Source organism: Gordoniibacillus kamchatkensis (assembly GCF_000829455.1).
Taxonomy (GTDB): domain Bacteria; phylum Bacillota; class Bacilli; order Paenibacillales; family NBRC-103111; genus Gordoniibacillus; species Gordoniibacillus kamchatkensis.
In genome coordinates this window covers 1-57,671 of sequence record NZ_JXAK01000017.1, presented here as the reverse complement: position 1 = coordinate 57,671, position 57,671 = coordinate 1, and the positions used below count along the sequence as shown (strand labels likewise).

Below are 57,671 nucleotides of genomic sequence, written 5' to 3'. Positions count from 1 at the left end.
TAAAATGCCAAAAAGTCTCAAATCAGAAGAATAAATTAAACCAACTGTTGCCAGAAAAGCCCCCATTACAAAGGGGAGATACTCGTATCGTTTCGTATTTCCCCCATCTTTATAAGCATCCCACATACCAAACATATACAAACAAGGATAAAACATAAGCCAATGATAATTCGTTGTCTCAATCGCTCGGGCGATATCTCCTTTGAAACTGTAAATGATGATTACATTTAAATGAGCCTGGGTGTTAATAATAAATTCCAAAAGAATTAAGGTAATACCTTTAATATATTTTTTGTTCAAAAATTGCCCGAATCCGGGAAGAGCTATGCTCCACAATAACTTTTCAACTTTTTTGTGCGTATCCATAAGCAGCTCGTGCTGTTAATGCATAGAGTTTTCTAATTCAAGATGCTTTTTGGGCGATTCATGAAACGGAAATCGGAATTCTTCATCTCTATCTATCGCTTTTTGTTGAATAACATCATTTTTATTTGTATGTTTATTATTTCCTATAATATTCTCTACTACCCATACCATACCTCTTATAGCAAATAACGTGAAATTGATGGAAACGAAAGTATGCCAAATTGACCATCTTTTCCAAGAAAATAGGTTTGTTGTTTTTTCCATTATCGCTTGAGCAATTGACATCGGAACGCTGAAAACTAAACTTTTTAGAAGAGTGGTTTTTAAATTATCATTGATGGACCATCGAACCCATATGACACTTAAAAGTGGATACATGAATAAATCGTATAAAATATTGGTGTCGAACACTTTTGGAAACGGTCTGACCGGATATTCGATTCTTTTTGATTTTATACAATGAGAATCAAGACAGGTGGATAAAACGCCTTTTGCAAAGAAGATGGTTAAATGCAATAATAAATTTTTACGTTGAAATACGAATGGTACGGAGGCTACACAAGCAATCGTCAACAATCTCGTTAAAATTCGTTCCATGTAAACTCTCCTTTGAAATCATTTTGTTAATTTGCGTTTAGAATTTGAAAAGAACGCGGCTCATATGTAGTGTAAAATTTGCTATAAACACTTTAAATGCTAAAGAGACCGCCCCCTCCACAATTCCGCCCAAATTCTGTCATCACTTGCTCACAAATGTTGTGAAAAAAATCACAACCATGGCGTACAATAGAATCAGAAACAAAGCATAACAACGAGGCAGGTGATCGATGTGCATCCGGACCGTCGCCCGAACAATCGCCCTCCCGGCGCGAGCCGGCAGCCCCGCCATTCGTCAACGAAGCAGGAAAAGGCGCTCGCCGCCGTCTGCATCGCCGTCGCAGCCATTATGCTGCTGTCGCTGTCCCGTTATATGTTTCACTAAGCATTAATACACTTTATCGAGATCGGACAAGGAGTTGATCCCCGTGCCCGCTTATGATCCCGTTTTGTACAGCCGCATGCTGACGGAGCTGACGCTCGCGTTCCACATTATTTTTGCGACGATCGGCGTCGGCGTGCCGGTGCTTATTGCGCTCGCGGAATGGACCGGCATTCGCCGCAAAGATCCGCACTACTTGCTGCTTGCCCGGCGCTGGGCGCGCGGCTTCGTCATTACCGTCGCCGTCGGCGTCGTGACCGGGACGGCGATCGGGCTCCAGCTCAGCCTGCTGTGGCCAAGCTTTATGCAGATCGCCGGACAAGCGATCGCGCTGCCGCTGTTTATGGAGACGTTCGCGTTTTTTTTCGAGGCTATTTTCCTGGGCATTTACTTATACACCTGGGACCGGTTCCGCAAGCAGACGACTCACTTCCTGCTCGTCATCCCGGTCGTCATCGGCTCGTCGGCATCTGCGCTGTTCATTACGATCGTGAATGCATTCATGAACACGCCGCAAGGCTTCAAGCTGCAGGGCCGTACCATCGTCGACATCAAGCCGCTGGCCGCCATGCTCAATCCGGCGACGCCGACGAAAGTGGCGCACGTCCTCGCGAGCGCCTATATGACCAGCGCCTTCCTGCTCGCTTCCATCGCCGCGTTCTCGCTGCTCCGGAGACGCGATCATCCCTATTATCGCAAAGCGCTGCGCCTGACGATGGGCGCCGCCCTCGTCTTTTCCGTCGCGACGGCGCTGATCGGCGATTTCTCCGGCAAGTTTTTGGCCGCGTATCAGCCGGAGAAGCTGGCGGCGGCGGAATGGCACTTCGAGACGGACTCGCAAGTTCCTCTCGTGCTGGGGGGCGCCTGACGGACGAAGGCGAAATCAAATACGGGCTCAAAATCCCGTTCGCGCTCAGCATTCTCGCGAAGGACGATCCGAACGCAGCGGTGATCGGTCTGAACGACATCCCGGCTGACGAGAGGCCGCCGCTCATCGTTCACTATTTCTTCGACGGCATGGTCGCGATCGGCGTGTTCCTGACGGTCGTTGCTGGGCTGTACGTTCTGCGCCGATACCTGACCGGGCGCACCGCCGCTCCCGCCGCCGCACCGCGCTGGCTGCTTCGCCTCATCGTCTGGTCCGGGCCGCTGGCGCTGCTGGCGATCGAGCTCGGCTGGATTTTCGCGGAGGTGGGACGACAGCCGTGGATATTGCGCGGGTACATGCGCACGTCGCAAGGGGCCACGACGTCGGCGCACGTCGATACGATGCTGCTCGTATTTTGCGCCTTGTATCTCGTGCTCGGCATTACGTCAGTCAAGGTGCTGAGCAAACTGTTCAAAAATAGCGACGCGGTCGCCGAGCTTGAGGCGCGCGGCATGGACGGGAGGGACGGCGAATGAGCTACGAAATGCTCGGCATTACAGTGCTGTGGACGTTCCTGTACGGCTATTTGATCGTCGCCTCGATCGACTTCGGGGCCGGATTTTTCAGCTATTACAGCGTCCTGACCGGCCAGAAGCACATCATTAACCGCCTAATCGAACGTTACTTGTCGCCGGTCTGGGAAGTGACGAATGTCTTTCTTATCTTCTTTATCGTCGGCATCGTCGGTTTTTTTCCGGATACGGCGTATTATTACGGCACCGCCCTGCTCGTCCCCGGCAGCATCGCGATCGTGCTGCTCGCTATCCGCGGCTCGTATTACGCCTTCAGCCATTACGGCAGCGGCACGAAAGACAACAAATGGTACGCCCTGCTTTACGGGGCGAGCGGGCTGTTCATTCCCGCCGCGCTTTCGACTGTGCTGACGATATCCGAGGGCGGCTTTATCCGCAAAGATGGCGATCAGGTCGTGTTCCTCGTGCAAAAGCTGCTGCACAGCCCGTATTCGTGGTCGGTCGTGCTGCTTGCGCTCGTGAGCGTGCTGTACATTTCGGCAATGTTCCTGACCTACTACGCAGACCGCGCCAAGGACGAGGCCGCACTCGAAGTGGTGCGAACGTATGCGCTCGGCTGGAGCATGCCGACGATCCTATGCTCGCTGCTCGTTTTTTTTCGCCATCGACAAGCATAACCCGGCGCATTTTGAGGCGATGCTGGGCTTGTCCTGGATGTTTATTTGCTCGTTCGCCTGCTTTGTTGCCGCCGTCTGGTGCGTATGGCGGCGCCGCCGCTACGGCCTCGCTTTCCTGCTCGTGATGCTGCAGTTCGGCTTCGCCTTTTTCGGCTACGGCGCATCGCATCTTCCCTATATTTTGTATCCGTACGTTACCGTTTATCAAAATTTTACGAACGACGCGATGGCGATGGCGCTCGTAGCCGCATTCGTGCTCGGTTTGCTGCTGCTCGTCCCGTCCTTGTGGCTGCTCATGCGGCTGTTCCTGTTCGACGCCGCCTATGTGCAGGGCCGAAACTCCGATAAGAAAGGGTGACATGCAGATGGAACATTTCCTTATTACATGGGCACCGCCGCTGGCCGTGCTGGCCGCTTTCGCCGCCGTGTTCTGGTGGGCGCCGCGCGGCAAGCTGTAGGCGGACAGCGTCTGGCGGAAACGTATTGCAAACCCGAAACAATGACTTTATCGATTTTTTATCTGTCCCTGGTAAGGCCGTTCCGTTATGCTTTTCGTAAAACCGTATGGAGGGATCGCTCTGCAAACGTTGTTCCAGTACAACTGGCAGGTCAGGGAAGATTGGTTCCGGTGGTGCGAGGACGTGCCGGAGGAGCAGCTGCTTCGAGTCCGGACGGGCGGAGTCGGCGGCATTTTGCATACGCTGTTCCATATCGTCGACGTCGAATGGAGCTGGATCCGTTCGCTGCAAGGCAAGCCGGATTTTCAAGAAAGCTTTGACGAGTACCGGAGCCTGGAGCGCGTCCGTCAGCTGCAGGCGGCGTTTCGGCCGGAAGTTGAGAGCTTTGTAGGCTCCTGGCAACATAGTATGGAGAACCAGCCTTTTCACGATATCCGAAGGGATGGGACCCCCGTCGTTTATAGCTGGGGCGAGGTGCTTCGCCATGTGATTGCCCACGAAATCCACCATGTCGGTCAACTATCCGTCTGGGCGCGCGAAATCGGGAAACAGCCGGTTTCCGCCAACCTGATCGGGCGAGGGCTCGTTTCCCCGCCGCGCGGGTGACGGCAACGCTTACCCGAATGCTTACCCGAAGGAGCGAACATGAACATACGTAAGCTGTATGCGAACGAAAGGCCACCTATGGTGCTGCTGTTGTTGGCTGATCCGTCAAGAGAGCTCGTCGAGGACTACGTGCAAAGAGGACAATGCTATGTCGCCGAATCGGATAGTTCGGTCATCGGTGTGTACGTGCTGCTGCCGACAAGACCTGGCACTGTCGAATTGGTCAACGTAGCGGTGGAGGAACGCCTTCAAGGCCGGGGGATAGGCAAACAGCTGGTCCGGCACGCGGTGCAAACCGCCAAAGAGCTCGGTTACCGGACGATCGAAGTCGGCACCGGGAACTCGGGCGTCGGGCAGCTGGCGCTTTATCAAAAATGCGGCTTCCGAATGACAGGAATCGACCGCGACTTCTTTATCAGGCACTATGCCGAGGAAATATATGAGAACGGCATCCGCGTCATGGACATGGTGCGCTTGTCCCAACACTTATAAGAAATGCCGCGCGGCAAAATAATCCGCAGCCTCCCAGGGAGGAGCGGATTATTTTTTTTGCCATTGACATAGTAATATTATAACTAGTATTATTATAACTATAAAAATCAAGGAGTGACCGCGTTATGACGAACAAACCGCTTAACGTCATTATTATCGGCGCCGGCACCGGCGGGCTCTGTCTTGCCCACGGCTTGAAAAAGGCCGGCATCTCCGTCGCCGTCTACGAGCGTGACCGGACTCGCACCGGCGGGCTGCAGGGCTACCGCGTCGGCATTAGCCCGGACGGGAGCCGCGCCTTGCGCAAATGTTTGCCGCCGGAGCTGTTCGACGTTTTTGTCGCTACGTGCGCCAGAGCGCCGAAATATTTCAATATGCTGACCGAACAATTTTCCGAGGTGCTCAGCTTCGAAATAGCGGACAACGACTCGGACCCGGTCAACAGCGAGAAATCGGTCAGCCGCATGACGCTGCGCCAAGTGCTGCTCACAGGCCTGGAAGACATCGTCCACTTCGACAAAAAGTTCACCCGCTACGAGCAGCATCCGGACGGCAAGGTGACCGCCTACTTCGAGGACGGCACGTCCGCTACCGGCGACCTGCTGGTCGGTGCCGACGGAACCAATTCCCCTGTTCGCAAGCAATACCTTCCGCACGCCGCTTTGGAGAATTCAGGGCTAATCAGTATCGGCGGCAAGCTTCCGATTACCGAAGAAACCAAAAAGCTGCTCCCGCCCAAAGTTTTTCACGGGATTTCGATGGTGATGGCACCGAAGGCGTACAGCATGATTATTCACGCCATGGAGTTCAAGTGGGACCGGAATGGCGTCAAGTCCGGCATCGGCGGCAACGATGCGGAGCTGATCGCGCGCTGGCCGGGACTGCTTTACGACAATACGCGGGATTATATCATGTGGGGATTCTCGACTTCACACCGGCTTTATCCGGCAAACCCACTGCAGATCAAGGACGGGGAAGCTTTGAAACAAATGGTTCTGAACATGACGAAAGGCTGGCATCCTCATCTCCGCGCCATGGTCGCCGAATCCGATCCGTCGACGATGTTCACCGTAAACATCCGCACCTCCGTGCCGATCGAACCGTGGCAGACGAGCAATGTCACACTGATCGGCGACGCCATCCACACGATGACGCCCGGCCGCGGCGTCGGAGCCAATACTGCCTTGCGGGACGCCGAGCTGCTCTGCCGAAGATTGATCGAGGCAGCCGCGGAGAGAAGCCGCTCCTCACAGCCGTGCACGAGTATGAGGCGGAGATGATCAAGTACGGTTTCGCGGCGGTGATCGATTCCAGAAAACAGATGGACGACCGCACCGCTTTGTACAAACCGTACGTTGGGCGAATTGCACTCGCCCTGATGAGAACCGGCATGCGCATCGTCAATGCGCTGCCGCCGATCAAAAAGCGGATGGCGGAAGCCCAAAGCCGTTACCGCGGCTTCGAACGGGAAGACGACGAACTCATCGGCTAACCATGCATTCACCCCCTGCAATAAAAACGAAACGCCGCCGGCTCTTCGCAGCCAACAGCGGCGTTTCGGCTTTTTCAGGAAGCTCTCCAGCTCACCATGGCGATGCCTGCGGCGATGACGGCGACGCCGAGCCAGCGGTGCGGCGGTACGACTTCGCGCAGCAGCCAGGCGGCGGCCAAGAGGCCGAGCACATAAGCGGCACTCTGCAGCGGATACGCGACGCTGAGCGGCAGCCGCGACAACACCGCGAGCCACAACACGGTGGCCGTTCCGTACATGGCGATGCCGGCCCAAATGTACGGCGATACGAGCACCTCCGTCCAATTGCCGAGGTGGAGACCGCCCGCTTTGCTCAGGCCGATTTTCCAGACCATCTGGCCAGCGACCAGCAACACGATATTGACAGCCAGCATGACGTAAATGATAAAGCATTCCCCCTGCCGCGCAAATACCGATTTCTTTTCCAGTGTATACGAAATCGGCTCGTTTCAAACGGTTCGGAAGCTGCCCTGTATGATATTTGTCATCTTCAATTGATGACAACGATAACTGGCGGCTGCAGCGGCGCCGCTGTATGCTACTCCATGTGAGACGCGAAAAGCGTCGCTGGAACAGGGAGGTAACGGAACCATGAAATACGCCATCGAACTGGACCGTGTAACCAAAACGTATAAAGACAAAACAGCGGTAAGCGACCTTACGCTCCGTCTGGAGCAAGGCAGCGTCGTGGCGCTGCTCGGGCCTAACGACGCCGGGAAGTCGACAACCGTAAACATGATGCTGGGCCTGCTGCAGCCGACAAGCGGCTCGGTGCGCCTGCTCGGCAGATCGCCGCAGGAAGCGGCCGTGCGGGCCCGGATCGGGGCGATGCTGCAGGAGGTGAGCGTCATCGACGGCTTGAAGGTCGGGGAGACGATCGAGCTGTTCCGCAGCTACTACCCGAAGCCGCTCGGCACCGAGCAGCTGCTTGCGATATCGGGGCTGACGGAAGAACGGAGCAAGTTCGCCTCGGCGCTGTCCGGCGGCCAGAAGCGGCGGCTCGGCTTCGCGCTTGCGCTCGCCGGCGATCCCGAAGTCATTTTCCTCGACGAGCCGACAGTTGGCATGGACATTACGTCGCGCCAGCTGTTCTGGCAAACGATCCGCTCGTTCGCCGGAGGCAACCGCACGATCGTGCTGACGACGCATTATTTGGAGGAAGCCGACGGCATCGCCGATCGGGTCGCCGTTATCGCCAAAGGGCAGCTTGTCGCCGACGGAACGCTCGATGAAATCAAAACGTCGGCGGGGCTGCAGTATGTTTCGTTTACGGCCGGAGCGGACGTAGCGAAAGAAACGCTGCTCGCGCTGCCGGGCGTACGGACGCGCGTTGGAGCGGACGCCGGGTGAAGCTGTACGGCCCGAACACCGACATGCTGCTCTACGGGCTCATTCGCGCCAATTTGGACGTATCGGACATTGAAACGCACAAAGGAGGACTGGAAGACGCTTTTCAAGCGCTTGTCGGCCAACCTGAAGCTGCGGAAGGGGGAGTATAACGTTGAAAGGATTTATCGCACAATGCAAAGCCGAGCTGCTGCGTTCGCTGCGCAACAAGCGGGTGCTGTTTTTCTCCATCGGGTTTCCGGTCGTGTTCTACCTGATTTTCACCAGCACCGTCGGCGGCAATACCGAGGTCGGAGGAGCCGCGTGGAAATCGTATTATTTGATGTCGATGACCGCCTTCGGCCTGCTCGCCTCCAGCATCAACTCGCTCGGCGTCAAGCTGGCGCAGGAGCGGGCGCAAGGCTGGGTGCGGCTGCTGCGCATAACGCCCTTGTCGCAGCCGGCGTATTTCGGCTCCAAGCTCGTCTCGATGTCGCTGCTCAATGCCGGCATTATCGCCATCATGTTCCTGGTCGGTTATTTGGCCAAGGGCGTCCATCTCAGCGCCGGAGCGTGGATCGGCTGCGCGGTGTGGCTGCTGTTCGGCTCGCTGGCGTTCCTTGCCCTCGGCTCGCTGATCGGTTTGGCCAGACGCGTCGAGCTCACCCAGACGCTAGCGACCATGTGCCAGCTCATTCTGGCAATGTTGGGCGGCCTATGGTTCCCGACCGAAGCGATGCCGGAAGCGATGAAAACGATCGCGCAGGCGATGCCGACGTACCATTTTGCCCACGGCACCTGGGCGGTTGTCGCCGGCAATACGCCTGCATGGAGCGATGCCGTAGTCCTCGCTGCCTATTTGCTAGGCTTTGTGATACTATCATCGTATATCAGCAAAAAACAGGATGCGGTGTGAATGAAACGAAAGCTCGGCTGGAGGCTTTTTCCCGAAGAGGCCGGTCCGTTTCCATGGATGTGGATGCTGAATCTCGGGCTCCCGGTATATTATTTGTTCGCCAGTCCGTTTCTCCGCGCATGGTTCGGCTACATCGCCGTGATCGTTCTGGCGGTCGCGTACCGGCAAAGCTTGTGGTCTATAGAACGGCCTCAGTTGTATGTATACATCTTGCTGCAAATCGCGGCGGTGGCGGCGATTTCGGATTTGTACGCGCCGCCGTTCCTGTTTATGGAGTTTTTCCCCGCTGCCTCCATCGGGATGCTTCGCACCAGAGCTTCGATTTTGGTTATGAACGCAATTATGGCGATGGCGTCGGCTGCCGTGCTGGTACACCACTACATCGCCAGCGGCGACGATTTCTGGATTACGTTCCTGCCAACGATGTTCATTCTATTTATTTTTCCGTTCATGATCCGCTCCCAGCGCCGTTCGCGCGACTTGAGGCGGCAGTTGGCCACGGCCAATGAAGAGATCGAGCGCCTCGTCAAAAACGAGGAGCGGCAGCGGATCGCCCGCGACCTGCACGATACGATCGGCCATACGCTAACTTTGATCACGTTAAAAAGCGAGCTCCTCGAGCGGATGATCCTCAAGAATCCGGAGCTTGCCGTCACGGAAGCGCAGGACATTCAGCGCACGACCCGAACGGCGCTAAAGCAAATGCGCGAGCTCGTATCCGACATGCAGGCCGTCGATATCGACGAGGAGCTGGCGCATGCGCAGCGCATGCTGCAGTCCGCCGGCATTCGCTTCGTCATGCGCCGCGGCGAAGCGTTAACGAGTCCGCCGCCGGTCGTGCGCAATATCGTCGGCATGTGCCTGCGCGAGTGCGTGACCAACGTCGCCAAACATAGCAGGGCGTCGCGCTGCGAGATCGAGCTGGCTGAACACCCCGGGGCGTATGAGCTGCGGGTGCGCGACGACGGCGTCGGCATTGCCTCGGAGGACAGCGGCGCGGGCCGCTCCGGCAGCGGGCTGCTCGGCATGCGCGATCGGCTCGCGCTTATCGACGGCAAGCTGGAGCTGGAGTCCGGCGCGGCAGGAGGCACCTTGATCCGAATCTCAATTCCTAAAGTATTGCGTCAGCGAGGAGGGGGAGCGAAGACGTGAGCGCGAACGGCAACCATGTCATGAAGATCGTCATTGCCGAAGATCAGGGCATGCTGCGCGACGCGATGGCGGCGCTACTTACGCTGGAGGACGACATCGAGGTCGTCGGCAAAGCGGACAACGGCGAGAAGGCGCTGGAGCTCATCCGCACGCTGCAGCCCGACATCTGCGTGCTCGACATCGAGATGCCCCTGCTTAGCTGTCTCGACGTGGCGGAGCAGCTGAAGGCGTCAGGCAGCGCGTGCCGGGTCGTCATCGTCACGACGTTCGCCCGGGCGGGCTATTTCCAGCGCGCCATGAAAGCCGGCGTCCGCGGCTATTTGCTCAAAGACACGCCGCTGGCCGAGCTGACGGCGGCGCTGCGCACCATATACGGCGGCGGCAAAGCGATCAGCCCCGAGCTGGCGCTAACGATGTGGGAGGACGCCAATCCGCTCACCGAGCGCGAGCGCGACATTTTGCACCATTTGGCGCAAGGGCTTTCGGTCGCCGAAATGGCGCAAACGTTATATTTGTCGCAAGGCACCGTGCGCAACTACATTTCGGAAATTATGCAGAAGCTTGATGCCAAAACCGCATCGACGCCGTCTCCATCGCCCAGAGCAAAGGTTGGCTGTGAAGCTTTCCGGAATAGCTTTAAGGAGCATGATTTTTCGTTGAAGAGGATGAATGATGACAGCAGCTGAAAATTGAAAACGGAGCATGACGATGAATTTTCGGCATATAGCGGTTGCCGGCAGCGGTGTGCTGGGAGGAGCGGTCCTACCTCAGCCGCTGCAAAACATCCTGAAAATCTTACCCTGCAGCGCCGTTCGCAATTTCCGCTACGGTCAGCTTGCTGTACGTTTTCGTAAAAACGGCCCGTCCCCACGATCGCTTCGCGGAGACGGGCCGTTTTGCCGTACTATTACAGGTATACCGCTTTGCCGGTTTTCGCCGACTCGTAAACGGCTTCGAGAATTTGCGATACGACGAACGCTTGCTCCGGCGTAACGACCGGATCTTTGTTCTCGTCGATCGCTTCGATCCAGCGGCGCATTTCGAGATCAGGCGCGCTTTCGGTTGCGCCGTCGTAGAACGCGACGCCGCCGGCTTTCAGCTCGACGTCGGTCGTGTACAGGCGGCTGTGCTTCTCGCCGTTGATGCGCAGGCCGTCCTTCATGTCGGCTCCCGCCTCGGTGCCGCACAGCGTGCACTTCGCTTCGTCGACTTCGAGCGTATTGAGCGCCCAGCTCGACTCGAGCACAATCGTTGCGCCGTTCTCCATCACGATCATGCCGAACGCCGAATCTTCGACCGTGAACTTGGCCGGATCCCACGGGCCCCAGGCGTTCGCAGCGTTCTCGCGCTGCGACAGCTTGTGGTACGACGTGCCGAGCACGACTTTCGGCTTGTAGTTGTTCATCATCCACAGCGTCAGGTCGAGGGCGTGCGTACCGATATCGATGAGCGGGCCGCCGCCTTGCTTCTCTTCGTCGAGGAATACGCCCCACGTCGGCACCGCGCGGCGGCGAATCGCATGCGCCTTCGCGAAATACACTTCGCCGAGCTCGCCGTCCTCACACAGCTTTTTCAGATGCTGGCTGTCCGGGCGGAAGCGGTTGTTGTAGCCGATGGTCAGCTTTTTGCCGGTGCGCTTCGCGGCATCGACCATGCGCTGCGCGTCAGCGGCCGTTTTGGCCATCGGCTTCTCGCACATGACGTGCTTGCCTGCTTCCAAAGCGGCGATCGTAATTTCCGCGTGCGAATCGTTCGGCGTGCAGACGTGAATGATGTCGATGGAGCCGTCGGTAAGCAGCTCGCGGTAGTTCGTATACACTTTCGCGCCTTCCGCGCCGTATTTCGCCGACGCGTCCTGCGCCCGCTCTTCCACGATGTCGCAGAACGCCACCATTTGGACGTTTTTCAGCTTTTTCAGGCTCGGCATATGCTTGCCGTTGGCGATGCCGCCGCAGCCGATAATACCAATGCGGTATGTACGAGACATGCTACAGTTCCTCCTCGATTATCGAACTTGTCCCGGGACGGGACGACATACTACAATATAGTATAGTGCACGAAGAGGCAAAAAAAAATTTCCATTCTAGTTGTTTGTATATGCGATTTTGGCATGCGGAGGATGATGGGCGTGGAATTCGTCGAATTTTATAACGAACATATCCAGTATGAAAACCCTTTTTTGTCGTTAAAAATTTTCGAGGCGCAGCGCGACCAGGAGTATATGTCCCGTTGGCATTACCACAAAGAGCTCGAGCTGCTCGCCATCGTCGAAGGGCGGCTCGACGTTTATGTCGAGGATGAGCTGTTTCGTCTGGAGCAAGGCGGCGTCGCTCTCATCGGCTCGTCGCAGCTGCACCGCGACCGGTCGTATGCCAGCGAGAAGCTCGTCTATCTTGTGCTGCAGTTCGATCTCGAGCAGGCGCTCGACCAGAGCACGATGCCTTATTTCCGCTTCTTCTCCGAAACCCGCTCTCCGCTCAGCAGGCTCAACCATGTGCTCGCCGAGCGGCCGGACGCACGCCAAATCGTCTATGACGCCGTGTGCGGCATTTACCGCGAATGGACGGACAAGCAGGAGGGCTACGAGCTCGCCGTCAGCATTTTGGTCAAACGCATTCTGCTTACGCTGCTGCGCGGCGGTTCGGGCGGCGGGGCGAGCGTCAAGGAGAACGCCGATTTGATCCGCTTGAAGCCCGTCTTCGACTACGTGGAGCGCAATCTCGAAGGCAAAATCATTGTCGAAGAGGCGAGCCGCGCCGCCAACATCAGCTACTACTACTTCGTTAAATATTTCAAGAAAGCGCTCGGCATGTCGTTCATGGAATACGTGCACAGGCAAAAAATCAAAAAAGCGGAAAAGCTGCTGCTGACCAAAACGATCAGCGTCGCGCAAGTCGCGAACAGATCGGGATGCCGAACATGGCGCATTTTTACAAAATGTTCCGCAAGTTCAACCGCTGCTCGCCGAACGAATACCGAAAGCGGATGCTGGAGTGGGGGCGGTGAATTATTGCGCTCGTTCTGCGGCCGCCGCATTGCCCCGTACTGATCCCGGCTTGGCGGCCAAGGCGGCGATTTCGCGCCCCGGCGCATCGGCCGGCGCCGCGGCCGGCGCGGCAGCAACCACCGTCGCTTAAGTGATTGAATAGTTGACCCAATCAATTGATGAGGCACCCATGTTTTCGAAAAAACGCTGAGCGCGTTTATTATCGGAACCTGTTACCCAAGTCATATGAGCATATCCATGCTCTTTCGTGTAATTTTGGCATTTTAAAAATAGTTGCGACTCAACTTCCGAATCTCTAAATTTCTCAATGAGGAAGAGATCGTTCATGACGGTGATTTTTTCCGATTTCATCGTGCTGAATGTAAAATACAACGTCGCGAAGCCGACTAACTTATGGTCTTGTTCCGCTACAAACTGTATTCCCCATTGTTTTTCTAAAAGGGTTTGAATCAATTGATGCACCTTTTCAGCGAGCGGCCAAGGTTTCCGATAAAAACCGACTATGTATTCATGCATCAACTCGGTCAAGCTGTTAATATCTTTAGGTTCGGCGTTTCTTATGATAATAGACAATGCTGCTCCCTCCCGATTTTCGAAATATGTGAATAAATATACAATATTTCGAATTAATATGCAATCGGTCGAGACCGGCAGGCTTCCGCCCTGATGTTAGTTATGGTGGAGCATAACTGAATGCAACGAATCCATGCACGGTTATAGAGATCAGCGATGTAAATGATTTGAACAAAACCGGCCGGCCCGGCCTGTCTGCTTCATCGCCAACCGGCAGTGTTCGTAGCGGTGAACCAATCCTGAGCGGCAATAAGTTGGCTCAACGTCTCTTATGAAGGGGCCGTGGAACCGAGCGAGCGATGCTGTCTTAAGCTATAAAGCCCCATGTTCGCAAAACAGAGACTTTGCGGGCGCTGATTTTGAGCCACCCGGCGCCGTCTACTGCTATAAAGCCCATGTTCGCTATACAGAGACTTTACGGGCGCTGATTTTGAGCCAACAAGGAGAAAACAGCCATTAGCGCCCGAAAATTCGCTCTATGCGAATTTTCGTCGCTATTCATGGAATAATAGGTCTTTGCACGTTCATTCCGTCAAATCGGCGCTTAACAGCGTCAAGCAAGTCGCTGCATAGCGAACCGGTTCTTTAAACGGGCCACCGGCCTTTAGGAACGAAACAAAACCCGGCCCGACCTGTCTGCTTCATCGCCAACCTGCAATGCCTCATTGCCGGTGAGCAGCTCTGCCGCAGCATTCTCGAACACGAGCGATCTTCCGGTTGTGCTCAGCGGAATTCGCTTCGTCTCCGGAATCTTACCATCCCCATCCGCCCTTTTTGGCATAAATATAAGCTCTTCCCCGACCTCGCCATCGTACGGCTTCAGGCATACGTCCGCCTGAAAGAAGCCGGTACTGTGCGGTCGGAAAAGAGCTTCATTGCTCGTCTTATACGCTCACATCGTAAGGAGCACACTTCCTAATGCCGGCGCCACGCGCCGGGCCAGGCACGCCCCGCCGGGCGTTTTTAGCATGTTAACGAGAATCGATTTTACCCGCCCCAACCTATTTTTTCGGCTGCGGCACTACAAGCTTGTAGCCGACGCCGCGGATCGCGTCGATCTGCACCGACTGCTGGTTCATCTCCAGCTTTTTGCGCAGCGACGAGACGTGCACGTCGACCGTCCGCTGCCCACCGATATAGTCGAAGCCCCACACGATGTTCATCAGATCGTCGCGGGTGACGACGACCCCCGGCCGCTGCACGAGATACAGCAGCACCTCGAATTCTTTCGGGCGCAGCGGGATCGGCTCCCCTTCGAGCAGCACCTCGTATTTTTCCGGATAAATGAGCAGCTCGCCGATTCGGATCACTTTCTCGCTAGCCGGATGATGCTCCACGCCGCCTTCGTCCGCTTGCGTGCGGCGCAGCACGGCAGATACGCGGGCCAGCAGCTCGGCGACGCCGAACGGCTTCGTAATGTAGTCGTCCGCGCCGAGCCCGAGCCCTTGCACGACTTCCTCTTCGGCGTTGCGCGCCGTCAAAATGATGACCGGCGCCCTATTCCCTTTCTGCCGCAGCTTTGACAAAATTTCGAAGCCGTTCATGCCGGGCAGCATAATATCCAAAATGATCAGGTCGTAGACGTTCTGCATGGCGGCCTGCAAGCCTTCCCCGCCGTGATCGACGACCTTCGTCTCGTAGCCTTCCTGCGTCAAATTGTAAGAAAGCAGCCGGGCCAGCGTGGGTTCATCTTCGATTACGAGTATTTTCTTTCCCATAAGATCCCCCGATGAGTGCGTATTGGCTTGTTTCCATCCACGCTCCCGCGCGGAGAGCGGCCATGATCGGATCCGATGTTGCACCTTCATCTTAACACCAGTTTGTAAACGCCATGTAAATTTTACGTTAACCGGGCATCAACTTCATGAAAAATTAATGAATGACCGGCAGCTCGATCGTAAATTTCGTCCCTACCCCCGGCTCGCTGTCGACTTTGATCGTGCCGTGATGCAGCTCGACGAGGTGCTTGACGATCGACAGGCCGAGTCCCGTCCCTCCGGAGCTGCGCGAACGCGCCTTGTCGACGCGGTAAAACCGTTCGAAAATGCGCGGCAAATCTTTTTTCGGAATGCCGATTCCCGTGTCCTGAATGACGATCCGCACCCGCTCGTCATCGCCTTCCGCGCCGGCGGGCTCGACCCGCACCTTCACCTTTCCCCCTTCCGGCGTATAGGCAATACCGTTCGAGAGCAGGTTGATGAAAATTTGCCGCAGCCGGTCTTCGTCCGCTTCCATATACAAGTCGTCCGGCACTTGACTGATGAGCTCGATATGCTTCTTGTTCGCCTCCGGCCGCAGCATGTTGATCGTATGTTCGACGAAGGCCGGCAGATCGACCGGGGAGAAGTGGAGCGGGATGCGCTTCGACTCGATTTTGGACAGCTCCAGAATGTCGCCGATCAAGCGGTTGAGACGCTCCGACTCGTCGAAAATGATTTGCAAAAACTGCCGCGCGTCTCCTTGTCGTTCAAGGCGCCGGCGAGCAGCGTTTCGGCAAAGCCTTTGACCGCGGCAATCGGGGTTTTCAGCTCGTGCGATACGTTCGCTACAAACTCGCTGCGCATTTTTTCAAGCCGGCGCACCGCCGTAATGTCGTGCAGCACGACCAGCACCCCGTCCCATTCGGCGCCTTCCTGCGCCACCGGGCTGAGATGGAGATCGAGGATGCGCTCCGAAGGGAAGTAAAACATCATCTCGCCATGGATGTGCTCGTGCGTGTCGATGCATTCGCGGATCAGCTTCGTGAATTCGAACTGCTGCTTCGCTTCGTCGTACTTTTTGCCGAGCAGCTCTTGCACGGTGAAGCCGAGCAGCTCTTCCGCCGCCGGATTGACGAGCACGATTCGCTCGTCTTTGCCGATCATCATGACGCCGCTCGTCATATTTTCGAGCACGCTTTGCAGCCGGTTTTCGTTCTCGGCGATCCGGTTCATCTGCAGCTGCAAGCTGTCCGCCATCAGGTTGATCGCCCGCCCGAGCTGGCCGACCTCGTCGTTCTTGAGCGCATCGACGCGCGCTTTATAATTCATGTTCGTGATTTGTTTCGCGACGCTCGTCATCTTCTCGATCGGGCGCGTGAGACCGCGGGCGATGCGGTAGGAGACGATGCCCGCGAGCAGGAACAGCACGGCGAGGCCGGCGATCAGAAAGTACCACACCTGCCGCACCGTCGCATCCACATCTTCCAGACTCATCGCCAGCCGCAAGTAACCGTGCGCGCCGTTCGCCGGTTCGAGCCGCATGGCGACGTACAGCATGTTTTTTTTCAGCGTATCGCTGAACCGGATCGCGCTGCCGAAGCCGCTGCTCTCGCGGGCGGCGGCGATCTCCGGCCGTCCGTGGTGGTTGTCCATCGCCGCGGGATCCTGGTCGGAGTCGCCGAGCACTTTCCCGTCCTCCCGCACGTACGTGATGCGCGTGTCCGCCATATTTTTCAGCATGACCGCCTCTTTGGAATAAGCGGCCATCAGAGTCGCATCGTCGCCCGTAAGTTTGCCCCAATCGCCTTCCGCCGCAATCACTTTCAGCTCGCGCGTCATATTGCCGCGGAGCAGGTCGATGTGCGAATCTTGCAGCACTTTGCCGATAAATATACCCGCCGCCACCATCGTGGCGCCGATAATAGCCATCATAATAAGCGTCAGTTGAGTGCGAAATTGGTTCAATCGTCGTTCCACCTTTGCCTTGAATCGCACGCAAGCCGGGCACGGTTATGCGCGCCGCACTTAAGCGTAACCGCATCGCCGCACGGGCGCCAAGTTATTTTTTTGTAAACAGCAGCAGCTCCTTCAGCTCCAAGAGGTGCCAGTCCGGACCGCCGTCGCGCGACAAAAACCAAATGCGCTCGAACAGCTCCCGCGGCTTCACGATGCGCTCCCGCCACTGCCCTACTGCGGCAAGGCCGAACTCCGGCGAAGCGTTGCGGATGAGCAGCGATAGCGGGTATTTGTGGGAATACCCGGCGAACTTCTCTTCCTTCGTTCGGATGCGTTCGTTCAGCTCGGCAAGCCACGTCTCGATCGTCTCCGGCTCGCGGCGCGGCTCGTCCGTCCGCCCGAGCGTCCGCTTCGCCTCGTGCGCGTCATAGAACAAGTGCGTAATTTCGAGCCCCAATTGGCCCCGCTGCCGGTTTTCCAGCACCGCATCGGGCTTCTCCTGCTGGTACAGCAGCCGGAATTTCGGCTCAAAGCGCTCGTTGTACAGCTGCAGGAAGGTACGGATGGCCGCCCTCTCCAGCGCTTTTTTCTCGCGGATGTGTTGTTCGCTCATGGAATACGTCTCCTTCTGGGCGATCACCGTCGTCGTTTTAGCATCCCCGGAATCGGGCCGAAACTCTTATCGTTACCATTTTCACGGATAACGGCGGCGAAAGCAACACATTCGTGCTGGAGTTGACGGGATGCTTGGGGCTTGCGCACTTCCAGCGGCGGTTTTGCGGGTGGGCGGCTGCGGCGGACTCTCCAATTGCCTTTGAAGCAACTGCAGCGGGACTTGGCGTGCTTAGTGCAGCTGCAGTTGCTTTTTGCGCACTTCCAGCGGCGTTTTCGCCGGTGGGAAGCCCCCTGCAGCTTAGCCAAATAAAAAAAGCTTCCTCCCGGCCGGCTGACCGCGGAGGAAGCTTCGAGTATAGCTTTTATTTAAATACCGGCTCCTTGAACTGCTCGAGCTTCGCCTTGGATTCGAGCTCGACATCGGCGTGCAGCGAGTTGCCGTGCGAATCCATCGTAACGATCGCCGCGAAGCCTTCCGTCTGCAGATGCCACATCGCCTCCGGAATGCCGAATTCGAGGAAGTCGACGCCTTCCACTTTTTTGAAGCATTGCGCATAATACTGCGCCGCGCCGCCGATGGCGTTCAAATAGACGGCTCCGTGCTCCTGCAGCGCCTTCAGCGTCTTCGGCCCCATGCCGCCTTTGCCGATGACGGCGCGGATGCCGAATTTTTTGATGATGTCGCCCTGGTACGGCTCCTCGCGGATCGACGTCGTCGGGCCCGCCGCTTTGACGTGATATTCGCCGCTGGAGTCTTTGCTCATAACCGGACCGCAATGGTACAGCGCCGCGCCGTTCAGGTCGACCGGGCTGTCGTGGTCCATCAAATATTTGTGCAGCGCGTCGCGGCCGGTGTGCATGATGCCGTTGATGATGACGACGTCGCCGACTTTCAGGCTGCGGATCTGCTCTTCGCTGATTGGCGTTTGCAGCACGATTTCGCGGCGCTGCTCGTTTGCGTCCTCCATCTTGTCGACGGCTTCTTCCACAGCGATGCCCTGCATGGCGATCCCTTTGCCGCTCTTGTACACCCAATCTTGGATCGCGCCTGTCGCCGCGTCGAGAATGACGCCTTGGCGGCGGAACGCCCAGCAGTTATAAGCGACGGAGACGAAGAAGCTGGCCGGCAGCCGGTTGATGGCCCCGATTTTGCAGCCGAGCAGCGTCACTTGGCCGCCGAAGCCCATCGTGCCGATGCCGAGCTTGTTGGCGTTCTCCATGATGTAGTTTTCCAGCTTGCGCAGCTCTTCGTTCGGGTTGACGTCGTCGACCGGGCGGAACAGCTGCTGCTTCGCCAGCTCATAGCCGGTTGTGCGGTCGCCGCCGATGCCGACGCCGATGAAGCCGGCGGCGCAGCCTTGGCCTTGCGCCTGGTAGACGGCGTGCATAATGCATTTGCGGATGCCGTCCAGATCGCGGCCCGCTTTGCCGAGACCTTCGAGCTCGGCCGGCAGCGAGTATTGAATGTTTTTGTTTTCGCAGCCGCCGCCCTTCAGGATCAGCTTCACTTCGATGTCGTCCCGTTCCCATTGCTCGAAATGGATGACCGGCGTGCCGGGGCCGACGTTGCCTTGATTTTCGCCAGTGAGCGAATCGACGGAGTTCGGGCGCAGCTTGTTATCTTTCGTCGCCCGCTCGACCGCCGCGAGAATGTGCTTCTTCATGACGATTTGGTTCGCTCCGACCGGGCAGTGTATAATGAAGGTAGGCATGCCGGTATCTTGGCAAATCGGAGATACGTTGCATTCCGCCATATTGATATTTTCGCCGATCGTCGACAGCGACAGCGCGGAGCGCGTGCCTTTGTCCTCCAGCTCCTGCGCGGCCTGAATCGCCTTGCGGACGTCGGCAGGCAAGTTGGTGGACGTTTCGACGATCAGATCGTAAATGCTCTGTTCGAATTGTTGCATGACAGTAGGACTCCTCTCGGAATATGAATAGCTCTACTTATTATACCACAAATCGGCGGCAAACCGGACATACGGGAAAGGTGGCATATTTCGCATCATGAAACCATGGATCGGCGTTACGCTGCTGCTCGCCGCGCTCGGGCTCGGAGCGATGGCTCCGGCGCTGCGGGCGGCGGACGGCAAGCCGCTGTATACGGACCAAGTGGCTGTGCTCATGTATCACCATCTCGACGAAACGGCGCAAAGCTCCAGCACGATCAAGCCGGAGCTGTTCCGGGCGCAGCTGGAGCTGCTCAAGAGCAAACAAATTCATTTCATCACGCTGGACCAGTTCAAGAAATTTTTGGACGGCACGGGGAAAGTTCCGGACAACGCCGCGCTCGTCACGTTCGACGACGGTTACGAGAGCTTTTACACGAAGGCGTATCCGATACTGCGCCAGCTGGAAGTGCCGGCGGTCAACTTCGTGATCACCGGCGACCTCGAGCATCCGAAGGAGACGTACATTCCGTCGCTGTCGCGCGAGCAAATCCGGGCAATGCTGAGCGAATCCCCGAATCTGATCGCCATCGGCTGCCACACCGACGCCATGCACGGCAAGCTGCCGAGCGGCGATGCGATCATGGTCGGGCGGGAGGAGCAGGGCGGCGTCAAGGAGTCGGACGAAGCTTACCGGCAGCGGGTGCTCGCCGACACGAGCACATGTCTCGGCAAGCTCAATGAGCTGTCGCCGGCGACCGTCGATACGATGGCGTATCCGTACGGCATCACGACGCCTGCCGCAAGCCGGCTCGTCGGCCAGGCGGGAGTGCGTTACGCGTTCACGATTACGCCGAGCATGGCGACGCAGGGCACCGATCTGCTGCAAATCCCGCGCATTAACGGCGGCTCGCCGAACGTCACTCCGGACGGCTTGTACAAAACGATTTTGCACCGCATCGTGCGCGTGAATGAAGATCGCCCGAAAATCGTGCTGAGCGAAGGCGACCGGTAACCAGAGAGAGGAAGACCAGACGATGGAAAGTCCTTTTACCGCCTATTTGTACAGGCTTCGCTACATCGACCGTTGGAGCCTGATGTGGAACACCCGCAAGGAATCGGTCGCGGAGCATTCGTTCCACGTCGCCGCGCTTGCGCACCTCTTGTGCACGATTGCGAACGATGTGTTCGGACGGCAAGTGCCGACCGACAAAGTCGTTTCGCTGGCGCTGTTTCACGACGTGGCCGAAGTGTTCGTCGGCGACATTCCGCAGCCTGTGAAACATAATAACGAAAAGCTGCGCAACCAGTTCCACGATATGGAGCGAGAAGCGTCCGAGCGGCTGCTGCAATCCGCCCCGAAGCCGCTGCGCGCCGCTTACCGCCCGCTGCTGGTCGAGCCCGATCCGGAGCTGTACCGCTGGGTGAAAGCCGCCGACCTGCTCGACGCCTACTTGAAATGCGTCACCGAGCTCGCCGCCGGCAACCGCGAGTTTACGGTGGCGAAGCAGCAGGTACGGGCCAATCTGGACAAGCTCGGGATGCCGGAAATCGGCTATTTTCTCGAGCATATGGGACCGCCGTTCGAACAGACGCTTGACGAGATGTCGCGGCTGGCCGCCGAGGCGGACGACTGACGCCGTGCCGCGGGAAGACGGCATGCACCGCCGTCTCTCGCAGACATAAGCGCAGCCGAACGAAGTTGACAACCGGCATTTCTCGTGCTTTAATGATACAAATCGCATATCGGACAAAGCAATGATGGACTGGGTTTTCACCCCGAGTAAGGAAAATGAACAAGTGCTTGCAGAGAGCCGGTGGTCGGTGCGAACCGGTGCGCGCATTTTCCCGAATTACGGTCCGGAGTTGGAAAAGCGAACGCGGGCATGAGCCCGCCGGTAGCTTTTACCCGGCATGAACAGTGCCGTTATGGCAAATAAGCGAAAGAAGCGGCGAACGCTTCTTTAATTAGGGTGGTACCGCGAGACAACCTTCTCGTCCCTTACGGGGATCGGAGGGTTGTTTTTTTATTTACGCAAAGGAGGTTATCGGATGGAACGGCTTACCGAGGAGCAAAAGCAAGAGGTGCATCGGCAGCTGAGCATTATACGCAGAGGCGTGGCCGAAATGATTCCGGAGGACGCGCTTGAACGGAAGGTCGCTTCCTCTGTCGCATCGGGAAAACCGCTCAAGGTCAAGCTCGGGCTCGACCCTTCCGCACCGGACATCCATATCGGGCATACCGTCGTGCTGCACAAGCTGCGGCAGTTTCAAGATCTGGGGCATGAAGTGCAGCTCATTATCGGGGATTTTACCGGGAGAATCGGCGACCCGACAGGAAAGTCCGAAACGAGAAAGCAGCTTTCCGAGGACGATGTGAAACGAAACGCCCTTACTTATGAAAAGCAGGTGTTCAAAGTGCTCGATCCCCGGAAAACGAAGTTTTACTTCAATTCGGCCTGGCTCGGCGCGCTGAAATTCGAAGACGTCCTGCAATTAGCCGCTAAAGTAACGGTTGCGCGCATGCTGGAGCGCGACGATTTCGCCAAACGGTACTCGAACAATCTGCCGATTCACATCCACGAGTTCTTTTATCCGTTAATGCAAGGGTTCGATTCGGTATCGCTGGAAACCGACATCGAGCTTGGCGGCACCGACCAGACGTTCAACATTTTAATGGGCAGAACGCTGCAGGCCGCATACGGTTCGAAGGATGCGCAAGTCGCCATGCTGATGCCGCTGCTCGAAGGGCTGGACGGCCATCAGAAAATGAGCAAAAGCCTCGGCAACTACATCGGGATCGATGAGTCCCCTAACGAAATGTTCGGCAAAACGATGTCCATTCCGGACGAGCTGATGCTGAAATATTACGAGCTTAGCACCGCCATATCGAATGAGGAGCTGGCGGAACTGAAGCTAGGTTTGGAGCGGGGGACCATCCATCCCCGCGACGCCAAAGTCCGGCTGGCCAAAGAGTACGTTCGCATGTATCATGGCGCGCAGGAAGCGGAAGCGGCCGAACAGCATTTTAACACCGTGTTTCGGCAGCGATCGATTCCCGAACAAATCGACGAGTTTCATTTGGGCAGCGATCAGCTGGAGGAAGGAACGATCCCGGTCGGCAAGCTGCTGGTCGCCCTCGGATTTGCCGCTTCGAACAGCGAGGCCAGGCGGAGCGTCGCGCAAGGGGCCGTGAAATGGAACGAAACGAAGCTCACAGACCCGAACGAACGGCTCGCCATCGCTTCCGGCGATATTGTCCAAATGGGAAAACGGAAATTCGCCAAAATCGTTGTCGGCTAAAAGTCCTCCATCCGGATCACCCGCTTCTCCAGCCGCGAAAGCTCGGCAGCGAACGCCATCAGGTGGCTCTGAACCGAAATGCGCGCGGAAGTGAGCCCCTGCTCGGCGCAGCTTGCCCGCACGAGCTTGACAAAGTCGCGGATGAGGCCAAAGTCGCCGCCGCCGTGTCCGACGTGCCCTCCCGGCCGCTGCAGCGAGATCGTTTGCTTCGCCCCGGTATCGAAGCGGGTCAGCTCGATTTCGTTTTTCTCCATCGCGGCGCGAATTTCGCCTTCCGTTCCGGTCAGCTTGAGCGTTCGGCTGCAATCGTGCGTAAAAGCGCTCATCGTAAATACGGCCGTCACTTCGTTGGCGAATTCCATGCTCACTACCTGATGATCGACCACATCGTTGTCGCAATGATAGACGCAGCGGCCGTAAGGGCCTTCCTGCAGCGCCTTCAGCCGCCCCTCGTAGCTGAGATCGTCGCTGATCGCCGACGTCGGCCAGCCCGTATCGTCCGTGAGGTACATGTGCGGCGCATAGTACGGACAACGGTCCGCCGCGGGGCACCCGTCGAGGCATCGTTGCGGCGCACCCGGCGGCGCGTTCTCCTTGCGGAAATGGGACAGCGAGCCGAACGACGAAATGTGCGTGCAATCGCTGCCGGCAAGCCATAGTAAAATATCCATATCGTGGCACGACTTGGCCAATATCATCGGGCTGGACGTCTCGCTGCTCCGCCAGTTGCCCCGTACAAAACTGTGCGCTTGATGCCAGTAGCCTACATTTTCGTTATGCTGGATCGACATGAGCCGCCCGATCGCTCCGCCGTCAAGCAGCCGCTTTAGCGTTTGAAAAAACGCCGTATACCGCAGCACGTGACAGATGGAGAAAACCCGGCCCAGCTTCGAAGCAAGCTCGCCCATGCGGATGCACTCCTGCGCGTCGGGCGACATCGGCTTCTCCAGAAGCACGTGGTAGCCCGCTTCGAGCGCCTTCATCGTCGGTTCGTAGTGCTGCTTATCCTGCGTACAGATAATGACGGCGTCCGCGAGCAGCGGCCGGGCGAATAGCGCGTCCCAGCTGTCAAATACCATATCGTCCGGCAAGCTGTGGCGCTCCCGGAACTTGTCCCTGCGCTGACCGTTCGGCTCGGCAACGGCGACAACCTTCAGCTCGTCAGGGTGCTTCAACGCATATTCCGTATAGCCCGTTCCTCTTAATCCCGCTCCTACTAGAGCGACAGTCACTGGCTTCATCTTCTCTGCTCCTTCTGCCGACTCGCTATTCTATTCTTTAACGCTTCCTACCGTAATGCCTTTAATAAAATACCGCTGCAAGAACGGATACACGAGCATGATCGGCAGCGCGCCGAGGAAAATTTGCGCCGTCCGCAGCGTTTTCTCGCTTACATTTTCCAGACGCTTGAGGTCTTCCACGGAAATGGCCTGCTTGTTGATCGAGGTGACGAGCGTCGACAAATAGCTTTGCAGCGGATATTTTTCCGGCGAATTCATGTACAGGATGCCGTCGAACCACGAGTTCCAATGGCCGACAACGGTAAACAGGACGATCGTCGCGATCGCCGGCAAAGAAACCGGCAAATACACTTTCCACAGCAGCGCCCAATGGCTCGCCCCGTCGATGACGGCCGCCTCCTCCATATCCTTCGGCACGTTCCGGAAAAAATTGAGCAGCATGACCATGTTCCACACGCTCAGCGCCCCGGGCAAAATGAGCGCCCATATCGTGTTGAGCAGCCCCGTCTCCTTCACGACGATATAAGTCGGAATCAGGCCGCCGCCGAAAAACATCGTCACCGCAAAAAACCAGACGTACGCCGTTCGGTATTTGAACTGCGCGTTCGATTTCGACAGCGGATACGCGGTAATCACGACGAGCAGCATATTGACCGCCGTACCGAGCGCCACCCTTTCCGCCGAAATGCCGAGCGACCGCAAAAATTCCGACTTCTGCGCCAAATAGTTGTACGCCTCGAGCGTAAAGCCTACCGGCCACAGCTTCACTTCCGCCGCCATCGCGGCACTGTTCGAGCTGAGCGAGATGGCCAGCAGGTGCACGAACGGCAGCACGCCGAGCAGCATGACCGCAGTCAACACGAACCCGTTGACGACGACGAACAGTTTTCTGCCTATCGATTGTTTGTAAACCACGCCGATCTCCCCAGCCTTTAAAAGATTCGATAGTTGCTGAACTTGTACGCAAGGTAATACGACAGCGACACGAGCCCGAGCGACACGGCCGATTTAAACAAGCCGATTGCCGCCGCCGGCGCATATTGCTGATCGAAAATGCCGAGCCGGTACACGAACGTGTCGATGACGTCCGCGCTTTCATACACGGTCGGATTGTATAAGATCAGAATTTGATCGAAGCCCGCGTTCAGTATGCCGCCGATGCTCAGCGTGCTCAGCAGAATGACAATCGGCGCGATGCCAGGCAGCGTCACGTGAATGAGCTGCTTCCACTTGCCTGCGCCGTCGACCTCCGCCGCCTCGTACAAGTTCATATTGATTCCGACGATAGCCGCCAGGAAAATGATCATGTTGTAGCCCATGCCCTTCCATACGTCGGAGCCGACGATAATGGCCGGGAACCACGTATTGCTGCCGAGAAACATGATCGGCTGCGCTCCGAGTCCGGAAATCAGGCTGTTGATCGGCCCTTTGAGCGAAAACAGCTCGAAAATGACGCCGCCCAGCACCGTCCAGGACAAGAAGAACGGCAAAAATATGCTCGTCTGCACGAGCCGCTTGAACCAGTTTTTCGCCGCCTCGTTCAACAGCAGCGCCAAAACGAGCGGCACGACGATGCCGAGCGCGACCTTGAGCAGCGAAATGTAAAACGTGTTCCACAGCACCTGGCTGAAATCCGGCAAATTGAACACATACTTGAAATTTTTCAGCCCGACCCATTTGGAATGCAGAAAGCCGAGCGCCGGACTGAACTTTTGAAACGCCATAACGATGCCGAACATCGGGCCGTATGCGTACACGAGCGTGACGAGCACACCCGGAATGAGCAGCAGATGCAGCGGCAGCTCCAGCCTGAAACGCCGCAGCGCTTTGTTTTTCATGATGGAAACGCCTCCGTTGCGGAATAGGCGGGGGACATACGCCGCTTAGCGTACTCCCCCGCTTCGCTATGCGCTGTTTTACTTGGCGTTTTTCGCGTACCAGTCGTTGATTTCCTTCGTTATGTCGTCGCCGCCAAGCTTTTTCCAGCTGCTCACGTATTTGTCGAACTCGTCGATCGGAGCGGAGCCCATGATAATTTTCGTAAACGTTTCGTCCATCAGCTTGTCGAGCGACGCCCCTTTTTCCACCTGCGTAGGAGTAGCCGGGCCGTAATATTCGTTGAACGTGACGAGCTTCTGGTCGCGGATTTTGCGGGTCAGCCCCCATCCGCCGTCGTCGGCAGCGCGGCTGAAATACAGCCCCCACGCCTTTTTGTCGCCGGCCAAATAATCTTTCGCCGCCTTGAACACTTCGTCCGCGCCTTGAATGACCGTCTCGTCCTTCTCCGACTCCACCTTGTCTTTCTTGTTCGCGACCGCTTCGTTCACCGCCTGGAACAAGTTCTCGAAGTTGTTCGGGTTGTAGATGCGCGGCTCGTACCAGTTATACACCCAGCCGTTCTCGGCCTTGTTGATATCCTTGTACTTCGACCGCTCCATCTCGTTGTAGAAGCTCGCCATCTTGATGACGGCTTCCGGATGTTTCGCCTTCTTGTTCACGACGACCACTTTGTTGAGCCGTATTTTGTTCACGAGCGACTTGCCCGGCTTGCCGTCGAAAGAAGGCAGCGGGAACGGCTTCCATTCCGCGTTCGGGTCTTTGTCCTTGTTCAGGTTGAGCGGCCAATTCGGGTACCACCATTCCCCGAAGGAGATGCCGACTTTGCCGGCGACGATATCTTCGACCGCTTTCTGGTCGTCCTTGAGCGCCCACTCCTTGTCGAGAATGCCTTTCTGATACCACGATTGCAGCTTGGCCAGCACGTTCTTCGTCTCCGGCTGAATTTCCCCGGCCATCAGCTTGCCGTCACTACCCTTGAGCCATGCGGTCGGATAAGCGCCCATCGAGTTGAACAGCCCTCTGGCATCGAAGCCCCAGAAAATCAGTTTTTTCTGCAGCGCCAGACCGTACGTATCGGCTTTGCCGTTTTTGTCCGGATCGTTCTTCACGAACGCTTCCGCGACTTTCTCCAGCTCGTCGATCGTCTTCGGCGGTTCGAGTCCGAGGTTTTTCAGCCAGTCGGTGCGGATCCACATAATTTGCGTGGACATGTAAGGATCCTCGTAGCTCGGCAAGCCGTAAATTTTGCCGTCGCGGGTAAACATGCCGAGCGCGAAGCCGCCGTCCCCTTCCACATACTTTTTCAAAGTCGGGGACGCATACGTTTTGTACGCATCGGTAATGTCCGCAAGCATGCCCTGCTCGTACAGCTTCTCGAACATTTTCTGATCGACGACCATCAGGTCGGGCAAGTCGCCGGAAGCGACGGCAAGCGAAAACTTTTGCTCGTACTGCTCGGTCGGCACCGTCCACATATATTTCACGTCGATGTTCAGCATATCTTTCAGCTGCTTCAAGTAGCCGTTCTGCTCCGGCGTAATGCCTTTGGGCGTCTTCGGATCTTCCGGCGGGCGGAACCCGAGCACCTGCGTCACGGTGACCGGCTGCGCGAATTTGCCGAACGGATCCGCTTTTTCCGGCGTTTTCGCAGCGGCCGGCTGCTGCTGGGACGCCGCAGGCGCCGCAGCCTGCTTGCCGGAATTGTCGCTGCAGGCGGTAACCAGTACCGAAGACATTAGAATCATGGCGGTCGTCAGGCCGCCGTAAAGCTTTATTTTCACGCGTCGCTCCCCCCGAAACATCGTTTTTTGCAAAGCTGTAAAGGGCCCGGGCTCTACAGATTCCATCGTAAATTTTTGAGAGAACGCTTACAATCCAACGATTTTTACTTGCTTCTGTTTTGTTTACTTGTTGGCGCTGAGGAGTCATTCCCATCTGAGCGTTTCGCGGTACTCCTGGGGCGTGAGGCCCTTCATTTTGCGGAAGAAGGCGGTAAAATAGGACGGCGATTCGAAGCCGAGACGCTGGGCGATCTCCCCTATTTTCAATTTCGGATTGGCGAGCATCGTTACCGCAGCGTCCGTTTTGGCCGCTTGAATAAAATCCGACAAGTTGCGGCCGGTTAGCTGTTTATAGAAGCGCGACAAATACGAAGGGTTGAAATACACTTCTTCGGCGATGCGCGCGAGAGACAAGTCCCCGCCCAGATTGCCCAGGATAAAGCGATGAATGCGGTCGAGCAGAAGCGCGAGCTTTTGCTCCTGCTCGGTCTGCAGCGGCCAGGAGTGCGGCTGCGGCGACAGCGGCGCGTTCGGAAGACCAAGGTCGATAACGGCCATCTGCTGGCCGGGAACGAGCCTTTTGCTCAGCTCCGTCTTCATCGTGCCGAACTCCCGGCCGACGTCGTTCCAACGGGCGGCTTCGCGCGAGATGGCGAACGAAACGGGGACCTGATGCGCTGCGAAGCAGTCGTTCTGAACTCCTTCGAGCAGTCCTTTTACGTACCAGTCAGTCCCGGCCAACTCGATCCCGCCGCTTGCGCTCCGGAATCTCTCCCCTGCCGCTGCGTCCGGCTGCAGAAGCCACAGCAGCGCAGCCTGGTCGCAAACTGCCCCTTCGGCGGCAATCGACGGCGGCAAATCTCGCTCGAAGCGGTTCAGCACCGCATAGAGAGCGTCCTGCTTGCGGGCAAACGTCCATTCCTCCGGCCAGTTGTCAACCGTTCCGCACAGGAGCAGCACGGGCGCATCGCGGTCGAGCCTCTGCGCCAAACTGGCAAACCGTTCCTCCGCCAAAAGGGGCAGTGCCGGCTCCCCGGCGAGCAGGGCCCTGACGAACTCCGTTTTGAGCAGCTGCCCGGTCAACTTCAGCTGTTCCCCGACCTTGTCGATCAAGCTTCGCCGCTTGCTTTCCTCTTCGACTTTGCGGATCGCCTCCTTGACGGCGGCGACGACCGTTTCGTCGTCTTCCGTTTTCAGGATGTAATTTTCCACGTTGCGCTGAATTGCTTCGTACACAAAGTCAAATTCGCTGTACCCGGTTAAAAATATGATTTTGCAGGAAGGCCAATAATGAACGATATCCTCGATCATTTGCAGCCCGCTCTTGCCGGGCATCCGAATATCGCTGAGCACGACGTCGATTTTCGTTTTCTTGATAAGCTCGATCGCTTCCACTGCGGAATTCGCGTTGCAAATGTCCAGATCGAGATCTTCGCGCTCTTGAAACAGGAGCACAAGCCCGTCCACAATGGCCGGCTCGTCGTCCACGATAAGCAATCTATACATCGGAATCTCCTCCACCCCGTCCATGACAAATGACGATGTCCGCTTTCAGCCCGCCGTAGCGGCTGCGCGAGACGAACACGCCGCTTTCCTCGCCGTAATTCAAACGAAGCCGCCTGCACACGTTCAAAATGCCGGTCTTCTCCTGCTGCGCGCTGGAGGCTGCCAGCTTCTCTTGAAGCTGAGACAACGCCTCGTCCGTCAAGCTCTCCCCGCTGTCTTCGACGGAGATGCACAGCTTGCCATCCGCGTACGTGACCGAGACGCGAATGAATCCGCCCGCCACGCTGTTTTCCAACGCATGCTCGAAAGCGTTTTCAATGACCGGCTGCACGATCAGCCTCGGCACCGGAAGCTGCGCGGCCGCAGCGGGCACGCCCTCCTCCTCGACCGTAATCCGGTTCGAGAAGCGGATGCCCTGGATTTCGGCATAATCCATCGCATGGCGGTACTCCTTGGCAAGCGGCACTTCGTCCGCACCGCTTCTCGTAATGAATTGGTAGTAGCTGCCGAGCTTTTGCGCGAGGGCCGCTACCGTGCCGAAGTCACCGCTTTTGCACAGCCGGTAAATGTTGTAAAAGCTGTTGTACAGAAAGTGCGGATTGATTTGCGACTGCAGCTGCTTCAGCTCGGCGTGCTGCAGGGCGATTTTTTGCTCGTAGTTTTGCTCGATCTGCAGGTTGAGCTTTTCCATCATTTTGTCGAAGCTGCGGTACAAATAATGAAATTCACTCAGCTCCTGCGGTCTGACGGCAGATTGCAAATGGTCGGTTTCGACTTTGCGGAACGCTTCGATCAGCTTTTTGACAGGCTTGTGGATTATATGGTGAATCGACAGCGAGAACACGACGACGATGCCGATGGACACGATGGACAGCAGCACGAACCAGACGCTGAATTGCTTGAGCGGCCCGGTTACTTCGTTCTGATTCACGTATGTGTACAAAGTCAGTCCGAGCGCCCCGATACGGCTGCACGAGCCCCAATAGCTCTTGTTGCCGCTTTGCAGGCTGAGTATGCCGCCCGGTTCGATCCCGTTGGCGCAAGACGCCATAGCCCGCATGCTTTGCCCCAAATCCGTATGAAAACCCGGCGTAGGAGCTACCGGGAAAGCGAACTCGTCGTCGGCCAGCGCCGCACCCGCGTCTTTGTAATAATCGATGAGCCGCTTTATCGAGTCTTGCAGCTTCTCCTTGGACAGCTCCACATAGCTGACGATGCTGGAATTGTTGGACGATTCGACAAAAAACAGGCTTCCGCCGTCCGCAAACACGGACGGTTTCGGCTTGCTCCGGGTAAAAGCTTCGACCGTCCGCCATTCGTCGCCCGTAAGCGCCGATACGCCGCTGCGGGTCGATATCGTCCGCTCGAACGATTTGACGTATACGCCGGTATTCACGATGTAGTCCGTCGAGTTTTGAATCGACACCAGCCGCTCCCTGATGCTGTCCACAAGCCGCACCTCTTCGAAGCCTTCCAGCGTCCTGCCCAGAAAGCCGAGCTTCTGCAAATCGGAATCGTTCATCAGCTGCAGCTGCTGCTTGCGGATAAACGAGATCTGATCGCCCAGCTGCTGCGAGTAAAACTGGACATTGGACACGATCGACTTGGAATATTCGTTTTTGACGAGCGACGTGCCCATGTAGTTCATCCATAGGTTGATGAAATAAACAGGCAGCAGCAAGGCGGTAAATACGATAATGATCTTTTGATAGACGTACAGCTGCGGGTTGAATGTCGGTTTCACTGAGTTCCCTCCGGTCAGGGGTATGGCGGCCGGCACGCGGCGACGTTTTCTCTATTATAACGGGGACGTCAACTTTTTCCAGAGGGGTTCGCATGAAGCGCAAAAAAGCCGTTGTTCCCCGCTACTGCGGAAAACAACGGCTTTTTCGGGTGGCGGGAGTCAAATCGCGCCGATATTGTTCATCAGGTACACGATAACGAGCAGGAACACGGCCGATATCCAGCTTAGCGCCAGCGAGCTGCTTTGGTGAGGCGTAACGGTTCCGTTCGCTTCGGCGGCTTCGCCGAGCTTCTTCAGACGGACGCCGAGTATGCCGGTCACCGCTCCAAGCGCGACGACGAATACCAGAACGAGAATGAGCCACAGCGGCGAATACGAATATTTGCTGACCAGGTAACCTCCGGTCAAAAATTCGAACAGCAGCACGAACTGCGCGATCCGGTTCGCCGAGCGCAGCACCGCGGCGTAACCGGCTTGAGCGGCGCCGCTCATTTTGCCCGCGCGGGAGACAAGAAACGGCAGCAGAAAATAGAAACCCATCGCAAGCGCGCCTACGATGTGAAGAAACAGCATCCAATGACTCATGAACAGGGAAGCCTCCTTGACGGCATAGTTATCCTCCACTAGTATACTAGAAACGAGGCCCCCCGGCAAAACGCCTCCGCCCCCGCGCGGGATGGCCCACGCTTCCGGCAGGCACGTACAGGAAAGGAACGTTGCTCCCTGCGCCAAATCGTGGTATGATGATGAGTACCATCGAACATAAGTTCTGGGAATTCGCGCTCTACTTGGTGTGTCCGCTGCACAATGCCGCACTAAATAGTTCATAAACCGAGCCTGTACCGAGGTCCAGCCGCTTACGCGAAGGCATAACGGAACCAAGTTCCGTTATTTGTGAAAATGAGGATGATTGGAACAAGTTAACGGATCTCCGTTCCGCTATTGGGGGCGTTTGCGGGTCGATTGATGCGTTGGCCTATCATCTGCGGGCAAATAACGTACTTTCGTTCCGCTAATTCTGGGAAATAGCGGGAAATCAAGCATTTAACGGAACATTGTTCCGTTAACACCCGGGGCGAACCGTGAGCAGCGCGAGAGAACCGGATGGTCTGAGCGGCTGCAGCTGCGGACGCCTTAGGCCGGAGAGTCGCACCCCACACAAAAATGATGTAGCAGTACATAGGAGGATTCATATGTCTACCTCGTCAAATTCACCCGACACCGGGGCGGCTCCCGCCCGGCCGGTCGGCCTCACCGCCGGCGCCGGCTTCCAAATCGGCGTAAGGCGCACGCTGCCGGTATCGCAGGAGCAAGCCTGGGCTTTGCTGACATCCGCCGAAGGGCTTCCCCTTTGGATCGGACAGCTTCGCGAGCTGCCGTTAACTCCCGGGCAAACTTACGTGACCGACGACGGGATCAGCGGCGAAATGCGCGTCGTGAAGCCCGGCGAGCAGCTTCGCCTCACGTGGCGCAAGCCGGAATGGCCGGGACCTTCCACGCTGCAAATCCGCCTGATTCCGAGCCATTCGGGACGAACGACGATCAGCTTTCATCAGGAGAAGCTGGCCGACATGGCTGCAAGGGAACAGATGAAGCTGCGCTGGGAAGAGGCGCTTGCCGCGATTGCCGGCAACCTTTGAGCATGATCCCGCGCGCCGCTGCGCATGTGAACATAAAACGGAGCGCGCGGGTCGCGGCTCCGTTTTATGTTCTATCACAACATTATTTCGTTTGAATAACGGGGGTTCCGTTCGCTGTCTGGTCAACCGACAAACCTGGCAAATTGTGCACGGCTTTCAAAGAGATGTAGCCGTGGCTCGTCTTGCTGACCCAAATCGGTTTTTCCAGCGTTACGCTCGCACCATCTGCCGCCGCTTGATCCGAATAGAGCTTCAGGTTTGCCTTGTGATTATTGTAAGCCAAGGTCACCGTCATCGTGCTTGCGTCGTAAGATACATCGGCGTTCAAGCTGCGGGCGATGTCCGTAATCGGAATCATGACGTCCTTATTGTTATCGTAAAATGCATATTCGCCATTAATCGTTTGCGCCAACGGAGCGTTGTTGAACTGTACGGAAGCCGCCGTTCCGAACGCGTTCGAACGAATCGGCTGCAATTGATACATGTAAGGCGCAAAGTTCGGATGCTCGAAATCGAACAGGTCCAGCAAGTTGTTCGCGCTCGCATCGCGGTTATTCAACGCATCTACGCCCCAGTTCCATTCGATGAATTTCAAAATTGACGTCGTGTCGTACTGCTCGTGCCCCACATAGTTGCGCTTCGAATACGGGGAAATGACGATGGTCGGAATGCGCGGACCGGCGCCATGCAATCCGTCCGGACTTGGCTGCAGCTGCGGCGGCGCGACATGATCCCAATAACCGCCCGACTCGTCGTACGTAATGATGATCGCCGTATCTTTCCAATAATCGCTCTTCATAATGTCGTTAATCGTTTCCACGGAGAAATTTTCCGCCGTCGGCGTGCTCTGGTTGCCGAGACCCGGGTGCTCGTCGTCGCCGTAAGCCCCTTTCACGTACGTAACCGCCGGCAGCGTATGGCTGTCGAGATCTTTTTTCAAATCGTTGTAGTCCTTCAAATTGCCGGCGTAATTGGTATAGTTGGCAAAATATTGGAACGGGTTGTGATGCGAAGAGTAAGAGGCGTCCGCTGCGGCCCATCCGCCTTGATACCAGCCCCAAGTAACGCCTTTGGCGCTCAGCTCGTCACCGATATTTTTGTAAGTGAGCGGTTCCCAGCGTTTGCCGCCGTCGCCGCCGAGCGGGCCATAAGCCGGAACCGGATCGCCCTTCATTGGATTGCCGGCATTGCCGGATTGCGCCGCAATCAAGTACAGAGCACCCGGTGTAGACGGACCGAAGATAGGCTGGAAGAAATGGTCAGCCATGCTGAAATGCTGCGCGTACTGCCAATAAGCGGGCAGTGCGTTGTAATCGTAGTAGCCCATCGCGATGCGGCCGGTGCCTTTGGCATGGTTCTCGGAAGCCATGTAGAAACCGTCCATTTTGCCGCCGTTCGCCGCTTTCTCCATATCGTCGAAGCCGTGGTTGACGTCCGGCGTTTGCAATTCTTCGTTAGAGAACAGGAACGGAGCTACTTTATTGCCTTTTTCGTCAAGGTTATAGGAGCCGTCCGGAATGCCTTCCGCTTTCGGAGTGCCGGGAAGAGCCTTGAACCCTGGAGCGTTCGGGTAGGTGCCGAAGTAGTTGTCAAAGGAACGGTTTTCCTGATAAATCACGACCAAGTGCTTGATCGGCGATGTGGTGGCAGTGCTGGCCGCGTCCGTGACCGCGGCTTGAGCGCCGGCGAAAGGAACGAGCAAACTGGCTGTCAATGCTGCAGTTGCGGTGAGATTGACGATTGTTTTTTTCATGCGCGCCTCCTGAAAGATGAATAGAAATCGTATCTATCATAAGAGGTGCATGCCCTTTCAATCATGAAAGCTTTTTTAAGTAAATGTGTAAATAATGTAAATCCGGTTTATCGGCCGGCGGCGGCAGGCAGCGTGATCCGGACCGTCGTCCCGTCGCCGGGCTTGCTGGCGATCCGGATTGTCCCCGCATAGTTTTCTACAAGCCGCTTGGCGATCGACAATCCGAGCCCGGTGCCGCCTCGCTCGCGGGTTCTCGCCTTGTCCACGCGGTAGAAACGGTCGAACAGATGAGGAATATGCTCCGCCTCGATGCCTATGCCCTGATCTTGAATCGCGATCTCGGCTTTTCCGGCGAGCGTCCCGCCTGTAACGGCAATGCGCTTGCGTTCCGCCGAATATTTGACCGCATTATCGAGCACGATGAGAAGAATTTGCTCCAGATGCCTCTGCTCGATACGCACCTCCGCTCCGATCAGTCCCGTCAAGTCCGCTTCGAAGCTGAAATCCGGATATAGCGCCTTAAGGCTCTCGACTGTGTTGAATACGGCGTCATAAATCCGCAGGGGCTGAACGTCGCAAAGAGGCTTTACGGTTTCAGCCCGCGTCAGATCGAGCAATTCTTGCATGATGCCTTTGAGCCGCGCCAGCTGCCCAAGCGACGTTTGAAGCGACTCCTCCAATATGGAAGGATCGCTCTTGCCCCACCGCTGCAGCATGGAAAGATGCCCTTCCATAATGGCAATCGGCGTTTTCAGCTCGTGGGATGCGTCTTCGACGAACTGCCGCTGCTGCCGAAACGAACCTTCAACCTGATCCATCAGTCCGTTATACAATGACGCCAGCTGCGACAGCTCATCACCATCGCTCACATGGCCGACCCGCTCCTGCAAGCCGTTTTCTTTCGCACGCCGCATCGCGTCCGCCAAGCTTTGCACAGGCCGGAGCAGTTGCCTTGCCACGAGCCATCCGCCCAAGCCGCTGATCCCGAGCGCGACTCCTCCGCCGATCAACATCACCGTCAGCACCGCGTTATGGAGCTTTCCGAACGATTCCAAATTGTTGACGATTTCGATCGTACCGTGAAAACGGGGAGTATCGAGCGGACTGCGAAGAACGAGCAGCCGCTGCCGGCCGTAAGTTACGCTGGTCAGCTGCTGCCTCACTGCCGCCGCCGGCGGAACCCATTCCTCCGGAACGCTGTCGGCAACGACAAGCAGCGGCTTTGCGGCCGAATCGAGCACACGGACCAATTGATTGTTTTGATTAATGCTCTCGATGAATCTTTTGTGGCGGTCGAGAAGATCGGGATCTTCGTTCAGTTCGCTATTGGCGAAATGATCCTGGAGCTCCACCATCATGTGCTGGATCGACGTCTTCTCCAGGTTCAGCATCCACTCTTTTAATACGACATATTGAACGAGGTTGTAGGCGAAGAACAAGCCCGCCATCAGGAGCGCTGCCGCCAGCAGCAGCTTGACCTTTAGCGGCAGACGAAGCCGGGCGATCCGGTATCTGAACTTCATTGCAAGCAGTACCCCACTCCCCATACCGTATGGATGCAGTCCGTCTTTCCGGCATGTTGGAGCTTGAGCCGGATGTGGCGGATATAGACGTCCACGATATTCGCTTCGACCTGATCGTTCGCTCCCCATATCTCGTCGAGGATACGATCGCGAGACAGCGCTTCGCCGGGATGCCGCATGAACATTTTAAAAATATCGAACTCGCGTTTCGTAAGTTCAGCCTTGCGTTCTCCTATGCGGACGGTCATCGTATCCTCGTTAAGCGTAATATCCCGATACGTAAGCACCGCGGCATCGGGTTCCGCTCTCTCAATCCTGCGGAAAATGGCCCTCATGCGGGCTAATAACTCCCCGATGGCGAACGGCTTCGGAATGTAATCGTCCGCCCCGCTCCCCAGACCGCGGATCCGGTCCGTTATCGCGTCCCGCGCCGTAATCATAATGACGGGCGTCTGGCTCGTCATCCGAATCATGCGGCATAAATCAACACCGTCGATCCCGGGCAGCATGACATCCAGCAAAATCAAGCTCCATTGTTTCGATGTCGCCAGCCTTAGCCCGCTTTCCCCGTCAAAAGCGCACGACACGCTGAAGCCCTCATGGCGCAATTCCAACTCTATGAACCGGGCAAACTGCTCCTCATCTTCCACCAGTAAAATTTCCTTCATAAGATCCACTCGTCTCCAGGCAGGCAAAGTTTACAATAGATTCATGAAATCCGTTCATGCGGCGCCTATACTTTGCGTATACTCCCATTCTACCAGAAAGGCGGGCGGACGAAACGTTGCCGTATCGAATATTGGTCATTGAACACGATCCTAGTATCGCTTCGCTTTTATCGTATCCGCTCGCTCAAGAGGGATATTCGGTCACCTGCGTAAATCGGGGGTCGTCCGGCTTGAGCGAATTGAAAAAGAGACTTTACGACATGGCCGTGTGCGATATCGATCATGCAGCAGACGAATTTTCAATATTCATGCATTCCTTGCAGCAATGTCTTATTGACGTTCCGATTCTTGTTCTTTCCAGCAACCCGAATGAGGCCGATATCGCCGCGTGCCTGCGATCGGGAGCCGAAGATTATATCGTGAAGCCGTTCGGGGTAGAGCATTTCCTGGCGCGAATTTACGCCATTCTTCGTCGGGGCAGGAAATGTTGCATGGAAGAAGAGCCGTTTCCAGCTCTTGCAGAGGAAACGGCAATCGAGGTGGGGAATCTTCATATTTTCCCGGAGAAATATGAGGTGAGCGTTAGCGGCACGAAGCTGACGCTTCCTTCGAAAGAATTTGAATTGCTGCTTCGCCTCGCCGAGCACAAAGGGGCCGTCGTTTCCAAAAACGATCTGGCCCATCTGTTAGGTCCCGCAGTCAATCCCAAAAGCTGCCGCAAAGTGGATGTGTATGTCAGCAGCATCCGCAAGAAATTCCGGCCTTTCGACGGCATACGCATCGAAGCGGTTCGCGGCCGCGGCTACAAACTCGTCGGCAGCATGGAATCTTGAATGGCTGTTCGTTAAACGACCTACACATCCCTTCGCGTAAAGTGAATCGCGCCCCACACCAGCAGCGCTCCCGTATAGAAGATCGTATACGCGATGAAGGTTGCGCTCGGAACGTCCGAGACGCCGAACGGCCCCAGCGTCCGGCTGATCTGCTCCCCGAACGGCATGTCGCCGAAACCGATCAATTCATACGTCACGCGCCGGTACACGGCGTCCGCCGGCATGATGAGGCTGGCGGCAAGGCCGAATTTTTCGATGCCCGCATGCTGCGAAATGCCCGGCATCGCGTAAAACCGCTCCAGCATCCCGGCAAACGAGCCGAGCCCGTACACGAGCGCCGTCATAATGCCGGTGCCGAGCATCGGCAAATACGACGAAGCGCACAGCGACAAGCTGACCAGGGCGAGCGGGATCAGCTCGTACAGCGCAAAAGCTCTCCACAGCGCAGCGGGTTCAACCGGAACGTGCAGCTTCATGGCGACGACGGCGATAATGCCCCAGAACAAAATCGCCGTATAAAGCAGCGACCAGAACGCGAAGCCTATCCATTTGCCAACGTAGATGTGCCAGCGCGGGACCGGCCTGGACAGTACGGTGAGCAGCAAGCCGCTCTCGATTTCCCCCGAGATCGAGCCCATCGTCGAGAACAGGACGAAGAATGCGACGACCATCTGCGACGAATACAGACCGAGCAGCACGATACCGAGCGCAAAGATCGACTGGCCCAGCGCGTCCTGCCCGTCGCTCGCCCGTGGCGCAAGCTGCATGAAGGCAGCCGCGAACAAAGCCAAGTAGCACAGCGATAATATGAGCGTGACGACGATGACCCGCTTGCGGGTCAGCTCCTTCCCCGTATAGGCGATCCAAATAGCCCAATCGCGCAGCAGCTCGCCAAGTCTCATCGCCCTTCCTTCCCCTCTGCCTGCATCATGTTCAGGAACCAGCTCTCCAACCCGGATTTCCGTCTATGCGCTTCATATAACGTCATTCCCTGCCCGACGAGCCAACCGTTGAGCAAGCCGAGCTGCTCCCGGTTGATCTCTTCGACGGACAGCACCGCCGTACCGGAACGGTCCTCCCGGACAACCTGCAGGCGAAAAACGTCGCCGAGCTCGCGAATCGCGCTCTGCGCCGCCTCCGGCCACCAGCCGCCGACATGCAGCTCCCAGCCGCGGCTTCCGTATAGCAGCCGCTCCAGCGGGCCTGTCGCTCTCAGCTCGCCTTCGTGCAGGAAAGCCACTTCGTCGCATAACGCTTCCACGTCTTCCAGCAGATGAGTATTGAGGAATACCGTTTTGCCGTGTTCCCGAAGCGTTTTCAGCAGCTCCCGGATATCGTGCCTGCCGATCGGGTCGAGCGCCGAGGACGGTTCGTCGAGCAGCACGAGCTCCGGGTCGTGCAGCAGGGCGTTCGCGATGCCCAGCCGCTGCTGCATTCCTTTTGAGAACAGACGCACCCGGACGCCGGCGTGCTTCGTTAGTCCCACCAGCTTCAGCACCTCGCAGGCGCGGCTCTCCATCGCCCCCGGGGCCATCCCGGCAAGCTTCGCCTGGAACCGCAGCACTTCCGCCGCCGTGAGCCAATCCGGATACCGGAACAGCTCCGGCAAATAACCGAGCCGTTTGTTCGCCTCCACGCTGCCGCACGGGAAGCCTTGAATGTACGCCTCGCCCGAAGTCGGGCGGAGCAGGCCGACGATCATTTTCACGAACGTGCTCTTGCCTGCCCCGTTCGGCCCCAGCAAGCCGAAAATACGGCCCGGCCGCACTTGCAGCGTTACATGCTGGCAGCCCCTGCGGGAGCCGTAACGCTTGGTCAAATCGCGAGTTTCGAGCAATGCTGTCATGAACCGATAATCTCCTTCACATCGTGCAGCAAAGCATCGTCGGATTCGTACGCTCCGTTCAAATGGTACAGCCATTCGCCGTCAAGCCATATGGCGGCGCGCCATTGCCCCGATCCGGTGTAAATGACTTCGCGGCCGCCGATTCGCGTCTCACCGGACTTGCCGTTCACCGGCACGAACAGCGTTTGCCGCCAATCCGCCGCTCCTTCGAGCTTGCGCCGCGCGTCGGCGGGCAAAAACGGCAAATCCAACACCGCTTTGCGCACCTGCTCGACATCGATGTTGCCAGGCACGTCAAGCTGCGGCTGCTTCATCTGGAGCAGCGACCGCGTCCCGGCGCGATTCGCGCCGCCGCCGTAGTCCGACACTTGCACGGATTGCGGCAGTATGCCGGCGATAGGCTGTCCGTCGACGGCGGCCGGGAACGTTGTTTTGGCGCCGAGCCGGTTCAGCATGCGATTGACTTCGTCGACATGAAGAAGGAGCGTAAACTCCGTTTGCGGCACGACAAGCACGTCTTTCACTTGCTCCGCCTGTTGTCCGGGCAGCAGTTTGACCGGTACGCCGATCGCCTTGGACGCCTCGGCTAGCGTCATGCGGCTAGGTTCGCCGCCGCCTTTTGCGGATACGGTCCCGAACTTGTCGAGGCTCAGTTCCTGCGCGGACACCCCGCCCTGCTGCAGCGCTTGCGTCACCTTGTCCCAATCTTCCTGGCCGATCGCCACACCGGTCAAATGCCGGACGCGGAACGTCTGCAGCATGGCCGCCAGCGCCTTATCTCCCCAGCTCGTCGTGAACAGTCCGACGGTAAGGCCGGCTGCTAGCGCCGCGGCGAGCCACGGGCGATAACGAAGCTTGTTCTTGGTGAAGGGCCGTTCCGCCTCAGGCTGAGTCGAAGCTGCCATTCGTTCCACATGGCCTGCTCGCTCCTGCTTTACTGTCTCCAGCGCTGCCGCTTCTGTTGGCACCGGCCTTTCCAGCCACACGGCCGCCGGCTCTACTCCCTGCGCGCGCTGTTCGAAGCGGCGCCATGCCGCGTCAACATCGATGCGCGTTGCTCGTTCCGTCATTGTACGATGCCCTCCTCCGTAAAATAGTGCCGCTTCAGCCGGTCTTCCGCGCGGCTGAGCAGCGGCCCGACAATCGCCGGCCTCACGCCGATTCGTCCCGCTATCTCTTCGTATGAATATCCTCGCTGCCGCAGCAGCAGCGCCTCGCGGTCTCTGGCGGAAAGCTTGCCGAGCGCACGTGTGACGAGCTCTTTCTCCCAATTGTGCAGCGCCACGTCTTCGTTCGAAGGCGAGGACGGTTCGTTAGCGCCGGCAAACGCCAGCTCCTTTTCCTGCAGCCGCTTTCGCCGGTTCGCTTGCCGCAAATAATCGTAAGCGGTTGTCGTCAGCACCCGGTGCAGCCAGGCGCCGACGCGCTGCAAATCATCCGGCGGGCTGCGATACAGCTTCAGGAACACGTCCTGCGCCAAATCTTCGGCCGTCGCCCGATCGCCGACGAGCTGGATGAGCTTGCGCACGACGACGGCATAATGGTCGCGGAACACCGCTTGAAACAAAGGCACCTTCGATTCATTCACCGGCTTCCTCTCCTTTCACCATGTAAGACGTTCGCCTGCGGTCAAATGTAGCAGCATTGCCGCAAAAAAAATAAAACCAAAGGATGCGCAAGGCCATCCTTTGGTTTTATGCTGCAGGCTCTTTGCCTGGATTTTGCGGACGATATGCCGTTTAGGCATTCAGCCCATTTTTCACCCATCCTGCAACCGTTACGACTCGCTTCGTTTGGTGGGCTACCGCACCGGAGATATCTCCCGTAATCGTTCCGTTTTGGTCAACTGTGGCGCTCGTTCCGTACGGATTTCCGCCGGCGGCGAAAATCGATTGGTCCGTATAGCCCGGAGCCACTACGATCGCTCCCCAATGATACATCGTCGTGTAAAGGGAGAGAATCGTCATTTCCTGGCCGCCATGCGCGTTTTGCGCCGAAGTCATGGCGCTGACTACTTTGTTGGCCGTCTTGCCTTGGAACCAAATTCCGCCGGTTGTGTCCAGAAATTGCTTCATTTGCGACGCGATATTGCCGAAGCGGGTCGGTGTGCTGAACAAGATGGCGTCGGCCCATACGATGTCTTCCGGAGTAACGACCGGTATATGCTTCGTCTCTTCGACGTGCGCCTTCCAAGCCGGATTGGACGCGATGACGGATTCGGGCGCCAGCTCCTGAACTTTGAGCACACGCACTTCCGCGCCGGCTTGTTTCGCAGCATCGGCCGCCATTTGCGCCATTTTATAGTTGGTTCCGGTTGAACTGTAGTACACGATTGCCAAATTAACGGTTGCCATAGGTTTTCTCCTCCTATTTTACGATGCTCTTTACTTACTTTTGTAAAGCGTCTTATCTTTCCGTAATTGATTATATGGAATACAGCTTACTTTTGTCAAGTGCCTTACAATTATTTAAAATCTTGAGCTTTGTTGTTGTTTTTCTTCATTAAGTCAACGGGCAGTATACTTGCTCGTCTCTGATCTGTGACGCCGCCCGTCTAAAAAATCACAATAAGCATTATGGAACTGGAACTTTTTTCAAGCTTTATGCGTCTGTCCTATACAGTGATTTCTTTTATAGAACCCGTCTCCTTAGAATGAACAGGAGCGTGGCGTAGCGCTAAGCCGATATTTTGATTGTCGAGGAGCTGAGAATTTGAAATAATTCATTTTAGGATTTATTGTAGGAACTTTGCTTTCCATCTCTACGGCGGTTTTTGCTTTTTTAGTCTGCTCGATGTGAGTTTAGACGGCGGGTACACAAATATAAGCGGATTGTTAGCAATAGATGATGAGAAGGATCGGCGAAGTGGGGACTTAAATATGCAAAAGTGGCTTTGAAGTCGCAGCCTACAAATAAAATCGATAGTTCGGAAGGAGGCCAAAATATGAAGGTCAAACGAATCGTCGCCAATATCGATACGCCGAATATCGCGGCAGCCAAACGCTTTTATCAAGACGTGCTTGGCCTCGAAGTGTTGATGGATCACGGCTGGATCGCCACTTACGGTTCGCAAGAGGAGATGGCCGTCCAAATCAGCTTCGCCTCGCAGGGAGGTTCAGGCACGCCTGTACCCGATTTATCGATTGAAGTCGATGACGTCGACGCTGCCCTTGGACGCATGGAGGAAGCCGGGTTTCCGGCGCAATACGGGCCCGTCGACGAGCCTTGGGGCGTGCGGCGATTTTATGTCCGCGATCCGTTCGGCAAGGTGGTCAACATTGTCGCTCATGTGCCGTCCGCCCGTTAAGCGTTAAGAGCAATCGCGCACGCGCAAAAAAACCGGCACGCCGCCTCAGCAAGGCGCGTGCCGGTTTTTCCGGTTTATTGCGGATGTATCCAGTTGCCAATTACAGAGTTACGACTTTAATGACGTTGCGTACGGATTCGGCGGACTTGTCGAGCGCCGCCTTCTCTTCCGGCGTCAGCTCGAGCTCGATGATCTTCTCGATGCCGCCCGCGCCGAGAATCGTCTGGACGCCCATGAACAGGTTGTCGTAGCCGTACTCGCCTTGAAGCAGCGCGATCGTCGGCAAAATGCGCTTCTTGTCCTTCAGGATCGCTTCCGTCATTTGCACGAGCGAAGCCGCCGGGGCGTAGTACGCCGAGCCGTTGCCGAGCAAGTTGACGATCTCGCCGCCGCCCGTGCGGGTACGCTTCACGATGGCGTCGATGCGGTCAGCCGGGATCAGCTTCTCGATCGGAATGCCGCCTGCGTACGTATAACGCACGAGCGGAACCATGTCGTCGCCATGGCCGCCGAGAACGACGCCGCGCACGTCTTCCACCGATACGTTCAGCTCTTGCGCGATGAACGTTTGGTAGCGAGCCGTGTCGAGTACGCCGGATTGGCCGATGACGCGGTTTTTCGGGAAGCCGAGCGTTTGGTACGCAACGTAAGTCATCGCGTCAACCGGGTTGCTGAGAATGATGACGATCGACTCCGGCGCGAACTTCTTCACGTTCTCGCACACGGATTTGACGATGCCGGCGTTCGTGTTCACGAGGTCGTCGCGGCTCATACCTGGCTTGCGGGCGATGCCGGCGGTGATGATGACGACGTCCGAACCGGCGATGTCTTCATAATTGGCCGTGCCGGTAATGTTGGCGTCGAAGCCTTGCACCGGGCTTGCTTCCAACATGTCCAGCGCCTTGCCCTTGGTCGGGTTTTCCAGCTGCGGAATGTCCAGCAGAACGACGTCGCCCAGCTCTTTCTGAGCGAGCATAAGCGCTGTAGTCGCACCGGTAAAGCCGGCGCCGATCACGGAAATCTTATTGCGGCGAAGTGCCATGGTTTTTACTTCCTTTCAGAAATTATTAAAAATATGTTGCTTTTTGTCGAGCTGCGGCAAAACGAAGGATGGCATATAGGGCGTAGAGCGACTTTTGAACTCGCGTTCCCACCTTTTGGTTCATTCATGGGAACGCGAGTTCAACGGAGCCGCAGCCCTATATGCCAATCCGTAGTTTTGCCGTCTTTCTCGACAGCTAGTATATACTCAGTCCATATTTTTGATGATTTCGTTACCGAACTCGGAGCATTTAATTTCTTTCGCGCCTTCCATCAGACGAGCGAAGTCGTACGTAACCGTTTTGTTCGCGATCGACTTCTCCATGCCTTTGTAGATCAGGTCAGCCGCTTCCTGCCAGCCGAGGTGCTCGAGCATCATGACGCCGGAGAGAATGACAGAGCCCGGGTTGACGACGTCGAGGCCGGCATATTTCGGAGCCGTACCGTGCGTCGCTTCGAAAATCGCGTGGCCCGTCACATAGTTGATGTTCGCGCCAGGAGCGATACCGATGCCGCCGACTTGCGCCGCGAGCGCGTCGGACAAATAGTCGCCGTTCAGGTTCAGCGTGGCGATGACGTCGAAATCCGCCGGACGGGTGAGCACTTGCTGCAGCGTGATGTCGGCGATAGCGTCTTTCACGATGATTTTGCCGGCCGCTTCCGCATCTTTCTGGGCTTTGTTCGCCGCTTCCGCGCCTTGCTCAGCCTTGATCTTGTCGTACTGCGCCCAAGTGAACGTCTTGTCGCCGAATTCGCGCTCTGCGAGCTCATAGCCCCAGTTCTTGAACGCACCCTCGGTATATTTCATGATGTTGCCCTTATGCACAAGCGTAACGCTCTTGCGGCCGTGAACGATCGCGTACTCGATTGCCGCGCGCACGAGGCGCTCGGAGCCTTCGGACGATACCGGCTTGATGCCGATGCCGGACGTTTCCGGGAAGCGGATCTTTTTGACGCCCATTTCGTTTTGCAGGAACTGGATCACTTTCTTCACTTCGGCGGAGCCGGACTGCCACTCGATGCCGGCGTAAATGTCCTCCGTATTTTCGCGGAAAATGACCATGTCCACGAGCTCCGGACGCTTCACCGGAGAAGGCACGCCGTCGAAGTAGCGAACCGGGCGCAAGCACACGTACAGGTCAAGCTCCTGGCGCAGCGCAACGTTCAGGGAGCGGATGCCGCCGCCTACCGGCGTCGTCAGCGGGCCCTTGATCGCTACAATATATTCGCGAATCGCTTCCAGCGTATCGTTCGGCAGCCAGTTGTTAAACTGGTTGAACGCCTTCTCCCCGGCGTAAACTTCGTACCACGCGATTTTTTTCTCGCCCTTGTACGCTTTTTCCACCGCTGCGTCGAGGACGCGCTTGGATGCGGCCCAAATGTCGGGACCTGTGCCGTCGCCTTCGATGAACGGAATGATCGGGTTGTTCGGCACTTGCAGCTTGCCGTTGTCAATCGTGATTTTCTGGCCTTCGGTTGGTAACGAATATTGTTCGAATTTCGGCATTGTATAATCCTCCTTAGGTTGGATAACACACACAAAACGGGAGTTCAAAGGCGCATCCGCCTCCGAACAGCCCGTTAACTAACACGTTCCGGTATGTTCCGAACTTTAGCGCTGCTCGATCGGCACGTACTTTTGGTTCGTAGGGCCGACGTACTCGGCGCGCGGACGGATGAGACGGTTGTCCGCATATTGCTCGAGAATGTGCGCCGTCCAGCCGGAGCAGCGGCTGATCGCAAAAATCGGCGTGAACAGATCGCGCGGAATTTCCAGCGACGTGTACACCGATGCCGAGTAGAAGTCGACGTTCGGCTTGAGGCCTTTTTGCCCGGTCACCATTTCTTCGATCTTGATCGACATGTTGTACCAGTTCATGTTGCCGGTAATTTTGCCGAGCTCGTGCGACATTTTTTGCAAGTGCTTCGCGCGCGGATCGCCGTTTTTGTAAACGCGGTGTCCGAAGCCCATCACTTTCTCTTTCTTTTCCAGCTTGGCGTTGATGTAAGGCTCGATGTTCTCGTACGTGCCGATCTCTTCGAGCATCGCCATCACCGCTTCGTTGGCGCCGCCGTGCAGAGGTCCCTTGAGCGTGCCGATGGCGGACGTAATGCCGGAGTAGATGTCCGTCAGCGTCGCAACCGTAACGCGGGCTGCGAAGGTTGAGGCGTTCAGCTCGTGGTCGGCATGCAGCACGAGCGCTTTGTCAAGCGCTTCGATAGCCACCTTGTCCGGTTCTTTGCCGGTCATCTGGTACAGGAAATTGGCGGCAAGCGACTTGAAGCCTTTCGGCGCGATCGGCTCCAGGCCGCTCCGGATACGCTGGAATGCGGCGACAATCGTCGGAATTTGCGACTGCAGCTTGATCGCTTTGCGCAAGTTCGCCTCCGGCGACATGTCGTTCGCTTCTTCGTCGTAAAGCGCAAGGCTCGATACCGCGGTGCGCAGCGCGGCCATCGAGTTCGCGTCTTTCGGGTAAGTTTTCATCTGATAAATAACGGCGGCCGGTACGTTCGCGTGCGCGTTCAGATCGGCGATCAACTGATCGAGCTCCGCTTTCGTCGGCAGCTTGCCGTGCCACAGCAAGTATACGACTTCTTCGAACGACGCATGTTCCGCCAAATCGTCAATATCGTAACCGCGGTACGTCAAAACGCCGTCGATGATCGAGCTGATCGAGGATTGGGCGGCAACGATGCCTTCCAAACCTTTAGTTGCGGTCATAGCGATCTCTCCTTTATATCGAAATTGGATAACAATGGCTTGGCGCAGAGCATATCTTATCTCATCATAAAGGATTTGTTTGCCGCTGTGAACCGAATGGCACATAAAACTTTATGATCACAGCAACAAACTTCGTCTATCGCAGTCCAGGATAAAAGCTGCGCCCTACGAATCCAGTGTGCGTTAGCATCCGGGAAACTATACCAACGCGCCAAGCGTGCAGCCGGGGAGGGTCGCCAGCATCCAAATTCAGCCTGCTGGCTATAATATTCGCGGCATCCGGGGCCGATTTTGTACGGAGAAGCCGAAAATGCGCACGAAACCCGAAAACCTGTCGCAGCAAGAACAGTCAGCTTCGTTTCTATATGTAAAATTCGGACATATTTTCGCGCAAAAGCCCACAGCCTCCCCCCGGCCGTGCATCTGCCGTTTGTCCCTGGCGGCGGCAATTGATACAATGGCTCTAACGACAACGCCTGCCATGCCGAATGGACATCTTGCGCGAGGAGTCGAAGCCTTATGACGAAAAAAATCCGCCGCATCGGCATTATCGATATCGGATCGAACTCGATCCGGCTCGTCATTTACGAACATGACGACCGTGGAGCCCATCGCATTCTCGGCGAATGGAAGGAGTCGGCGCGGCTGAGCGAACGCATCGGCACGGACGGCATGCTGCGCGAAGCCGACATTCTCGCCGTTGCCCAGGTGCTGCTGCATTTTCGCGGCATTTGCGAGACGTACGGCGCGGCGACGATTCGCGCCGCGGCGACGGCGGCCGTCCGCAGCGCCGCCAACTCCGCGGAAGTCGCAAACTCGCTGCGCCGCCGCACCGGCCTGGCGATCGAGGTGCTGAGCGGCGAGGAAGAGGCGCGGCTCGGTTTTCTCGGCGTCATCAACACGATGAGCGTCCGGGACGGCTTCCTCGTCGATATCGGCGGGGGCAGCACCGAAGTGTCGCTGTTCAAAGAGCGCCGCCTGCTGCACAGCGTATCGTTCCCGTTCGGCGCCGTCAACACGTGCCGCGCCTTTACGCGCAGCGGCGAGCTTGACGCCGGGCAGCAGCAGGCCGTCAAAGCGATGATCGAACAAGCCGCCGCCGCGCATCCGTGGCTGTTCACGAGCCCGGGGCTGCCGCTCATCGGCCTCGGCGGCACGGTCCGCACGCTGGGCAAGCTCGACCAGCGGCGGCGCAAATACCCGTTCGCGCAAGCGCACAACTATCGCGTCCCGGCGGAAAGCGTCGACGAGCTCTCGGCCGCTCTCGCGGCGATGCCGGTCGCCAAGCGGAAAAAGATCGACGGCATGCCGAAGGAACGGGCCGACATTATCGCCCCGGGGCTGCTCATATTGCAGACGCTGTTCCGGCTGATCGGCGCAGCGGAGTACGTCGTCAGCGGCGCCGGGCTAAGGGACGGGCTGTTTTACGAAACCGTGGCGCCGCACCGGCCGGTCGCGGACGACGTACTGGAAAGCAGCGTGAACAATTTGCTGGCGCTGCACGCTTTTATGCCTGAAGCGCACATCCGGCAAGTGGAGCGGCTCGCGCTCAAGCTGTTCGACGATCTCCGGCCGCTGCACGGCCTTTCGGCCGCTCATCGCTCGTACTTGTCCGTCGCCGCGCGGCTGTACCGCCTCGGCGCCGCGGTCCACTACTATCAATACCATCGCCATACGTTCTACATGGTCGCGTACTCGCGCCTCGACGGGCTCTCGCACCGGGAAATTTTGCTTTGCGCGCTCATTGCCGCCCATAAAACGAAAAATCGGACCCGCCAGACGCTCCAGCCGTACCGGGACATCATGACGGAATCCGATGAATCGCTCGCGGCGAAGCTCGGGACGCTGCTGCAGCTTGCCGTGGCGCTCGACCGCAGCGAAACGCAGCCGGTGGAAGCCGTAGAGGCGGAAGCTGCGGCGGACGCCGTGCGCATCCGGCTGCGCAGCCGCGAGCAGCCGCTGCTCGAGCTGAAGGAGGCGGCGAGCGTCGACAAGGAGTTTCAGAAAGCGTGGAACATGCGGCTCGAGTTTAGTTCCGAAGCTTTTTCCACGAACTGATGTCCATCGCCTCGAACTGGCTCCGGTGCTCCTCTCTGCCGCCCGCCTGCACCGTTTCGTACAGCCCGTTCGGCAGCATGAGCCGGGCTTTGCGGTTGTCCCGCAGCGACAGCTGCAAAATCTGGATCAGCATTTGCTGCAGCCGCTTGTCGAAGACGGGACACAGCAGCTCGATGCGGCGCGTCAAATTGCGCGTCATCCAGTCGGCGCTGGAGATGAACAGCTCCGGCTCGCCGCCGTTCTCAAAGTAGTAAATGCGCGAATGCTCGAGAAAACGGTCGACGATGCTGCGCACCGTGATCCGCTCGGAGATGCCGCCGACGCCCGGGCGCAGGCAGCAGACGCCGCGCACGATCAGGTCGATGTCGACGCCGGCCTGCGACGCCGCGTACAGCTCGTCGACCATTTGCTGATTGGAGAGGGCGTTCATTTTGCCGATAATGCGCGCCGGCCGCCCGGCTTTGGCATGCTCCGCCTCGCGGTGAATGAGCCTGATCAGCCGGTCCATCAGGTTCGTCGGGGCGACGGCGAACGCCTGCCATTCATGCGGCGCGGAGTACCCCGTCATTTCGTTAAACAGCATGGAGCGTCTTCGCCAATGACCTGGTGGCAGGTGAATAGCCCGACATCCGTATACAGCTTTGCCGTGCTGTCGTTGTAGTTGCCGGTGCCGACATGTACGTAGCGGCGCAGCTCGTCTTGCTCCTGGCGGACGACTAGCGTGATTTTGGCGTGCGTTTTCAGCCCGACCAGCCCGTACACGACGTGGCACCCGGCCTGTTCCAGCTGGCGCGCCCAGGCGATGTTGCGCTCCTCGTCGAAACGCGCCTTCAGCTCGACGACGACCGTCACCTGCTTGCCGGACTCGGCCGCCCGGGCCAGCGCCCGGATGAGCGGGGAATTGCCGCTGACGCGGTACAGCGTCATTTTGATGGCGAGCACTTGCGGGTCGTCCGCCGCCTGGTCGATGAAGTCGGATACCGCTTCGAACGATTCGTACGGATGGTAGACGAGCACATCTTTTTGCCGCAGCACTTCGAAAAAATCGTCCGCGTCGCCAAATTCCTCCGGATACGCCGGATCGATCGCCGGGTACCGCAGCCGGTCGTAGCCTTCTATCACGCTCGCCAGCTTCATGAAATACGTCAAATCGACCGGACCGTCAATATAAAACACGTTGTCCGCAATTTCGAACTCGTCCTGCAGCCGGCTGAGCGCATACGGATGAATGTCCGCCTCCACCTCGAGCCGCACGGGCGAGCCCCAGCGGCGGCGGCGCAGCTCCTTCTCGATCTCCTCGAGCAAATCTTCCGCGCCTTCCTCGTTGAGCGTCAGATCGGCGTTGCGCGTCAGCCGGAAAGCGTGCACGGCAACCGCCTTATAGCCGCTGAACAGCGTCCGGATATGGCGCTTAATTAGCTCCTCCATCAGCACGAATTCCTGCTTCTTGCTGTTCGCCCGCATCGGCGCCGCGACGACCCGCGACAAATTCGACGGCACCTGCACGATGGCGAAATACGGCTCATCCTCTTCCGGCTCCCCTTCCTGTTCGAGCACGACGGCGAGGTACACCGACTGGCTTCGCACGAGCGGAAACGGCCGGCTCTGGTCGACCGCCATCGGAGTCAGCACCGGGAACACGATATCGTGGTAATAGGCGTCCATCGCTTTCTTCTGGTTCGCATTCAGGTCGTCGTATTCGGAAAACACGATGCCTTCCTTGACCAGCTGGCGGCATATGTCGCGGTATGTCTTGTACTGTTCCGCCACCATCCGCCCGGTCCGCTTCATAATGCGCTTGAACAAGCCTGCCGGCGTATACCCGGTAAAATCTTTTTTCGTATAGCCCGCCTTCATTTGATCTTTAACGCCGGCCACCCGGACGCTCATGAACTCGTCGAGGTTGGAGGAAACGATCGCCAAAAACTTCACCCGCTCCAGAAGCGGCGTGTCCCGATCCTGCGCCTCTTCCAGCACGCGCCGGTTGAATTCGATCCAGCTCAGATCGCGGTTGACGTAAGTCGAGGTTCCTTCTTTCGCCGTCTGCTCTTGCGTTCCTTCTCCTATCATACATTCCTCCGCCATAGCATCCGCCGTATCGCTTCTCTCTAGGGTTCCTTTCCTCGATTGTACTATTCCCGGCAACTGCCCGACAATGAATGCGGTGCCGTTCGATTGTTAAGATTTTATGAAGGCGCCGCGGCGAACATACTGCTTGCGGCACGCTAGCCGCTCACGACGGCTGCTCCCGGCTCAGCGCGCGGAACGTGTTCGGAACGGTGCCGGTATGCGCCTTGAACAGCTTGCCGAAATAATTTTTGTTGTCGTAGCCCAGCATTTCGGCGATGTCCTCGACCGTTTTATCGGTGTTCTCGAGCAGTTCCTTCGCCTTGTCCATCTTCATTCTCGTTACGTATTCGACGAAGTTTTCCCCCGTTTCCCGCTTGAAAAGCCGGCTTAAATAGCTCGGATGGAGGTGAAGATGGGCGGCCGCGTCCTCCAGCGAAATTTTGCGGTCCAAATGTTGGTACACATAGCGCTGGCATTCCATGATTTCCCGGTTGTGGGACTCGCGGTATACTTGCCCCGCCCACAAAATCGCTTGCCGGACATAATCTTTCAGCCACAGCTCCAGCTCGCGGACCGACGTGAGCTCGAGCACGTCCTGGTGCATCAGCTCCGAAGAGAACGTCGAATGGTAATGCTGCAGCGACTTCAGCCGCATCCGGACGTCGAGCGCCATTTTCAACAGCCATTCCTTGACCTCCATCGGCCGGAAGCGATGATATTGTATGAAATCGATCCATTTGGCGGCGTACGAATCGATCAAATCGGCGCGTTCGTCGAACACGACCCGGCGGAACTCCTCGAGCGCAGGCATATATTGCGTCAGCAAGATACCTCCTTCGCCGAACCCTTGCCGCAAATGGTCCACGCTCATCACGGACGATTCCGGCAAATAAAAGCGCAGCTGCTTCGTATCCGCAAGCCGGATGAGCTGATCCTTCAGCGCGCGCGCCTCCTTCGCCGGATGCCCCGTCAAGAACGAAAACGATACTTTCGCGTAGTGCAGCAGGCAGCTCTGGATGTGCCTGAGCGTTTGATCCACCTTTTGCATATTGTTGACATGCAGCTGCGAGCGGTGCGGGAACAGCAGCACGATTTTCCCCGTATCGTAAGTGAACATCGATGTCTCCTCGCAGTCCACGAGCAGCTCCTCGATAATGTTCTCGATCGTGTACACGAACAGATCTTTGGATTGAAACCGATCGGCCGCCTCCTTCACCCGGTTGGCGTAGCCGAACGCCGGCAGGACGGCATGCTGCCCGAACCGGATGCCGAACCGTTCCGCTTCCCGGCTCCATTCCACCGTGTCGAGCAGCGGCTCGTTCACCGTGCTTCGAATAAATTGGCGCTTCATCGCGCCCCGATTGCGCTCCGCTTCCCGCTCCAGCATTCGGCTCTTCGTCAGCACGTTCGTTTCCGCATCGAGCTGCTCTCTTAGCCGCTCAAGCGCTTCCGAGATGTTGCGCGCGTTCATCGTTTCTTTCAGCACATATTCGCTGACCGCGAGCTTCACCGCCGCCTGGGCGTAGTGGAACTCGTCATGGCACGACAAAATGATCGCTTTCAGCTTCGGATAATCGGCCCGCAACGCTTCGATCAGCTCGAGTCCGGTCAAGCCGGGCATGCCGATATCGGTGATCAGCACGTCCGTGCGGCTGCCGCGGGCCGCCTCCAGCGCTTCGAGCGGGTCCTGGTACGTCCCGGACAACCGGTAGCCCAGCTCCTCCCATTTGATCGAAGCCGCCAGAAACTCCAAAACGGGCAAATCGTCATCGACGATCATGACTGTATACATCGTTAACCGCCTTTCCAGCCTTTCCGGGAAAACGAAGCACGATTCGCGCTCCCCCGTCCGGCACGCTGTCGATGTCATAATCGAAACTTCCGCCATAAATGAGTCGCAGTCGCTCGATTACGTTGTGAATCCCAATGCCCGACAAGGAAGGGCTGGGCCGGTCTTCCTTCAGCTGATACGCTGCGGTCTCCATGCGGGCGCGCAGCTCCTGCAGCCGCTCGGGCGATATGCCGACGCCCGAATCGCGCACCTCGACTTGCAGCCGCCCGTCTTCGCACAGCCGCGAAGCGATGGCAATTTCCCCGGACTTGCTCTTGAGGCCGTGAATATAAGCGTTCTCGATAAGCGGCTGCAAAATAAAGCGGGGAACTTCAAGCAGCAGCGTATCGGAAGCGGCCTCGACATGGAGCGCCACCCGGTCCCCGTGCCGGGAATTCAGCAAGCGGATGTAATGCTCGTTAATCCCGATCTCCTCGTGCAGCGCGATGAACTCGTTGTTGCGGTTGATCGTCATCCGCAGCAGCGATGCGAGCGATCCGATGAGCTCCGCATTATCCTCGTCGCCCTTCATCATCATTTTGAGCCGGATTGAGTTAAGGACGTTGAACAGAAAATGCGGGTTGATTTGCGCTTGCAGCATAGCGAGCTCCGCCTTGCGCTTCTGCTCCTGCTCGTGCCTGTTCTCCGCCAGCATCGTCTCGATGCGGTCGATCATCCGGTCGAACACGTAGCCGAGCCGCCCGACCTCGTCCCCGCCGCTAATGTTGGAACGTTCGCTGAGCTGCCCGGACTCGATCCGGACGACAGTCTGGACAAGCCGTGCGATCGGCTTCGTGAGCGCGCGCACCATGTAGAGCACGACGACGGCGAATACGATCAGGAACAGCAGCTGGATGAAGAAGTCCGTCTGCCTGAACGATTCGATCTTCTCTGCCGCTTTCTTGTAAGGACTAAGGCTGACGAGCTGCCATTCCGGCGTGATGGCGCTGCGCAGCAAGATGTATTCTTCGCCCCCCATTTTCAAAAACGATGCCTGATCGTCGGTCGGCAGCCGGTCGAAATAAGGGAACGTCGTGCCTACCGTGCTGTAGTCTTTGTCCGCCAGAATGCGGCCTTGCCGGTCGATAAGGGCCATCGCTTCAATCGCTTTGTACTGTTCGAACACTTGCTGAATAGGGTCCATTTCCAGACTGACGATTACATATCCGTACGTTACCGCGTTCGTGCGCAGCGGCTTGGCTGCTACGAGCATGTACGGCTTCGCCGAGTCGCGGTCATAATTCGGCTCTACCCCGACCCACTTGACGTTGTACCCGGATACTTGGTCCAGCTCATGAAACCAGCTCTTGCGAAAATATTGCGTCGGGTCGTACGAGAACGTCGTATAAGAAGCGACATACTGCTTGTTAGGCAGCAGCACCGTAACGTTCAGGTGTCCAAGGGAGTTGATGACCGTGGAGAGCCTTTTGGATATCGTTTGCTTGTAGAGAAGAACGTCGCCCTGCGCCGTCGAGCCGTCAGCCCGCCCCAATTCCCGGATCGCGGGCTGAAGCTCCTCGTCGAACTGGACGAAATTCATCACATAAACCATATTCCGCGTCTGCTCTGTCACGAACTGCTTCACCGTCTTCAGCGCTTCCTGCGAGCTTTCCGTCACTTGCGAACGGACGGCGTCCCGGGTCAGCAGCGTGGACACGTTCATGGAGACGACAGACGGCAGAACGAGACAGACCAAAATCGTCAGTACCAGCTTGTTGCGCAGCGATAAAGTATGAAGCCAGCCTAGCACCGCATTCCGCCTGCCTTCCCTAGCAAATGGAAAAAAAGAGGAGACTTGCGCCCCCTCTTTCATTATACCCGGCGCGCCTGTAGCTGTCCGGTTTTATTTGCTGTTGCTTTTCTTAATATCTTCCATTTTCGCCTGCGCGGTTTGAATCGTTTTGTTCAAGTCCTGCTTGCCGGTCAAGTACAGCTCCACCTGGTTCGTGAACTCCTTCTCCTGCTGCAGCGCGTAGGTCGGCGGCACGAGCAGCTTGGTCGCTTTGTTCACTTTCAGCGTGTTCAGCAGCGAGTCCCGGTCGATGAGAGCGGTCACTTCCGGTTTGCCGGCTTTTAGGATAGCCTCCACGTTTTTGCTGATGTCTGCTTTCTTCCAACCGGAGAAGAACAGTCCTTGCGTAAGGATGCCTTCCGTCGTATACCAGCGGATGAAATCGTACGCTTCCTGCTTATGTTTGGAAGACGCGGCGATGCCGAGGAAGTCTGCGCCGACTTCCGTATAGCCGTTCGGATCTTTCGCATCATATTTTGGATAAGGAGCAAAAGCGGTTTTGAACTTGCCGTTCAACGCCAGCTCGCCGACCATCCAGTTGCCGGTAACGAGCATGGCCGCTTTTCCGGCATAGTACACGTCGCGGTAATTCATCTTCTGCGATACGACGTCGAAATAAGGAACGGACGACTTGTCTGCGTTCTCCATCTTATTGCGCAGCTCCAGAGAGAACCGGACTTTCGGATTGTCAATGTTCGGCGAGCCGTCAGGCTTGACGTACGAAGGATTGTCGACATCGTTGTTGAGCGCCAGCAAAGCGTAATCTTTCCACGTATGGAAGTACGAGCCGTACGTCTTCGAAGCGCCTTCGCCCTGCGTCAGCTTTTTGGCGTATTCGGCGTAATCGTTCCACGTCCATTCCGTTGGAACGGGAAGCTTCGCCGCATCGAGCTTGTCTTTGTTGAGAAGCACGAGCCACTCGATCGTTTTGCCCGGCAGCGCGTAATATTTGCCGTTCACGACCGGATCGATCTTGTACTCGTCCTTGACGACAACGCCGTCTTTCTTCAAATAATCGTCCAGCGGCTCCAAAATTCCCGCACCGACGCGCTGGGCAAAATCAGGCGCGCTGGAATACATCACGACGTCCATCTGATCCCCGGACGCGGCGAGCAGGTCGAGCTTCTTCATGCCTTCCTGCGAATCGCCTTTCTCGGACATGCTCTCATAGACGACTTTTACGTTTGGGTGCGTCTTATTATAAGCTTCTACAGTTGCGTTCCAGTTGCCTTGAGCTTCCGTATACCAGCCTTGCACTTTGATCGTAACGGGCGCTTTCGGCGTCTCCTTGCCTGCGTCTTTGCCGCCTGCAGCCGGAGCTGCTTGTCCGCCGCCGCCGCTATTGCTTCCGCATCCGGCAAGCGAAGCCGCAGTCAGCACGATAGCGCTTAACATAAGTAAACTCTTTCTCATCAGATCCCCTCCATGCTGGAATTAAGTTGGTTTGCTCTTTACAGGCTCGATCATAGCAGATGGGGCCGTGCGGCAAGAGGCAATATTTTGACCTGTTGCGCTGCGATTTTAACCTGTTAGCCTTTGACCCCGCCGACGGAAATGCCTTCGATGACCTGCTTCTGGCCGAGGATGAAGATGATGAGCAGCGGCACGATCGCCGATACGGTGCCCGCCATAATGAGCGAGTACAGATCGCCGTTCAAGGTGGCGAAAGAGCGGATGCCGAGCTGAATCGTGAACAGCTCCTTCGTCTTCAGGAAAATGAGCGGATTCTGGTAATCGTTCCACGTCCATATAAACCGTAAAATGGCGTAAGTCGCGATCGCCGGGCGGGCGAGCGGCGTGCAGACGGAGAAAAATATGCGAGCCTGCCCCGCGCCGTCCATTTTGGCCGATTCGATGTAGTCGTCATGAATGCCCATATAGAACTGGCGCAGCATGAACGTGCCGAGCACGCTGAACGAGCCGAGCAGCACGAGCCCCAAATGGCTGTCGAACAGGCCGATTGAGCGCAGCAGCAAAAATTGCGGCACCAGAATCGCTTGCTGCGGAATCATATAAATGATGAGAATGATGATGAAAAGCACGCCTCTGCCGCGAAATTTGATTTTGGCAAAAGCGAAAGCGGACATCGCGGCGAGCAGCACGGACAAGGCGGTCGTCGCTACCGACACTTTAATGGAATTCCAGTAAAACAGGGCGAATTTGGTCGTCGTCCACACTTGCTTATAGTTCTCGATGGCGTTCCAGTGCTTCGGAATCCATTCGATCGGATAATGAAACACGTCCATCTCCGGCTTCATTGAAGACGAAATCATCCACAGGAAGGGCGACATGAACAGCAGGCCGAGCCCGCACATGATCGCCGTCATTACGATTTTCTTGATCGTTTTCCACCGCTTCATCGGATGCGCCTCCCATCGCTGTTTAGTAATGTACCCATTTGCGCTGGCCGAACCATTGCACGAGCGTCACGATCAGGACGAAAATGAGGAGCACGATCGCCATCGCCGACGCGTAACCGGACTGCAAATTGACAAACGCCGTCTCGTACAGGCGGTAGACGACTACGGTTGTCGAGTTGGCCGGGCCGCCGCCGGTCAGCACAGCGATAATATCGAACACCTTGAACGAGCCGATAATCCCTGTAACAAGCAGGAAAAACGTCGTCGGCGACAGGAGCGGCACCGTAATGCCGAAAAATTGCTTCCATTTCGATGCGCCGTCGATGTCCGCCGCCTCGTACAAATCGCGCGGAATCGACTGCAGGCCGGCTATGAAAATAATCATGTTATAGCCGATATTGACCCATACCATCAGCCCCATTACGCAGTACAGCGCCACATCCGAATCGGCGATCCATTTGGGCGGATTCGCCACCCCGAGCGCCTGCAGCGTCTGGTTAATGGGCCCGTAGCTCGGGTGGAACAGCACCTGGAACACGATGGCGACCGCCACGATGCTGGAGATGTACGGGATGAAATAGACGATTTTGAATACGTCTTTCCAATATACACTGTTGTTGATGATGACGGCGAGCAGCAGCGAGAATGCCAGCGTCACCGGGACGACGATCAGCAGGATCAGGTTGTTGGTCAAAGATTGGACGAAGACGCTGTCGTGAATCAGCTTGACGAAGTTGTCGAAGCCGACAAATTTCGTTTTGGAAAAGCCGGCGACGAAGTTCCAGTTCGTGAAGCTGAGCAGGAACGAAGCAATAATCGGAAACAGCGTGAAAACAAACAAGCCGAGCACCATCGGCCCGACAAAAATGTAGCCGGCAAAGTCTTCCCGCCACTGCGCCGAGCTTTTGCGCGCATTGCCGGCGATAGCCGGACGGGACTTGTGCAATTGCAATTGCGCTTGCGGTTGCGGGTCCATAGCCATGTCGTTCACCTCATGTCGTGTTTCCTCCAGTTTACCTATGCGGAGTAGCGCAAGGAAGATAAGATTATGACGCATTGAAGCAAATTTTTGACGTGTCTTGGCGTATGGCGGCGGAGGAGGGGGGTATGAGAAGGATGAATGGCTTGCGCCCTGCAGCGCGGCAGGCGGAGGGGGGGAGTGCGCC

Annotated in this window: 48 protein-coding genes and 6 pseudogenes (1 of these 54 running past the window's edge); 20 read left to right on the top strand and 34 right to left on the bottom strand. The window is 56.9% G+C overall.

The window, feature by feature from the left end; genetic code table 11:
* Together SD70_RS11675 and SD70_RS11670 are read right to left on the bottom strand one after the other, a co-directional pair.
* Positions 1-366, bottom strand: the 5' portion of a protein-coding gene (locus tag SD70_RS11675) for a hypothetical protein (RefSeq protein ID WP_041047743.1). Its footprint begins 99 nt before the window's first position; 366 of the gene's 465 nt are visible here — the first part of the coding sequence; the start codon lies at positions 364-366; the stop codon falls past the left edge of the window.
* Positions 367-381: 15 nt separating this feature from the next.
* Positions 382-963 (bottom strand): CBO0543 family protein, encoded by a 582-nt coding sequence (locus SD70_RS11670; RefSeq protein WP_197081007.1) that lies wholly within the window; start codon positions 961-963, stop codon positions 382-384.
* A 232-nt stretch (positions 964-1,195) separates the two neighbouring features.
* Here SD70_RS11670 and SD70_RS35985 point away from each other — a divergent pair, with 232 nt between their 5' ends.
* The 8 genes and pseudogenes from SD70_RS35985 to SD70_RS36880 all read left to right on the top strand — a co-directional run bounded on the left by SD70_RS35985 (position 1,196) and on the right by SD70_RS36880 (position 6,471).
* Positions 1,196-1,348 (top strand): hypothetical protein, encoded by a 153-nt coding sequence (locus SD70_RS35985; protein WP_156157987.1) that lies wholly within the window; start codon positions 1,196-1,198, stop codon positions 1,346-1,348.
* Between the two features lie 76 nt (positions 1,349-1,424).
* Positions 1,425-2,749: pseudogene (locus SD70_RS11665) on the top strand (cytochrome ubiquinol oxidase subunit I).
* Positions 2,746-3,781: pseudogene (locus SD70_RS11660) on the top strand (cytochrome d ubiquinol oxidase subunit II). The pseudogenes SD70_RS11665 and SD70_RS11660 overlap by 4 nt, the downstream one beginning before the upstream one ends.
* Positions 3,782-3,788: 7 nt before the next feature.
* On the top strand, positions 3,789-3,881 hold the full coding sequence (cydS, locus tag SD70_RS40300) for a cytochrome bd oxidase small subunit CydS (protein ID WP_394297956.1): 93 nt from the start codon (positions 3,789-3,791) through the stop codon (positions 3,879-3,881).
* A 120-nt stretch (positions 3,882-4,001) separates the two neighbouring features.
* Positions 4,002-4,487 (top strand): DinB family protein, encoded by a 486-nt coding sequence (locus tag SD70_RS11655; RefSeq protein ID WP_041047775.1) that lies wholly within the window; start codon positions 4,002-4,004, stop codon positions 4,485-4,487.
* Positions 4,488-4,526: 39 nt separating this feature from the next.
* Positions 4,527-4,979, top strand: a complete 453-nt coding sequence (locus SD70_RS11650) for a GNAT family N-acetyltransferase (protein ID WP_041047742.1) — start codon at positions 4,527-4,529, stop codon at positions 4,977-4,979.
* A gap of 125 nt (positions 4,980-5,104) precedes the next feature.
* On the top strand, positions 5,105-6,259 hold the full coding sequence (locus tag SD70_RS11645) for an FAD-dependent oxidoreductase (RefSeq protein ID WP_197081006.1): 1,155 nt from the start codon (positions 5,105-5,107) through the stop codon (positions 6,257-6,259).
* Positions 6,256-6,471, top strand: coding sequence for a hypothetical protein (locus tag SD70_RS36880; protein WP_197081005.1), 216 nt, complete (start codon positions 6,256-6,258; stop codon positions 6,469-6,471). The genes SD70_RS11645 and SD70_RS36880 overlap by 4 nt, the downstream gene beginning before the upstream one ends.
* Before the next feature lie 74 nt (positions 6,472-6,545).
* Here SD70_RS36880 and SD70_RS11640 read toward each other — a convergent pair whose 3' ends face one another.
* Entirely contained in the window at positions 6,546-6,884 is a 339-nt protein-coding gene (locus tag SD70_RS11640; RefSeq protein ID WP_041047741.1) for an EamA family transporter, read from the bottom strand.
* Positions 6,885-7,101: 217 nt separating this feature from the next.
* Between SD70_RS11640 and SD70_RS11635 the strand changes: the two are divergent.
* From SD70_RS11635 to SD70_RS11620, 4 genes and pseudogenes are all read left to right on the top strand, one after another.
* A pseudogene (locus SD70_RS11635) lies at positions 7,102-8,009 on the top strand (ABC transporter ATP-binding protein).
* A 2-nt stretch (positions 8,010-8,011) separates the two neighbouring features.
* On the top strand, positions 8,012-8,752 hold the full coding sequence (locus SD70_RS11630) for an ABC transporter permease (RefSeq protein WP_041047740.1): 741 nt from the start codon (positions 8,012-8,014) through the stop codon (positions 8,750-8,752).
* Positions 8,753-9,904 (top strand): sensor histidine kinase, encoded by a 1,152-nt coding sequence (locus SD70_RS11625; protein ID WP_041047739.1) that lies wholly within the window; start codon positions 8,753-8,755, stop codon positions 9,902-9,904.
* A gap of 20 nt (positions 9,905-9,924) precedes the next feature.
* A pseudogene (locus SD70_RS11620) lies at positions 9,925-10,523 on the top strand (response regulator).
* Positions 10,524-10,811: 288 nt separating this feature from the next.
* Here the strand turns inward: SD70_RS11620 and SD70_RS11615 are convergent.
* Complete coding sequence (locus SD70_RS11615; RefSeq protein ID WP_041047738.1) at positions 10,812-11,891, bottom strand: Gfo/Idh/MocA family protein; 1,080 nt, start codon at positions 11,889-11,891, stop codon at positions 10,812-10,814.
* Positions 11,892-12,032: 141 nt separating this feature from the next.
* Between SD70_RS11615 and SD70_RS11610 the strand changes: the two genes are divergently transcribed.
* Entirely contained in the window at positions 12,033-12,953 is a 921-nt protein-coding gene (locus tag SD70_RS11610; protein ID WP_231571163.1) for an AraC family transcriptional regulator, read from the top strand.
* 84 nt (positions 12,954-13,037) lie between these two features.
* Here the strand turns inward: SD70_RS11610 and SD70_RS11605 are convergent, their stop codons facing one another.
* The 6 genes and pseudogenes from SD70_RS11605 to SD70_RS11585 form a co-directional block, all read right to left on the bottom strand.
* The gene (locus SD70_RS11605) at positions 13,038-13,484 is read right to left on the bottom strand and encodes a GNAT family N-acetyltransferase (RefSeq protein WP_041047737.1); all 447 of its coding nucleotides are present in this window, start codon (positions 13,482-13,484) and stop codon (positions 13,038-13,040) included.
* Positions 13,485-14,088: 604 nt separating this feature from the next.
* Positions 14,089-14,265: a hypothetical protein gene (locus tag SD70_RS35980; RefSeq protein ID WP_156157986.1), complete on the bottom strand. Its 177-nt coding sequence runs from the start codon at positions 14,263-14,265 to the stop codon at positions 14,089-14,091.
* Between the two features lie 220 nt (positions 14,266-14,485).
* Positions 14,486-15,202, bottom strand: a complete 717-nt coding sequence (locus tag SD70_RS11600) for a response regulator transcription factor (protein ID WP_041047736.1) — start codon at positions 15,200-15,202, stop codon at positions 14,486-14,488.
* 154 nt (positions 15,203-15,356) lie between these two features.
* Positions 15,357-17,149 (bottom strand): annotated as a pseudogene (pnpS, locus tag SD70_RS11595) (two-component system histidine kinase PnpS).
* A 94-nt stretch (positions 17,150-17,243) separates the two neighbouring features.
* Entirely contained in the window at positions 17,244-17,753 is a 510-nt protein-coding gene (locus SD70_RS11590) for a hypothetical protein (RefSeq protein ID WP_052487315.1), read from the bottom strand.
* A 364-nt stretch (positions 17,754-18,117) separates the two neighbouring features.
* Positions 18,118-19,665, bottom strand: a complete 1,548-nt coding sequence (locus SD70_RS11585) for a fumarate hydratase (RefSeq protein WP_041047735.1) — start codon at positions 19,663-19,665, stop codon at positions 18,118-18,120.
* A gap of 97 nt (positions 19,666-19,762) precedes the next feature.
* Here SD70_RS11585 and SD70_RS11580 point away from each other — a divergent pair, with 97 nt between their 5' ends.
* The 3 genes from SD70_RS11580 (at position 19,763) to tyrS (ending at position 22,947) form a co-directional block, all read left to right on the top strand.
* On the top strand, positions 19,763-20,659 hold the full coding sequence (locus tag SD70_RS11580; protein ID WP_052487314.1) for a polysaccharide deacetylase family protein: 897 nt from the start codon (positions 19,763-19,765) through the stop codon (positions 20,657-20,659).
* Positions 20,660-20,681: 22 nt separating this feature from the next.
* Complete coding sequence (yfbR, locus tag SD70_RS11575; RefSeq protein WP_041047734.1) at positions 20,682-21,281, top strand: 5'-deoxynucleotidase; 600 nt, start codon at positions 20,682-20,684, stop codon at positions 21,279-21,281.
* A 415-nt stretch (positions 21,282-21,696) separates the two neighbouring features.
* Positions 21,697-22,947: a tyrosine--tRNA ligase gene (gene tyrS, locus SD70_RS11570; protein WP_041047733.1), complete on the top strand. Its 1,251-nt coding sequence runs from the start codon at positions 21,697-21,699 to the stop codon at positions 22,945-22,947.
* On the opposite strand, the gene SD70_RS11565 is transcribed toward tyrS, so the two are convergent.
* From SD70_RS11565 to SD70_RS11535, 7 genes are all read right to left on the bottom strand, one after another.
* Positions 22,944-24,188 carry a Gfo/Idh/MocA family protein gene (locus SD70_RS11565; protein WP_041047732.1) on the bottom strand — a complete coding sequence of 415 codons (1,245 nt, stop codon included), beginning with the start codon at positions 24,186-24,188 and terminating at the stop codon, positions 22,944-22,946. The two genes, tyrS and SD70_RS11565, sit on opposite strands and share 4 nt — an antisense overlap.
* Positions 24,189-24,218: 30 nt before the next feature.
* The gene (locus SD70_RS11560; RefSeq protein WP_041047731.1) at positions 24,219-25,103 is read right to left on the bottom strand and encodes a carbohydrate ABC transporter permease; all 885 of its coding nucleotides are present in this window, start codon (positions 25,101-25,103) and stop codon (positions 24,219-24,221) included.
* 17 nt (positions 25,104-25,120) lie between these two features.
* Positions 25,121-26,026 carry an ABC transporter permease gene (locus SD70_RS11555; protein WP_041047730.1) on the bottom strand — a complete coding sequence of 302 codons (906 nt, stop codon included), beginning with the start codon at positions 26,024-26,026 and terminating at the stop codon, positions 25,121-25,123.
* 78 nt (positions 26,027-26,104) lie between these two features.
* Positions 26,105-27,808 (bottom strand): extracellular solute-binding protein, encoded by a 1,704-nt coding sequence (locus tag SD70_RS11550; protein ID WP_231571162.1) that lies wholly within the window; start codon positions 27,806-27,808, stop codon positions 26,105-26,107.
* A gap of 144 nt (positions 27,809-27,952) precedes the next feature.
* Entirely contained in the window at positions 27,953-29,314 is a 1,362-nt protein-coding gene (locus SD70_RS11545; protein WP_041047729.1) for a response regulator transcription factor, read from the bottom strand.
* Entirely contained in the window at positions 29,307-31,058 is a 1,752-nt protein-coding gene (locus SD70_RS11540) for a sensor histidine kinase (protein ID WP_052487313.1), read from the bottom strand. The genes SD70_RS11545 and SD70_RS11540 overlap by 8 nt, the downstream gene beginning before the upstream one ends.
* 159 nt (positions 31,059-31,217) lie before the next feature.
* Positions 31,218-31,643 (bottom strand): hypothetical protein, encoded by a 426-nt coding sequence (locus SD70_RS11535; RefSeq protein WP_041047728.1) that lies wholly within the window; start codon positions 31,641-31,643, stop codon positions 31,218-31,220.
* A gap of 608 nt (positions 31,644-32,251) precedes the next feature.
* On the opposite strand from SD70_RS11535, the gene SD70_RS11530 reads away from it, so the two are divergent.
* Positions 32,252-32,698, top strand: a complete 447-nt coding sequence (locus tag SD70_RS11530) for an SRPBCC family protein (protein WP_041047727.1) — start codon at positions 32,252-32,254, stop codon at positions 32,696-32,698.
* A gap of 82 nt (positions 32,699-32,780) precedes the next feature.
* Here the strand turns inward: SD70_RS11530 and SD70_RS11525 are convergent, their stop codons facing one another.
* From SD70_RS11525 to SD70_RS11515, 3 genes are all read right to left on the bottom strand, one after another.
* Entirely contained in the window at positions 32,781-34,451 is a 1,671-nt protein-coding gene (locus SD70_RS11525; protein ID WP_041047726.1) for an alkaline phosphatase family protein, read from the bottom strand.
* Positions 34,452-34,558: 107 nt separating this feature from the next.
* The gene (locus tag SD70_RS11520) at positions 34,559-35,974 is read right to left on the bottom strand and encodes a HAMP domain-containing sensor histidine kinase (RefSeq protein ID WP_041047725.1); all 1,416 of its coding nucleotides are present in this window, start codon (positions 35,972-35,974) and stop codon (positions 34,559-34,561) included.
* Entirely contained in the window at positions 35,971-36,642 is a 672-nt protein-coding gene (locus tag SD70_RS11515; protein ID WP_041047724.1) for a response regulator transcription factor, read from the bottom strand. The genes SD70_RS11520 and SD70_RS11515 overlap by 4 nt, the downstream gene beginning before the upstream one ends.
* Positions 36,643-36,698: 56 nt before the next feature.
* On the opposite strand from SD70_RS11515, the gene SD70_RS11510 reads away from it, so the two are divergent.
* Entirely contained in the window at positions 36,699-37,475 is a 777-nt protein-coding gene (locus SD70_RS11510) for a response regulator transcription factor (protein ID WP_082053276.1), read from the top strand.
* Positions 37,476-37,495: 20 nt separating this feature from the next.
* Here the strand turns inward: SD70_RS11510 and SD70_RS11505 are convergent, their stop codons facing one another.
* The 5 genes from SD70_RS11505 to wrbA form a co-directional block, all read right to left on the bottom strand.
* A complete protein-coding gene (locus tag SD70_RS11505) occupies positions 37,496-38,377 on the bottom strand; it encodes an ABC transporter permease (RefSeq protein WP_041047722.1) in 882 nt (293 codons plus the stop codon).
* Entirely contained in the window at positions 38,374-39,321 is a 948-nt protein-coding gene (locus tag SD70_RS11500) for an ABC transporter ATP-binding protein (RefSeq protein ID WP_041047721.1), read from the bottom strand. Before SD70_RS11500 ends, SD70_RS11505 begins: the two co-directional genes overlap by 4 nt.
* A complete protein-coding gene (locus SD70_RS11495; RefSeq protein ID WP_041047720.1) occupies positions 39,318-40,391 on the bottom strand; it encodes a hypothetical protein in 1,074 nt (357 codons plus the stop codon). The genes SD70_RS11500 and SD70_RS11495 overlap by 4 nt, the downstream gene beginning before the upstream one ends.
* On the bottom strand, positions 40,388-40,909 hold the full coding sequence (locus SD70_RS11490; RefSeq protein ID WP_041047719.1) for a sigma-70 family RNA polymerase sigma factor: 522 nt from the start codon (positions 40,907-40,909) through the stop codon (positions 40,388-40,390). Before SD70_RS11490 ends, SD70_RS11495 begins: the two co-directional genes overlap by 4 nt.
* 151 nt (positions 40,910-41,060) lie before the next feature.
* Positions 41,061-41,675 (bottom strand): NAD(P)H:quinone oxidoreductase type IV, encoded by a 615-nt coding sequence (gene wrbA / locus SD70_RS11485; RefSeq protein ID WP_041047718.1) that lies wholly within the window; start codon positions 41,673-41,675, stop codon positions 41,061-41,063.
* A gap of 590 nt (positions 41,676-42,265) precedes the next feature.
* Between wrbA and SD70_RS11480 the strand changes: the two genes are divergently transcribed.
* Positions 42,266-42,628, top strand: coding sequence for a VOC family protein (locus SD70_RS11480; RefSeq protein ID WP_041047717.1), 363 nt, complete (start codon positions 42,266-42,268; stop codon positions 42,626-42,628).
* Positions 42,629-42,728: 100 nt separating this feature from the next.
* Here SD70_RS11480 and mdh read toward each other — a convergent pair whose 3' ends face one another.
* The 3 genes from mdh to citZ form a co-directional block, all read right to left on the bottom strand.
* Positions 42,729-43,670, bottom strand: coding sequence for a malate dehydrogenase (gene mdh, locus SD70_RS11475; protein WP_041047716.1), 942 nt, complete (start codon positions 43,668-43,670; stop codon positions 42,729-42,731).
* A gap of 207 nt (positions 43,671-43,877) precedes the next feature.
* Positions 43,878-45,176 (bottom strand): NADP-dependent isocitrate dehydrogenase, encoded by a 1,299-nt coding sequence (icd, locus tag SD70_RS11470; protein WP_041047715.1) that lies wholly within the window; start codon positions 45,174-45,176, stop codon positions 43,878-43,880.
* A 105-nt stretch (positions 45,177-45,281) separates the two neighbouring features.
* Positions 45,282-46,394 carry a citrate synthase gene (citZ, locus tag SD70_RS11465; RefSeq protein WP_041047714.1) on the bottom strand — a complete coding sequence of 371 codons (1,113 nt, stop codon included), beginning with the start codon at positions 46,392-46,394 and terminating at the stop codon, positions 45,282-45,284.
* Positions 46,395-46,913: 519 nt separating this feature from the next.
* On the opposite strand from citZ, the gene SD70_RS11460 reads away from it, so the two are divergent.
* On the top strand, positions 46,914-48,452 hold the full coding sequence (locus SD70_RS11460; protein WP_041047713.1) for a Ppx/GppA phosphatase family protein: 1,539 nt from the start codon (positions 46,914-46,916) through the stop codon (positions 48,450-48,452).
* Here the strand turns inward: SD70_RS11460 and ppk1 are convergent.
* The 6 genes and pseudogenes from ppk1 to SD70_RS11430 all read right to left on the bottom strand — a co-directional run bounded on the left by ppk1 (position 48,424) and on the right by SD70_RS11430 (position 57,481).
* A pseudogene (gene ppk1 / locus SD70_RS11455) lies at positions 48,424-50,522 on the bottom strand (polyphosphate kinase 1). The gene SD70_RS11460 and the pseudogene ppk1 overlap by 29 nt on opposite strands.
* Before the next feature lie 163 nt (positions 50,523-50,685).
* Positions 50,686-52,314, bottom strand: a complete 1,629-nt coding sequence (locus SD70_RS11450; RefSeq protein WP_041047712.1) for a helix-turn-helix domain-containing protein — start codon at positions 52,312-52,314, stop codon at positions 50,686-50,688.
* Positions 52,289-54,103, bottom strand: a complete 1,815-nt coding sequence (locus SD70_RS35975) for a cache domain-containing sensor histidine kinase (RefSeq protein ID WP_041047711.1) — start codon at positions 54,101-54,103, stop codon at positions 52,289-52,291. The genes SD70_RS11450 and SD70_RS35975 overlap by 26 nt, the downstream gene beginning before the upstream one ends.
* 93 nt (positions 54,104-54,196) lie before the next feature.
* A complete protein-coding gene (locus tag SD70_RS11440) occupies positions 54,197-55,558 on the bottom strand; it encodes an ABC transporter substrate-binding protein (RefSeq protein WP_082053274.1) in 1,362 nt (453 codons plus the stop codon).
* A gap of 116 nt (positions 55,559-55,674) precedes the next feature.
* Complete coding sequence (locus tag SD70_RS11435) at positions 55,675-56,505, bottom strand: carbohydrate ABC transporter permease (RefSeq protein WP_041047709.1); 831 nt, start codon at positions 56,503-56,505, stop codon at positions 55,675-55,677.
* A 22-nt stretch (positions 56,506-56,527) separates the two neighbouring features.
* Positions 56,528-57,481, bottom strand: a complete 954-nt coding sequence (locus SD70_RS11430; RefSeq protein WP_082053285.1) for a carbohydrate ABC transporter permease — start codon at positions 57,479-57,481, stop codon at positions 56,528-56,530.
* Positions 57,482-57,671 lie beyond the last annotated feature (190 nt).

Excerpts from the sequence above, each read along its gene's own strand:
- SD70_RS11520 (WP_041047725.1), bottom strand. The coding sequence starts at position 35,974 with ATGAAGTTCAGATACCGGATCGCCCGGCTTCGTCTGCCGCTAAAGGTC.
- SD70_RS11545 (WP_041047729.1), bottom strand. The coding sequence starts at position 29,314 with ATGTATAGATTGCTTATCGTGGACGACGAGCCGGCCATTGTGGACGGG.
- cydS (WP_394297956.1), top strand. The coding sequence starts at position 3,789 with ATGGAACATTTCCTTATTACATGGGCACCGCCGCTGGCCGTGCTGGCC.
- SD70_RS11615 (WP_041047738.1), bottom strand. The coding sequence starts at position 11,891 with ATGTCTCGTACATACCGCATTGGTATTATCGGCTGCGGCGGCATCGCC.
- SD70_RS11670 (WP_197081007.1), bottom strand. The coding sequence starts at position 963 with ATGGAACGAATTTTAACGAGATTGTTGACGATTGCTTGTGTAGCCTCC.
- SD70_RS11430 (WP_082053285.1), bottom strand. The coding sequence starts at position 57,481 with ATGGACCCGCAACCGCAAGCGCAATTGCAATTGCACAAGTCCCGTCCG.
- icd (WP_041047715.1), bottom strand. The coding sequence starts at position 45,176 with ATGCCGAAATTCGAACAATATTCGTTACCAACCGAAGGCCAGAAAATC.
- SD70_RS11640 (WP_041047741.1), bottom strand. The coding sequence starts at position 6,884 with ATGCTGGCTGTCAATATCGTGTTGCTGGTCGCTGGCCAGATGGTCTGG.
- SD70_RS11515 (WP_041047724.1), bottom strand. The coding sequence starts at position 36,642 with ATGAAGGAAATTTTACTGGTGGAAGATGAGGAGCAGTTTGCCCGGTTC.
- SD70_RS11505 (WP_041047722.1), bottom strand. The coding sequence starts at position 38,377 with ATGAGACTTGGCGAGCTGCTGCGCGATTGGGCTATTTGGATCGCCTAT.
- SD70_RS11480 (WP_041047717.1), top strand. The coding sequence starts at position 42,266 with ATGAAGGTCAAACGAATCGTCGCCAATATCGATACGCCGAATATCGCG.
- SD70_RS11625 (WP_041047739.1), top strand. The coding sequence starts at position 8,753 with ATGAAACGAAAGCTCGGCTGGAGGCTTTTTCCCGAAGAGGCCGGTCCG.
- SD70_RS11590 (WP_052487315.1), bottom strand. The coding sequence starts at position 17,753 with ATGAGCGAACAACACATCCGCGAGAAAAAAGCGCTGGAGAGGGCGGCC.
- SD70_RS11580 (WP_052487314.1), top strand. The coding sequence starts at position 19,763 with ATGAAACCATGGATCGGCGTTACGCTGCTGCTCGCCGCGCTCGGGCTC.
- SD70_RS11535 (WP_041047728.1), bottom strand. The coding sequence starts at position 31,643 with ATGAGTCATTGGATGCTGTTTCTTCACATCGTAGGCGCGCTTGCGATG.
- SD70_RS11440 (WP_082053274.1), bottom strand. The coding sequence starts at position 55,558 with ATGAGAAAGAGTTTACTTATGTTAAGCGCTATCGTGCTGACTGCGGCT.
- SD70_RS11500 (WP_041047721.1), bottom strand. The coding sequence starts at position 39,321 with ATGACAGCATTGCTCGAAACTCGCGATTTGACCAAGCGTTACGGCTCC.
- SD70_RS11650 (WP_041047742.1), top strand. The coding sequence starts at position 4,527 with ATGAACATACGTAAGCTGTATGCGAACGAAAGGCCACCTATGGTGCTG.
- SD70_RS11435 (WP_041047709.1), bottom strand. The coding sequence starts at position 56,505 with ATGAAGCGGTGGAAAACGATCAAGAAAATCGTAATGACGGCGATCATG.
- SD70_RS11600 (WP_041047736.1), bottom strand. The coding sequence starts at position 15,202 with ATGGGAAAGAAAATACTCGTAATCGAAGATGAACCCACGCTGGCCCGG.
- mdh (WP_041047716.1), bottom strand. The coding sequence starts at position 43,670 with ATGGCACTTCGCCGCAATAAGATTTCCGTGATCGGCGCCGGCTTTACC.
- SD70_RS36880 (WP_197081005.1), top strand. The coding sequence starts at position 6,256 with ATGATCAAGTACGGTTTCGCGGCGGTGATCGATTCCAGAAAACAGATG.
- SD70_RS35980 (WP_156157986.1), bottom strand. The coding sequence starts at position 14,265 with ATGCCAAAAAGGGCGGATGGGGATGGTAAGATTCCGGAGACGAAGCGA.
- SD70_RS11460 (WP_041047713.1), top strand. The coding sequence starts at position 46,914 with ATGACGAAAAAAATCCGCCGCATCGGCATTATCGATATCGGATCGAAC.
- SD70_RS11645 (WP_197081006.1), top strand. The coding sequence starts at position 5,105 with ATGACGAACAAACCGCTTAACGTCATTATTATCGGCGCCGGCACCGGC.
- SD70_RS11525 (WP_041047726.1), bottom strand. The coding sequence starts at position 34,451 with ATGAAAAAAACAATCGTCAATCTCACCGCAACTGCAGCATTGACAGCC.
- yfbR (WP_041047734.1), top strand. The coding sequence starts at position 20,682 with ATGGAAAGTCCTTTTACCGCCTATTTGTACAGGCTTCGCTACATCGAC.
- SD70_RS11530 (WP_041047727.1), top strand. The coding sequence starts at position 32,252 with ATGTCTACCTCGTCAAATTCACCCGACACCGGGGCGGCTCCCGCCCGG.
- citZ (WP_041047714.1), bottom strand. The coding sequence starts at position 46,394 with ATGACCGCAACTAAAGGTTTGGAAGGCATCGTTGCCGCCCAATCCTCG.
- wrbA (WP_041047718.1), bottom strand. The coding sequence starts at position 41,675 with ATGGCAACCGTTAATTTGGCAATCGTGTACTACAGTTCAACCGGAACC.
- SD70_RS11565 (WP_041047732.1), bottom strand. The coding sequence starts at position 24,188 with ATGAAGCCAGTGACTGTCGCTCTAGTAGGAGCGGGATTAAGAGGAACG.
- SD70_RS11495 (WP_041047720.1), bottom strand. The coding sequence starts at position 40,391 with ATGACGGAACGAGCAACGCGCATCGATGTTGACGCGGCATGGCGCCGC.
- SD70_RS11450 (WP_041047712.1), bottom strand. The coding sequence starts at position 52,314 with ATGTATACAGTCATGATCGTCGATGACGATTTGCCCGTTTTGGAGTTT.
- SD70_RS11555 (WP_041047730.1), bottom strand. The coding sequence starts at position 26,026 with ATGAAAAACAAAGCGCTGCGGCGTTTCAGGCTGGAGCTGCCGCTGCAT.
- SD70_RS11510 (WP_082053276.1), top strand. The coding sequence starts at position 36,699 with ATGCGGCGCCTATACTTTGCGTATACTCCCATTCTACCAGAAAGGCGG.
- SD70_RS11585 (WP_041047735.1), bottom strand. The coding sequence starts at position 19,665 with ATGCAACAATTCGAACAGAGCATTTACGATCTGATCGTCGAAACGTCC.
- tyrS (WP_041047733.1), top strand. The coding sequence starts at position 21,697 with ATGGAACGGCTTACCGAGGAGCAAAAGCAAGAGGTGCATCGGCAGCTG.